Source organism: Yersinia hibernica, from assembly GCF_004124235.1.
Lineage (GTDB): Bacteria > Pseudomonadota > Gammaproteobacteria > Enterobacterales > Enterobacteriaceae > Yersinia > Yersinia hibernica.
On sequence record NZ_CP032487.1, the window covers coordinates 632,823 to 690,493 of the forward strand.

Below are 57,671 nucleotides of genomic sequence, written 5' to 3' on the forward strand. Positions count from 1 at the left end.
AGATCGTCAGTCCACCTTTAATCTGGCTCGAGATCAGTTTAATCGTTTCAATACCTTGCAAGGGCAACGGGCCGTTTCACGCGCCGAGTTGGATGTTCGCCGCGCTGAGATGGAGTCCGCCCGAGCAGCGCTGGAAATTGCGCAAAAAGAGCTCAGTGATGCGACCATCACCGCACCTTTCGACGGTATTATCGCCAATGTTAATGTGCGGAATCATCAGGTAATGGCACCTGGCCAAACGGTGGCGACATTAAGTGCATTGGATACGCTGGATGTGGTCTTCAGTGTGCCAGAGCGTCTGTTTACCACATTGGATATCAGCAACCGCAACTACAAGCCGACGGTATTACTTAACCATTTGCCGGGGCGCGAATTTGTTGCTGAATATAAAGAACACACCACTTCGACGACTTCCGCTTCCCAGACTTTCCAGGTCACATTGACCATGAAACGCCCGGCAGATATGCCATTGCTTTCTGGTATTAGTGGCCGGGTAAGAATTAACTCTGGAAATCTTTCAGGGACTAACCACCCCACCATTGTGGTGCCAGTCGAGGCGGTATTTAACCCCGACACTACCCAGTTGAATGATGCTCGGGTTTGGGTCATCAAGAATGATGATGGTCAGATGCATGTTGAAGAGCGCAAAGTGCAAGTGGGCCAGCTAACAGCGAATGGCATTCAAATCACGTCTGGACTGGCTGACGGTGAGCAAATTGTCTCGGCCGGTACTGGTGAGCTTCGCCCCAATCAAATTGTCCGGGCTTGGGTTCGTGAGCGGGGTCTCTAATGAAGCTGCTTGATAATTTTATCAATAATACTACCCGTATCTGGTTAACAATTTTGTTGCTGGGTATTGGTGGCGTTATTGCCTATCTCAATATAGGTAGGCTGGAAGACCCCGCTTTTACCATCAAAACGGCGGTAGTGGTGACTCGCTATGATGGGGCATCGGCGCAACAGGTTGAGGAAGAAGTCACATTACCTCTTGAGAATGCCATTCAGGAGCTCTCTTATGTTGATGATGTGACCTCTATTTCCAGTGCCGGGTTGTCGCAAATCACTATCAATATTCGTGCGCAATATGGTGCGAATGAGTTGCCGCAAATCTGGGATGAATTACGGCGCAAAATAAATGATAACAGTGTGCGTTTGCCACCGGGGGCCAGTGCGCCGATGGTCAATGACGACTTCGGCGATGTGTACGGCTTCTTCTTCTCACTCACCGGGGACGGCTACAGCAATCAGGATTTACGTAACTTTGCTGAGCAGTTGCGGCGTGAGTTGGTACTGGTGCCCGGCGTCGGGAAAGTGGGGATTGTCGGTATCTTGCCGGAAGAAGTTCAGGTGGAGATTTCTCGCGCCCAGATGACGGCGGCCGGTATTACACCGCAGCAGTTGTCCGATTTGCTGGCGCGCCAGAATGTGGTGTCCGATGCCGGCCAGTTGCAGGTTGGCAGTGAGTCGATTCGTCTGCATCCGACCGGTGAATTCCAGAGTGTCCAAGAGCTTGGAAACTTACTGGTGAGTCAGCCTGGCAGCCCAAAAAGTGTCTATTTGCGCGACATCGCGACTGTGACACAAGGTTTTGGCCATTCACCGACTAATATTTATCGCGCTAATGGTAAGCCGGCACTGGCGCTGGGGATCTCATTTGCCCCGAATGTCAACGTTGTGAATGTGGGTAATGCCATTAAAGCTCGGCTGGCGCAGTTGGAGGGTGAGCGCCCGTCAGGCATGCATATCAATGTATTTTATGACCAGTCCCATGAAGTTGAAGGGGCGGTTAATGGCTTTATTCTGAACTTCCTGTTGGCGCTGTTAATTGTTGTTGTCACCCTGCTGATTTTTATGGGGGTGCGCAGTGGCGTGGTGATTGCCATCTCACTGGCACTGAACGTGCTCGGCACCTTGCTCATTATGTGGCTGTTTAATATTGAGCTACAGCGAGTGTCATTAGGGGCGCTGATTATCGCGCTCAGTATGTTAGTGGATAACGCCATTGTGGTGGTGGAGGGGATTGTGGTTGGCCGTCAGCGCGGCGAAAGCATTTCCACGGCCATCGGCAATGTCGTGAAGCGCTCAATGATGCCGCTGTTAGGGGCGACCATCATTGCCATTCTGGCCTTTGCCCCTATCGGCTTGTCTAATGATGCAACCGGTGAATACTGTAAATCGTTATTCCAGGTGTTGTTGATTTCTCTGATGTTGAGCTGGTTCACCGCCCTGACGTTAACGCCGGTCTTCTCCAAATGGGCATTTGATAATCAGAAACCGGCGAAAGTGGCGGCGGATGAACCCGCCAAGCAACCTTATGATGGTTGGTTATTCCGCTATTATCGCGTAGTGCTGAATAAGTTACTGCGGCATCGTACGGTGACTTTGGTGCTGCTGGCGACAATGTTAGTGGCGTCAGTCGTGGGCTTTGGTCATGTTCGCCAAAGTTTCTTCCCGCCATCAAACACACCTATTTTCTTTGTTGATATTTGGCTGCCGAATGGCACTGATATCAGCTATACCGAAGGGGTGGCGAATAAGGTCGAGCAGTATATCAAGCAGCAAACAGGGGTGGCTGACACCATGGCAACCATAGGTCAGGGCGCAATGCGCTTTATGCTGACTTATAACGCCCAACGTCACTATCCTAACTATGCGCAGGTGATGGTGCGCACTGAGCAGCTTGACCAGATCCCCGGTTTGATTGATGAAATCGAATCCTATATGCACGATGAATACCCGCAAGTTGATGCGCAGATAAAACGCATCATGTTCGGGCCATCAAACAACAGTTCCATTGAAGCCCGCTTTGTTGGTCCGGACCCAGAAGTGTTGCGTAGTTTGGCAGCACAGGCAGAAAAAGCGATTATTGCGGACCCGATGGCGGATGGTGCCAGGCATGATTGGCAGGATCGTAGCAAAATGATCCGGCCACAATTCTCTGATTATCTGGGCCGCGAGTTGGGGGTCGATAAACGTGAGGTTGATGGCACATTGCGCATGAGTTTTGGCGGCCTACCGGTAGGGTTGTACCGCGATGGTACTCGCCTGATGCCGATTGTCCTGCGCACACCGGATTCCGAGCGACTCAATGCTGAGCGGCTAAATGATGTGATGGTGTGGAGTCAGGCGCGGCAGGCCTTTATCCCGATTGATAATGTTGTCACCAGTTTTGAAACCGAGTGGGAAGACCCGCTGATTATGCGTTTGGATCGCAAGCGGACATTAACGGTGCAAACAGACCCAACCCAGCAGGGCGGGGAAACCTCAGCAGAGTTATTGCAGCGCATCAGGCCTGGGGTGGAATCCATCCAGCTGCCACGCGGTTATGAACTTGAATGGGGCGGTGACTATGAAAGTACCACAGAAGCACAACGGGGTATTTTCATCAGCTTGCCCATCGCCTTCCTGATAATGTTTGTGGTGACGGTCTTGATGTTTAGCTCGGTACGTAATGCTCTGGCTATTTGGCTGACAGTACCATTAGCCCTTATTGGCGTGACGGTCGGCTTCTTACTTACCGGTATTCCATTTGGTTTTATGGCGCTGTTGGGGCTGCTCAGTTTGAGTGGGATGTTGATACGTAACGGGATTGTGTTAGTGGAAGAAATTGGCTTACAGCGGCAGGAAAAACCGTTGCGTGATGCCATTATTGATGCTTCAACTGCGCGTCTGCGCCCTATCATGCTAACCGCGTTTACCACGGTATTGGGGCTGGCTCCGCTGCTGAGTGATGCTTTCTTCCAAAGTATGGCCGTGGTTATTATGTTCGGTCTGGGCTTTGCTACCGTGCTGACATTGCTGGTGTTGCCAGTGATATATAGCTGTATGAACCCGGAACCTAAAGATAAGGTGCACGATGAGCCGGTCAGTGAGTAACTTATGGTGTTATTGAATCTAAGATAACTTCAGCAGCCCCATTATTGGGGCTGTTTTTTTATGTGTCACATGGGCTGGATTTATTCTTAAGCCCTAAACGCATTCTGTGCACTGGCTCTCTTCCCACTCCTGAATACTCACTCTTTCGTTCCATTATGAAACGCAACTAACACAGTGAAGTTTCATAATGGAACGTTTTCATTATCGATTCCCAGTCTATTTTTTGCGCTTATAGTAGTTCCAGTTTCATCAAATTGACCTTAAAAAATATTCATTCTTACGTTATCTCTTACGCTACAGGAGCAAGATATGCTGAAAGTCATTCAATCTCCGTCTAAATATATTCAAGGTGCCAATGCATTACAGTCCATTGGTGAATTTGCTAAGTTACTGGCTAATAACTATTTTATTATTGCTGATGATTTTGTGATGAAGCTAACGGCGGATGCTGTTGGCGCGAGTTTACAAGCCAATGAGTTGGAAAATCATTTCAGCCGCTTTAACGGCGAATGTTCACGGCAGGAAATTGAGCGCCTCACGGTTGAGCTGAAAAAACATCATTGCAACGGAGTGATTGGTATTGGGGGAGGGAAAACTCTCGATACAGCAAAAGCAATTGCTCACTATCAACATATTCCCGTCATTGTGGTGCCGACCATTGCTTCTACCGATGCGCCAACCAGTGCATTATCAGTGATTTATACCGAACAGGGCGAATTTGCTGAATATCTTATTTACCCCAAAAACCCAGACATCGTCCTGATGGATACCGCGATTATTGCAAAAGCGCCGGTGCGTTTACTGATTGCCGGTATGGGGGATGCGCTCTCGACTTATTTTGAAGCACAGGCCTGTTTTGATGCCAAAGCCACCAGCATGGCCGGGGGCGCGTCAACATTAGCCGCAGTCACTTTGGCCCGTTTATGCTACGAAACCCTACTGGCGGAGGGTTTCAAAGCCAAGCTGGCAGTAGAAGCGGGGGTGGTCACTGAGGCCGTGGAACGTATTGTCGAAGCCAATACTTACTTAAGTGGTATTGGTTTTGAAAGTAGTGGTTTGGCGGCGGCACATGCTATTCATAATGGTTTCACCGTCTTGGAAGAGTGCCACCATCTGTATCATGGCGAGAAAGTGGCCTTCGGTACTCTGACTCAACTGGTATTACAAAACAGCAGTATGGAAGAGATAGAAACGGTGCTTTCATTCTGCCAACAACTCGGTTTACCCATCACATTAGCCGAAATGGGGGTGTCACAGGATATTGAAAGTAAGATTCGCGCGGTTGCTGAGGCCAGTTGTGCCGAGGGTGAAACCATTCACAATATGCCGTTTGCCGTCACAGCAGATAGCGTTTATGCCGCTATTATTGTGGCTGACCGTTTAGGCCAGGCTTTCCTCAATTAAGTGGGCCGATAGGCAAGCTAACTGACCGAGTTCGCCGGTGTGATTCATCATCGGCAACTCAACTTCCCAGCATTCCCGCTCGCGGAGCATAAAATGAAAAAATTAATTAACAGCGTTGAGAGTGTATTACAGGAACAAATTCAGGGGTTGGTTGCGGCCCATCCTGAGCTGGTATTGCATCAGGAACCTCTTTTTATCACTCGGATAGATGCCCCGGTGAGGGGCAAAGTGGCCTTGATGTCTGGCGGTGGCAGTGGTCATGAACCTATGCACTGCGGTTTTATCGGCGCAGGTATGCTGGATGGTGCTTGCCCTGGTGAGATTTTCACCTCGCCGACCCCCGATCAAATGTATGAATGCGGCCAAGCCATTGATGGCGGGCAGGGCGTACTGATGCTAATCAAGAATTACACTGGCGATATTCTTAATTTTGAAACGGCGGCAGAGCTGTTACATGCCGAGGGAACCGCAGTTGGCACAGTAGTCATTGATGATGATGTGGCCGTCAAAGATAGCCTGTATACCGCCGGCCGGCGAGGGGTGGCCAATACGGTCATTATTGAAAAGTTACTCGGGGCTGCTGCGGTTCGTGGTGATTCATTGGATGAATGCGTGGCGCTCGGCCAAAAAATCAATAATCAGGGGCACTCTATCGGCATTGCTCTCGCCGCTTGTACTGTACCTGCGGCGGGTAAACCGTCCTTTACATTAGCTGAAAATGAGATGGAATTTGGGGTGGGCATCCATGGCGAACCCGGCATTGAACGGCGGCCATTTACCTCGTTGAATGACACCGTGGACGCCATGTTCCAAACCCTGATTGAACATGGTAGCTACCAGCGCACATTGCGCCATTGGGACAGACAAGCAGAGGATTGGCGTGAGACGCGCCAAAGCAAGCAGCCACTGGCGAAAGGTGATCGAGTCATTGCTCTGGTCAATAATTTGGGGGCGACGCCGCTATCAGAGCTTTATGGTGTCTGGCACCGTCTGGCTGCCTGTTGTGCCGATTTTGGTTTGACCATTGAGCGCAAACTGATTGGCTCTTATTGCACCTCATTGGATATGCAGGGCATGTCTATTACGTTGTTGAAGGTGGACGATGAGCTACTGTCTCTATGGGATGCACCAGTGAATACCCCGGCCCTTCGCTGGGGCTGCTGATGCCCGGTGAATTTGACATTGCAGGGCCGTGGTACCAGAAATTTATTAGCAAACAACATTTATTAGCAAACAATAATGTGCCAGGAGAAAGTCATGGGACTTACCAAACAACAGATTGTCAGTTGGTTGCAACTTTGTGCTGAGGTTTTCAGTGAACAACGGGATTTTCTGACACAGCTGGATACTGAAATCGGCGATGGTGACCACGGCCTGAATATGAATCGTGGTTTTAATAAAGTGGTCGAAAAATTACCCTCCTTTGCTGATAAAGATATTGGTTTCATTCTGAAAAATACCGGTATGACCCTGCTTTCAAGTGTTGGCGGCGCGAGTGGCCCTCTGTTCGGCACTTTCTTTATTCGCGCAGCACAAAGTACCAACGCCAAGCAGAGCCTGGATTTGCCCGCAGTCTGCCAGATGTTTAAAGATGGTGTTGAAGGGGTGGTGATGCGCGGCAAAGCTGAGCCGGGTGATAAAACCATGTGTGATGTTTGGTGGGCGGTGGTGGCACAACTTGAACAGGCCAACCAGCAAGGGGTGCCGCTGGTGGATGCATTACAGCAAACTGTTGAACGCGCCCAGCTTGCATTGGCTGGGACTATCACCATGCAGGCGCGCAAAGGCCGTGCCAGTTATCTTGGCGAGCGAAGCATTGGCCATCAAGACCCGGGGGCGACATCCGTGATGTTGATGATGCAGGCGCTGTGGCAGGTTGCTAGCCACTAATGTGGTTCACAAGATTATCAGGAGGAAAGATGGTCAATCTCGTTGTAGTTTCTCATAGCGCGCTGCTGGCTCAGGGTGTGGCCGAACTGGCACAGCAAATGACACAAGGTGGTTGCCAGCTCGCGGTGGCCGCCGGTGTAGACGACCTGGATCATCCTATCGGCACGGATGCTATTAAAGTGATGGAAGCCATTGAATCGGTTTATTCTCCATCAGGTGTATTGGTGCTGATGGATTTAGGCAGCGCATTACTCAGTGCTGAAACCGCACTGGAGTTATTAGACCCCGAGAGGGTGAAAAACGTGCAGCTTTGCGCCGCTCCACTGGTCGAGGGGACTCTGGCTGCGGTGGTTGCGGCCTCATCCGGGGCATCCTTGGACGAGGTGTGTGCTGAAGCAATGGGGGCGATGGCGGCTAAAGCGGCACAGTTAGGTGAAAGTGTCAGCCCGCCCGCCAGGAGTGATGAAATGGCCAAGGCGGCCCCTGATGCACAGAGTGTGAGTTGGGTGGTGCGTAATCCTAATGGATTACATGTCCGCCCTGCGGCTAAATTAGTCGAAGTATTAGCGCCGTTTGCCGCAGATTTACTGCTGGAAAAAAATGGTCAATGTGTTAATCCCCGTAGCCTGAATCAGCTCGCCATTTTGCAAGTACGTAAAGGCGATACCATTCGTTTACTGGCCAGCGGCGAGCAAGCAGGCGAGGCACTGGATGCTTTTATGCAACTGGCCCATCAGCACTTTGGCGAATCTGTCACCACTGCCAGTGATAGTGGATTCACCGGCATAATGGTTCCTCGCCGGACGATTACCGCGCCCATACTTCAATGGTTACCCGCCATTCCGGTCTTTTTACCGCGCACCATTAATGCTGAGAATATTGCTAACGAACAATTGCGTTTACATCAGGCTTTAGCGCACACCCTGGCTGACCTCCAGCAGCTGGCACGGCAGGCGGAACAGCAGATTGGTGCTCAGGCGGCCGATATTTTTACTGCACATGCCATGCTAATTGATGATGAAGAGCTTTACAGATCAATGGATAAACGGATAGAACAGCAACAGATTTGTGCGGAATCGGCATTACAGGATGAGTTAATGGCCATGGTGGCGGACTATCAGGCACTGAATGATGACTATCTGCGTGTTCGTGAGCTGGACATTCGAGATATTCTTAATCGCAGTTTAGGTCATTTGACGGGATTGCCGCCAGTGGCGATTTCAGTCGACAGCGAGATTTTATTATTGGCTGAGGAGTTATTCCCATCGCAAATGATTGGTCTGAATCACCAGCAAGTAAAAGGTATCTGTTTAAGTCACGGGCATATTCTTTCTCACAGTGCAATTCTGGCCACAGAATTGGATATTCCGATGTTAGTGGGGGCGACAGGTTGCCTTGAGGCCAGTCGTAATGGTCAAACAGCGTTATTGGATACCGCAACTGGAGCACTCAAACTCCAGTAAACGGTTTCGTCTCCCATCTCTATCATCATTGAGATAGCGGCCTCAATTCAGGGCCGCTATCTGAGGAATTAAGCAACTCAGTGGCGTCAGAATTTGGTTTTTCCAGTTATAGCGATCTGCTATTAATGCAGCACTTGCTTGCCTAATTTTATCTATTTCAAACTCAGTTAATTGGCAAACATGACGTATAACTTCCGCTAAATTTGCCGCATCACCCGGAATATGCACGAACCCATCAACACCCTCTTCAACTTGTTCACGCAGGCCACCAGAGTCGGCCACAATTAATAAAGCTCCCTGCTTTCTTGCTAACCAGCGTGATTCCATAGGAATAAGTCCATTCGGTTCATTTTCAGCAGACAGAATACATGCACGCGTATTACGCCACTGGATCAGACAAGCCATCAGTTCGCGATCAAACGAATTTATAATTGACGTATTTACATCAAGCTGGCTGGCTAATGCGGATAATTCTGGCAAGACAGGGTCACTCACGATAACGGTATGTATATCATCGCCCAGATAACTCGCCGCTTTAAGCAACAAATCATAGCGCTTATAATATACTCCTCGCCCAAGAGTGACTGCCAGTGGGGAGTCGAGTGATATTCCATAAGCAGATAGCGTGTTGCAGATCTCTTGCTCACTGCGTATCCGATACCACGGGTCACTGATATTTATCCCGGCGGGAACCGGTATAAATGTTTGTGGGTCAGCGCCATATTCTGAAACTAAGTGATCCGCCAGAAAATCGCTGATAGTGCCGAGCTTGATATTAGAATCAATCTTCGCCCATTGAATGGGTAATGATTCTGCCATCAGCCGTTCAGGATTGGGTAATGGCATTTCATGATTAAATGCGGTGCCGTGGGAGACATAGATAATCTTTAGATTCACCTCTTCGACTGCGGCATGTAAGCTGGCAATTAAAGGTGTAAATGAGAATGGCAGTTCATGACAGAATGCTAAAGTAATATCGTAATTCTCACTGATATCAATAATTTTGGCAGCAGCTGCAGCTGAGGATATCTTCCAGTTTTGTAAGTCACCAAGGAAAGCATCGCCGTAAGGCCATAAACATCCGACCCCATTACCCAAGGTCATATTTGGCACCGTTGAGAATGTTCCCCCCATCTGATTAATTCTTTCTATATAATAATTACGACAATCTGCATCAAAGAATGAATTATATTTGTTGTATGCAATTTCAATAAAATGAGGTTCTAACCTTATATCATACACAGCCAGTGAATCAATCACTTCAGGTAGAGCCTGAATTTGCCCTCTGATATAAGAGCCAACCCCACCAACAAAGATTTGAATACCTTCTGTGGATAGATGAATAATACCTATTTTTAGATTGTTTTTTTTATAGATTGGAAATATGTTTCCTTGCATATAAAACCTCGAAATTTAAACGAGAAATATGATTTATAGGTATATAAATTAGTTAACAGGTTATTTTCTTCTTCGATACTCTGTAGTTATTGATAAATAACAGATCCAAGCCACAGCTTAAAAATAGATTAATTGCATCCTTGGGGGTCTCGACTATTGGCATGCCTTTAATATTCAATGAGGTATTCAGTAATATAGGTATTTTAGTCTCATCAAAAAAAGCGGTTATCAATTTATGGAATTTTCTATTGATATCTTCTTTAACCGTCTGGACTCGAGCAGTTCCATCAACATGGACAATTGAGGGAAGATCAGTATGGTATTGCTCTTTTACATAAGCAATAAATAGCATGTAGTCACTATCATGATTTAAATGGAAATAGTCATGTACTTTTTCATGTAAAACAGCGGGGGCAAAAGGTCGGAAATCCTCCCGAAACTTCACATTGGCATTAATGTGATCTTTCATTTGTGAACTGCGGGGGTCGGCCAAGATACTTCTATTTCCTAAGGCACGTGGCCCGAACTCAGACTCCCCTTGGAACCAGGCAATAACATGACCAGAGGCAATGGCTACCGCAGCCATAGTTTCAATATCTTCACAGTAAGCATATTCAATCTTATCCGCTTGTTTTTCAAGCTCGGCTGTCACGCTAATATCATTATAGTTTTTGCCAAAATAAGTTGCACCTGAATGCTTAATTCGCTCTTTTTTGAGGACTTCCAACCAGCCATAATAACAACATCCGATAGAAAGCCCATTATCGCCTGCTGCTGGTTGAATATATAGATTATCAAACTCACATCTATTAATGAGTTTTTCATTTGCTGTAGCATTTAATGCGACCCCGCCGGCATAAGCAAAGTTTTTCATAGGATGAAGTTGATAGTAATAGTTGAACAGATAGAATAAGGCTTCTTCAAGTTGGGTTTGTGCCCAATAAGCCAGATCTGCATAATATTGGAAGTTATCGTTAAAATGTGTTGGGTGAGTATTTAGTAATGGGTCAATATTTTCCCACCAATCATTACGTAATATCACTTTCCCAGCACTGAAAAAGAAAGGTTGCCAATTAATAATATTCGCTCTGCCGTAGGGAGCTAACCCCATTAATTTACCTGCACAGTCGAGTTCACCGAAAATATACAGTGCTATTCCTTCATAAAACTCGCCAATAGAATTTTCTATTTCCCATGTTGACGCAGGATAAATTTTTCTATCTTTCCGGTTCACCCAACGGGAAAAGTCTTTAAAGATGGGCATCATTTTACCACTTTGATAAATATAGTAGCTACAGGTTTCCCAGTATCGGTAGCGATTATTAAGATGAATAGTATCTGCGCCAGAGATATGGGTAATAATGTCATTGCAACTATCTGCACTGCCACCATGCCCATCAATAACGACCACCCCCATATCGTCAAAAGGTGATGTACCAATGGCACTATAAGCATGAGCTAGGTGATGAGAAAGTGTGACAATAGGCACCATTGGCGGCAAAACGCGATTCTTCCGATATTCTAATTGCTCGCTAAAAAGTGGGTTATGAGAGCTTTGCTCCACAATTAATGTGAGATCATTATATTTAATACCTGCAGCATCTAAGCAGTATTGAATTGTATCATTATCATTAAAGCCATCATGCTTTATTCTGGATATTCTTTCTTTCTCGATTGCGAATATAATTTCGCCGTCTTTCATTAAGCAGGTTGAACCATCGTGAGATAGAGCCGTGCCAAGAATGTAAATTGGTTTTTGCATAACTAATATCCTTATTAATTTATAGTATTGTCAGCTAAGTAAATAGGCGAGTCTGCGGGATAGTGCGAGTGTCGTTAATGATGGGTTGGCAGCACCTGGCCGTGGAAATGTACTGGGGCCGACAGCAAATAGATTACTGATGTGATTAAACTCATGATTGTCATTTAATATCGTCCCGAGGGGCAGAGTGCTACTTTCATGATTCTCTGTCCCCAGAGGACTAATCCAGGTTGTTGGTACATTATAATTGACAATTCTGGAAGGGGAGCGAAATTGATGGTGGACATCTCCCATGGTGCGGGCATGAATCATAAATCCTGTCTCAAAATCTAGAGGCTCAAAGGGTATTTTTTTATTTTCACACACTTCGCGCCAAAATATATTTAATTCATCTTTTTCTTTTTGTATTAGTATATTATCGTCATTTCCAAAGTCACATGAAATGGATAATGGTACAATATCATCATCTATTTTTATGTTAATACATCCATGAGTGGAAGGGATTTGTTCACCCATCGTCCATACCTCTAATTCAATACCAAAGTTGGATCTACTGATTGTAAAAAATAAATTAAATCTTTCTCCAGACATGCTGGGGCTGAAAAATATAGTATCGGGATAGCGGTCAATTAGCGCCTCAATTTTAGCCGGATTTTTATTATGCTCAAATGTGACATTAAATCCTTGCACAATATGATCAACAAGACCTGTTATTTTTTTCTTTGTAAAATCGCCTGAATCATAGAGGGCTTGAGCGGCTAAACGTGAGTTTTCAATAGTGCCTAAGGCAAGTACGCATTTATCGGCTAACACGTGATGTATTTTATTTGATGCAATTTCTCTTAATTTTGCACCAATGCATTTCCCATTTTTAATAATAAGCGCGACTGCTTCATATCCGGGGATAATGAGGGGGCTGTTCCTGAGTTTGTTATCCTCTTTCCAATAAGATAGGGGTGAATAAGCTTCCCAACGACCAGATTCTCCATGTATTTTGGTCGCTTGGGGGGTAACATTAAATTCAAAATGAGTGAATTTGAAAGAATAGTCAGCATTATCTTTTTTTTCAGCCCAGGCTAATATTTCCGATTGTACTTGACTATAAAGAGATGGGCCTCCTAACCAGCTCTCTGTAAGGTCACTGACAATCTTTGGCGGCCAATACTTGAGAATTTCGGCCTCTATTGGCAAGATAACACCATGCCAGTAGAGTGAGCGGCCACCGACTCTTCGCCGTAAACAGGTTCCTTTTGAGAAATGAGGCTCACTTAAAGATAGCCATGAGCGGTAAGCATATTTATCAGATTCTTCATTTTTCCAAAGTTCATTGGCTTGCTGATATTCTTCTCCAGCATTAATGTGATTGCAATCATCCGCGGGCCCTGCCTCTATAACAACTATGTTTTCCACTTCTCTATTATTTAAATGTTTAGCTAACTCTAATCCTGACATTCCTCCACCTAATATCAGAATATTGATTTTGTCAGGGATCTCTGCCACCTTTTTTGGGGTCGTCTCTATGATATTCATGATGTATCCTTCTAAAGAAGAAAGTTTATTTGAAAACTAATGGATTTAAATTAGAATTGGATAACTCACCTCGTAATTTATGTATAAATTCATGCCATGGTTTTTCGGGGAATTTTGATTGAACCAGCAGTTTATTACTGGCTAGCTGCATCTTAATATCTACTTCACCCGCAGCCTGTTTACGCATCCATTCAAATAATTGCTGTGCCGCATTCTCAGGCGCATTGGGATTCACTTTTATATGATGATATTCGCAGCCATAAAATTCAGTGAAAGCAGTATATTCAGTGACGGCGCAAGGAATGCCTGCGATAGCTGCGAGGGCGGGGCCCAAACCGACACTTTCAACATTTTCGACATTGGGGGTGAATAAAACAGCCCCGGATAAAGCATGACATATGATAAGCAAGTCAATCTCATCTAAATACCAACGATTATCTTTACTCTTATAAGTTTGAAGCGGAACCTCATCTAAAAATATAATATCATCATCGAGATGCAAAGCATTAACTTGCATTTTTAGACAAAGTGCATACTCAGAGTCTTCATTCATATTGCCAAATATAAATAACTTAGGTGTGCATAACCCTTTATTTTTATAAATATTAAGCAGAGAGCTAAAAACATCAATTGATATTTCGATACCTTTGACTCTAAATACCCTAACAGGAACAATAATTATGGGCGAACCTACGGCTATATTATGTTGATTTAAAAATTCACTATGAATCTCATTAAATCCAAATTTATCTATAGAAGGTAATATATTGGGAATGACATCGACCGCCAGTTCTGTTGGGTAGTATCTGCATTCATTGGCCAGAGCCTCTGAGGCAACTATCCATTTAGTATAGTTATTATTTTGTGGTATCGGAGTCAATGCATTGGGAGTTTGTGGGTATAGCCTTTCTGTATGCTCATAAATACTATAGCTACCAAAAAGATCATGCTCCCAGAAAATTACACCGCCATAGTTTTTTTTCGCCCAATACTCTTTTGCAGCATGATGGATAGCCAGGTTTACCGGAACAGCATCGGAAAGTGTCATGTTTAAGCAGAATAACCAGTCAATTTCGTTATCCTCAAGCCAATTGATAAAGTAACTTTTATAGTGTTCAGAAATTGCATGTATCTTTTTTTTAATATCGGTTGTTTCCGACACTGTTAAATATTCATATTTAGCAATGTTACTCCTTAACTGCGTAAATTCATTGCCGAAATCTTCTTCACACATTGAATACTGATGAATAGAACTCACTTTCATCCATGTCGGATAGTATGAACCTTGGCTCCCGTGAGGGAAGAATTTTATTTTATCTGGCCGCCAGGAAAATCCCAGATCAGTAGGGATTTCATGAATTATAATATTACTTTCTATGGCTATTTTAGCTACATTTCTAAATATAGTTAATAGACCACTGGTTGGGAGACCATCTCCTGATATAATCGCCCACTTCATTTTCTTCATTATTTATCTCCTGATATTAACTGCTTAGTCGAGTTGATTTTATGGATAGAATATTAATTAAGAAAAAGATTAATATGCAACTGATTAATATGGCTATAAAAGCAGTCCTCAGAGAGGTGAAATCTGCTAGTACGCCGATTAAAGGGGGGAAGACCAGTAAACCAATTCTTGACATCCAAGTGGCAAAAGTAACTCCGCTGGTCGCATTTATATTGGGCAATTGACCAATAAATGATATCGTTAATGGGAATACTACTGATATGCCTAAACCAATGAGAGAAAAACCTAATATTGTAAAAAAAGATGAGTTAATGGTTATTATTAATGCTACGCCAGATATCGATAATAATATTCCATATTTTAATGTCTGTATCTTCCCCCAGTTGTTGGTGAAATAATCACCAAATATACGCCCAATAACCATGCATATTTGGCATGCGAGATAAGGCAAGCCAGAAATGACGGAAGAGACGTTATAAATATCTTTCATATATATTGCTCCCCAGATGCTTGCGGTTTCTTCTATATTGCATGTAAATACTAGAATTATTAAAGATATAATGTAGAGTTTGGTTTCTAGTAACATTTTTTTCCGTTCTTTATGCGATTTTATATTTAAGTAATTATAGCTAGTTGCAGATGCTTTTTTAAATAGCACCATATATATGGTGAACATTGTTAAATTTATCATTAATAATATTAGGTTGAATTGCTCCATTGAAAAACCGAAGCCAATTGCCATTACAGCAATAAACCCTCCCCATATTGTCCCGATACTCCCGGCACCATGAACTCTATTAATTAAACTCTGTCCATATGTTCTTTGTATATTCAGGGCCTGAACATTGATGCATGTATCGCCCCAAGAATCAAAAATACCAAACAGAAAAAGTAATAATGTTATTTCATACCATGATGATGAAAATGCAACGGTTGATATTGCAATGACTAATAATAAAAATGTTATATTTGTTGCCCAATACAGCCCTATAAAATTGATAAACTTTTTCGATAGTAAACCAAAAATTATCGATCCAGCTGGAATAGCCGATACCATTATTCCAACCATATAGTTGCTGAGATTAAACTTTTCTTTTAAATCTGGAATCCAGGGAACCAAGCTTGCATAGGTTACGCCATGAATAAAAAAGAGTATCGATAATATGATACTTTGTTTTTCTTGTCTTTTTCTTATCATCATTACATTAGCTTCATAGGAGGTTACATTCACGATATATAATTGAAATCAAATCCTAATATATTTCTATATCCCATTTTTATTGATGGGTCCTTTAATTTTATAGGTGTGACTTGATGCCAAATCGTCGAATTTTTATCGATATGAAATAATCCCTCGCCACACTCTAGTGTATGGGATTTGATGAGCATATCTTTTTCAGCACAATAGAGTTTACTTACACCTCCTTCAATATTATATTTATCAATGACTAATGCGGAAACAATATAATTACTCCCATCCTGATGTAACCCTTCCGGCGAATTAGAAACTGAGTGTGTTGTATTATCGATAATTAAAGATACTTGATGGCAAGTGACTTCAATTTTTTTTATACCTCTCTGCGGTTCGCATTCACATAACATTTCGATGAATTTTTTAATCAGTATCTTCAATGTCGGAGAATGAACTGTGGTTTTATCCATTGGTGGAAATCGGCGTATTAATTGTCTTAAATCTAATTGATGATCAGCATGTTGAGTAAAGCGAGTTAATGAAGGAAGATTAATATGGTTAACTTCCCATTTATTATCAATATATTCAACAATAAATTGACTAATACCCCTTTTTCTAAAAGGTTTATACGCGTAAAAAGTTTTTTTATCTGGCATGGATAATGCGGATATAAGGGCTTGAATATTTTCGGGAACCAAACTTTCATCAAGATAGTGTTGAGCTTCCTGTAGAATTATTTTTCTATGTGCAGAATATTTACTGATGAGGAATCTTAATTGGGATAATTTTATATCATTAGTGTCCCAAGCTAATTTATTAAATGATAATTCATCTTTAATTGATTTTATATTTACATCAAATTCATTTATATTGAACTGAATGATTTTATATTTAATTCCCATAATAAAATTATCCTATCCCACTAGGTTTCATTGATAAGTTATATTAATGTTAACAAGCAATAAAAAAAATATATATATTAATTAAGTTATTCTATAATGGTGAGTCTGATTTTTTATTTCGATATTTTTATATCTCAAAGAACTCTTTTCAGCAAGCTTTTATAAATATGCGTCAATATATATATTGATCAAATTATATGTTATTGTTTTTTATTGCTTGCTTTATGAAGACATATTTAACCCGTAAAGCTTATATGTAACAGGTTTTTTTACTCATCTCGTTAATTGAAATGAAATCTAATTTATACCAATTAAGTTAAGAAAATAAAAAATTGTTTTTATGATTTTAATCATAATGTCAAAAGTGTGATCCAAGTTATTGGAGCGATGTTTCAATTTGTGTATTATGCTTTTATAAAAATCTAACTTTTACTTTATTAATAATAACGCAACGTGAGTTTAATCTGGCGAATATCAGTCACTAAGGATCACGAAATGCCAATTCATTTTCTGGGTAAAACATTATTGTCAGGATTGATGTCGTTTGCTGCATTGGGGGCTGCGCATGCCGCTCAATATAATGCGGTGGTTTCCACCACTCCTCAGGGGAGCGAATTTTCTTCGATTAATATGGCATTGAAATCAGCACCTATGGATGATTCTCCTTTTATTATCTTCCTCAAGAATGGGGTTTATACCGAGAGACTTGAGGTGACCCGCAATAATGTCACGCTAAAAGGGGAGACCCGTGATGGTACGGTAATCGCTGCCAATACTGCTGCTGGAATGCTCAATCCACAAGGCGAGAAATGGGGGACTTCGGGCAGTAGCACCGTACTGGTTAATGCGCCAAACTTTACAGCGGAAGATCTTACCATTCGAAATGATTTTGATTTTCCGGCCAATAAAAAGAAAGCAGATAGTGACCCTACAAAATTAAAAGATCTCCAAGCGGTGGCATTATTGTTAGCCGAAAATAGTGATAAAGCGCGTTTTAAAAAAGTGAAACTTCAGGGCTACCAAGACACACTTTATAGTAAGACGGGTAGCCGGAGTTATTTCACTGATTGTGAAATCAGTGGTCATATTGATTTTATTTTTGGCTCCGGTGTCATGGTTTTTGATCATTGCGATATTGTTGCGCGTGACCGCAGTGATATTGAGCCGCCATATGGTTATATCACCGCTCCGAGCACCTTAACCACATCACCTTATGGTCTGATATTTATTAACAGCCGGCTGACTAAAGAGCCCGGAGTTCCTGCTAAAAGTTTTGCTTTGGGGCGGCCATGGCACCCGACGACCACTTTTGACGATGGCCGTTATGCTGATCCGGCCGCGATTGGTCAGGCCGTATTTATCAATACGACGATGGATGACCATATTTACGGTTGGGATAAAATGTCAGGTAAAGATAAGCAAGGCGAGAAAATCTGGTTCTATCCGCAAGATTCACGTTTTTTTGAGGCGAATAGCAAAGGAGTAGGGGCCGAAATGAATGAGGGACGTCGCCAGTTATCTGCTGAGCAGCTTAAGGCATTCACATTGCCAATGATATTCCCTGACTGGGCAGTTGATTGATATTAAATCGGCAGCGATTCGCCCCCCTTAAATTGGTGGATATCCAGCCGATGGAGTTTCACTTTTCGCCATAATGTGGTGCGGCCGATCCCCAATAAGGCCGCCATTTCATTCAATTGACCTTGGCATACTAACGCGGCGCGGATAATAGCCTGTCTTTCTAATTCTTGCAGTGATAAGACCGGCTGGGGTTGGGGCATATCCGGCTCCAATAGCAATTTTTCGCCGAGCAGATGCTCGGGTAAGTCATTGAGATTTATTCGGTTGTTGCGACAGGCCATGGCGGCCCTTTCCACCACACTTTTCAGTTCCTGATCATTTCCGGGCCAAGGATATTGGCATAGCTGGCGAATGACACTTTCGTCCGGCTGATATTGGCAGTGAAAATGCTGCCCCAGACTGGCTAGCGTGTGCTGAACCAGGAGTGGGATATCTTGCTGACGTTGGCGCAAAGGGGGGATATGGAGCTCAAAAGATTGCAGGGTATAGAACAGTTGACGCCGAAAGCGGCCTTGTTTGACAAGCAAGGGCAGGTCAGCGCCGGTGGCCGTAATTATCCGAACATCGACCGGAATGACTCGATTGGAGTTCACCCGCATCACCATGCCGGTTTTAACAATTTGTAGCAGCGCTGATTGCATTTCTGGCGACAAATATTCGACTTGTTCCAGATATAAAGTGCCGCCGTTGGCTAACTCAAACTTGCTCGGCTGCCCTGATTCACCTTCACTGGCATCACTGCCAAGGAACTCCCGCGCCATCAGATTTTGTGGTAATGCCTGACAATTCAATACGATGTAAGGGCCGGATGCGCGATTACTGGCATTGTGAATGGCTTGCCCTAATTGCTGCTTACCCACCCCTTCTTCGCCATGCAGTAAAATGGGGTGGCGGCCTTTAGCGGCCTGTTTGCCGTAACGAATTAAGCGCCGCATTTCCAGTGATGCGACCGGCATATCATCAAATGTATAACTGGCTCGCCCTAATTGGCTATGAAGCATTTGCCTCAGTAATTCTTGCGGATGCAGCAGTGCAATAAAACCGCAGCGGTCACCATCGGGAATGGGTTTGAGGGTCAGCAAGGCAGGAATAAATTGTTGCTGATTCTCGAAGGTCACCTCCACATGGCTGAGCGGAGTTCGGTGCAAAATAGCCTGGCTCAGCAAGGCCGGGAGGGTGAGTAAATCAGTGACCGGCTTGCCAAGGCTATTCGTTTCATTGAGTTGCAAAATGGCGGCTGCCCGGCGGTTAAGGTACAGCAAACAACCCCGCTGATCCCACGCCATTACGCCGTCTTCAACCCCATCTAGCAGGGCATTGAGTTCATTCAGATGGCGGTTAGTTTCTGCCAAGAGGGTATCGGCGTGGAGGTAATTACCAATTTCTCGGGCAATTGCTAATGTCAGTGGCAGGTCACTGGCGGCGTTATCAAGTAGCAAACAGCCCAAAACAATGACGGCCCGCTGGCGGCCACTGTTGTCATACACCGGGGTGGCACAAAAATGCCACGGATGCAGGGCCTGTTTGAAATGTTGCTGGCCACTGACCTGTATCGGGTGCCCTTCGGCGATGGCCAGTGCCGGGGCATTGGTGCCAATCAATCCCTCGGCCCAATAACTGCCGCAATCAATCCCCAACTCGCGAAGCTGGCCCATGGTCTGCGGATGGCCGCATTGCCACAAAGTGCAGCCACTTTCATCAAGAATTAACAGGACGCAATGGCGCGCCTCCATATATTCATAAGCATCTTCCAATGCCGCCTGGCCGAGCACCAGTAAGTCATTTTTCCGCTGACAAATTGACTGGAAAGTGGCCCCTACCGCGCGGTGTGGTACCCGCCATTGCTGGGCTTGCATCAGTTTTTGGCAGCGCCGCCACGACCCCACTAGCGCTGGCGTGGTGACCGGTTCAGTGCTGTTCATTGAGCGCCTTGGAACCCGGATGCCGCCAATGGATTTGGCCCGGCAGAATGAGCTTATTTTGTGCCAAAGGTGTTTCAGCAATCAGGGCGGTTATCATCTCGAAACTATGGCGAGCCAGCCCTTGGCAATCCTGGGCGATGCTATCTATTTTTAATGGCAAACAATCAAACAGATAGTGGTCATCAAAGCTGCAAAGATGAATATCACTGCCCATTAACTGATGCTGATTAAGATAGCGCAGCACCCCCTCCAGCAGGCCACAGGCCGCGGTAAATACCGCTTTGGGCGGGCGGCCCAATTGGGCGCACAACTGGGCAATCATTTCATAGCCGGAGCTGGGTAAATAATGGCCGTTGAGGATCCATTCCGGGCGGCATTCGATACCTGCTTGTTTCAGCCCTTGCTGGAAGCCGGCTAAACGGTCTCTGGTCGGCGAGATCCGCGGCTGGCCGCCGAGAAAGTAAAACTCTTGCGGATGTTGGCGCGCCACGTTTTCGACCAATGTCGTGGTAGAGGAGAGAGAGTCGGTGATAACCAACGGCAGCTCTGACTCACCCATCAAGCGGTCCATCTGCACCACCGGCAGGCGGCCATTAATTTTTTGATATTCGCCGTCATTGAGTTGGCTGGAGGCCACAATCAGGCCATCAACTTGGCGCTGTACCAAGCTGTTGACGGCCATTATTTCTTGGCTAGGGTTTTCGTCGGTACAGGCGATAAGCAGCTGTAATCCTGCTTCACGACACAACATTTCCAGCTCACGCGAAATAAGCGCAAAGCCGTAGTTAGTCATCTCTGGCACCACCAACCCGATGGTGTGGCTGCGCGGTGAGCGCAGAGCGCGGGCGTGAAAACTTGGCTGGTAGTTATGTTCGCCGGCCAGAGCAATAATGCGATCCCGCGTTTCGTCCGAAACACGATATTCCTTGCTACGTCCATTGAGCACCAGACTGGCGGTCGACTTCGACACCCCAGCCAGTTTGGCAATATCGTTGATGGTAATGCGTTTATTGTTTTTCACAGATTAATGTTTTCACCGAGTGAATCTGTCGCCCTGAAAGATAACTCATTCTAACATGGGCGAAGACAACAGCCAGTGTTGCCCCCAAATAGGTATTGCCGGCAAACTCTTGGGCGGCGGAGCTGAATATGTCCAGCATGCTAAACCGGGCGTTTTGCCACTTGAACGGTTTTTTCTTCTGCCTGAAGGGGGCAGTCTGTCAGGATTAGCAAAACATTTTGCTAACCCGATTCAGCTATTGTGAGCTGCACTGCAAATTGAGGATTAGTGGCCGCGTTGTAGAAAATCTGCTAATTCCTGGGCATTAGGTAAGGCCGTCATGGCCCCTTTAGCACTGGTGGCAAGCGCACCACATGCTTGTGCTTGTGCAATAACCGCACTTAAATCTTGGCATTGATACCAATCGGGTTGCTGCGATAATCCTGCGAGTAGCCCGGCAACAAATGCATCGCCAGCCCCCGTGGTGTCTACTGGGGTGATTTTCCAACTGGCATATTTTTTCATCTCTCGGCGGTTATGCACCCAAACCCCCTCTGCCCCCAATGTGACCAAGAGTAATTGGCAACCATAATCCGCCATAAAGTGTTCCATGGCAGTGGTAATAGCTTGATTCGGGAAGATAAAATCTAGCTCTTCGCGTGACAGTTTTACCACATCCGCTAACTGCAAAGCTTGCTGCAGAAAGCGGCCAAAGCTGTCTTGCCCAACCCGGCCAATAAATGCACTTTCCCCCTCCAATCTAGCAATACCTACCGCAACATTGGCCGGGGCTCCCCCCGGGAACTTAAGGTAACTATTTGAATTTTAAGGGACAAAATCAATTACAGCATCACCTAAAACCCAAACGGTATTCTCCATGGTAAACCCCTATTTTCTGCAATTCCAGTTGTTGCTAAAAGTAGAAGAATCGGTTTAGCAAAGCAACAAAATAATTTGTTATCCAATAAAAATCGCGAATGACGGAGTTAAAAAAGAATTTATCACCCCACCGCAGACAATGATTCAACGTCTGAAAGATATTGATTATCATTATTCTTATTCTGTTATTCGCATAATATTCCGGGTTTGTTTTGGCCGAGGGAGTCACTTTTGACGAAAGATAGGTGGGTATTGAGGTTGAGATAATAGAGCCAGTTATCATTTAAAAACTAATTTTTATGAATAGAGAAATTAGAATGATTAGCTTAAATAGATGTTATCTGCCAATTGATAAACTAGTGATTACATTTTGTCTATGTAATGACATGGTTTAATAACAGAATAAAAGAGAAATATAATACCGCAGTATTCAACTCAACCATTTACAGAATAATTAATCATCGGGCACTTTATTTAATCATTTTATCAGAGGGATGATTCAACCTTTGATAAATTTTCTTCAGCAAATGCGACCTTATTGCGCCCATCTTTTTTAGCTCGATAAAGTGCATCATCCGCAGCTTTAAGTGAGGAGGCCAGATCATAGGATTGCAAGGGGGATATCCCGGCGCTGAGTGTGACGGTTGTGGACACTTTATGATTGAAAAAATGTGGAATATCAAGGCTTAAAACTCGCTGTCTTACCCGTTCAGCTAACTGGGTGGCATACTCTTCGCTCACATGTGTCAACAACACTAAAAACTCTTCACCACCATAGCGCACCACGATATCACGCGAACGGACAGCATCGCGAATTGCTGCCGCCACTCGCACTAATGCCTGGTCTCCCATGGTATGGCCGTAGTTATCGTTATAGGCCTTAAAATGGTCGATATCCAGTAGTAACACATAATGATTACCGGGGGATTGAGCGAGTAATGTCTCCAGTTTATTCTCTAACCCACGGCGGTTATATAAACTGGTGAGTGGGTCTATCATACTTAAATCACTGAATTTTTCTCTTTCATTATAAAGACGTGCAACAAGCTTACGAGTGAAGTTATCACTGCGGCGTAACATCAAATGATGCAAAGAGAAGCCAATCAGGGGCAGCATAATCGTGAAGATGATGCGGAAAATATTTTGGAAGTCATCCAAAAAAATAACAGTCAATGCCGAAGGGGCGGTATGCAAACAAAAAGCGAGAAAGTTATCCGATAGGGCAATGGTGCCAATAAAGAAAATCGTAAACAGACTGAGTAATAAGTAGTTATTTTCATTTGTTCCCAGATACTCAAATTTGAGAATGATTTGCCAGGCCCAAAGTGCGCCCATGATAATTGAAAATAAATTCAATTTATCGGCATAATTCTTCGAAATGAAAATCAAATATGCAGCTGCGCTTAGACTGATAACCGTGATCATAATGATAGGTAATGTCATGGCGGGTGTTTCAGGGGAGGGTAATATCATACTAAAAATAGCTGACGACGCATTAAGAAATAGAAAAAGCAGTAAAGAGAGCCGATGCTTACTTTTCAGAAGCTGATCGTAGGAATGGCTATTCATGTTCAATTCACTCTGCATAATGGCGTGCTGTCAGTAGAAAAATAAACAATACCCTCATGAAGCCCCTTTATTTGAGCATCATGATAAATAGTTATTTTAAGTGATTATTTTTGTTTGAAGCGTTCTAACATTGCTTTGGGAGTTTTCTTAGTCAAAATTACCATTTTTGTTTCAGCCTGTCATCATGATGTCGATCAACTAATCAATTTACTCCCCTAAATCTGATATATCGATGGTATCAATGGCTCAAGATCGCCTAAACCACAGGTTTTGTCATGACAAGTTGATGATGCAGACTCTGCTAGAGTGATATATGATATTGGTTATCATTATCACTTGAGTGAGCCTCATTATGATTACAGCCAGATTATCAGCTTACCGTTCATGGGGGATAAGTGCTTTATTGAGTCGTGGGATGTCCAGTGGCTGGGGGATGTTACTGCCGGTTGCTTTGCTCGTGGTATTGGATTGGGCTGATATCACAGTGGATCAGTTACGAGTGCTGATTATGGTCGCAATGCTGGCCACGGTGAGTATGCTCTATCATGTAAGGTTGCGCCACTTCCTGCTACTGCCATCTTGTCTGGCACTTTTAGCCGGTATAGCCGCGATATTGATGCACAATGGTATCCATTGACACAACAAAACTATTGAAGAAAGGATGGATTTGCAGCTGATATGAGAAATCATCGTGGTGCGAAGGGAGGGACTTGAACCCTCACGTCCGTAAGAACACTAACACCTGAAGCTAGCGCGTCTACCAATTCCGCCACCATCGCCCAAATGATTTCTTACTGTCTATTTTGCAGAGAATAAAACTTAGGATTTATATCACCAGCTTGGTGCGAAGGGAGGGACTTGAACCCTCACGTCCGTAAGAACACTAACACCTGAAGCTAGCGCGTCTACCAATTCCGCCACCATCGCATGTGCTGTGCAATATAAATCTTTACTGCTGAAGTTGTTGATTGAAAAAGAAATGTTTGGTGCGAAGGGAGGGACTTGAACCCTCACGTCCGTAAGAACACTAACACCTGAAGCTAGCGCGTCTACCAATTCCGCCACCATCGCGTACCGGAACATGACTTTTTGATACAACCACGGGGGCGAATTCTAGAGATTTTCGCGTTCAGGTCAATACTTATTTCCCCTAAGCGGGATGTTTGCTGTAAAAAGCACCATATGTTGATTAAATGATTTAATTACCGACGCTTTTGTTATTTCAGGCTTAATTTTTAATGTGGCTGGATTTCGGCGGATAATGGGCGAATAGCTCAATTAGCCAATCAATTAACACCCTAACTCTGGGGGCCAAAAAGCGCCCCGGCGGGAACATGATAAACAGCGGCATTACAGGTGGCGGCATCTGAGATAACACTTCAATCAGTTCACCTTGTGCTAATTGCCCCTGAATTCCTGCCGTTGGCGCTTGAATTAGTCCTAAACCGGCAACCCCAGCCGCGATATAAGCATCTGCACCGCTGACACTCAATATGCTGGGCACCACGCGATTTTCAATTTTCCCCTGACAAACAAACTCGAGCGGATAGTTGCGGTGAGTTAACTGGGAGAAATAGCCCACGGCCTGATGGCCCGCTAAGTCATCCAGTGACATTGGAACACCATATTTGGCCAAATAAGCGGGGGATGCACAGGTTATTTGTGGCTGCTGGCCAATATTTCGCACGGCCAATTGCTCATCATGGGGCAGCCAAGCGCGCAACACACAATCCACACCTTCGCGTAGCAAATCAATGGTGCTGTCATTGGCCCCGAGAATCAGTGTGATATGCGGATAGCGCTGATAAAAATCACTCAGTGCCGGGATAACCACATTGCGCGCCAGTGAATGGGGCATATCAATGCGCACTTTCCCCTCCGGTTGTAGCCGCTGGTGACTGAACAGCGAATCCACCTCTTCAAATGCCGACAATAATTGCAAGCAGCGCTGGTAATAGAGGGTGCCCTCGGCGGTGATATTCACCTGACGGGTGGTGCGCACCAGCAAACGGACTCCTAACCGCTGTTCAAGCCGTTTTAGTGTGTGGCTGACCGTCGCGCGCGGTAATTGCAGTTTTTCTGCGGCGCGGCTGAAACTGCCCAATTCAACAATACGCACGAATATCCGCATAGCTTGAATCTGGTCCATAATTGCGCCCGCCTATTGTTGGTGTTTTTTGAACAGTGATGAGCTATCTGCATTATTTATCTTTCCGCACGAAACAACCACACTTTCTTTCGACATCACTAATGGGGAGTATCGCAATGCAACAACGTCAATTAGGGCTAAATGGCCCACGAGTTTCTGCTTTGGGTCTTGGCTGCATGGGAATGAGTGATTTCTACTCCACCCATCAGGATGCCAATGAGTCCATTGCTACCCTGCATCGGGCACTGGAACTGGGTGTCACTCTGCTGGATACCGCTGATATGTATGGCCCATTGACCAATGAGGAGTTAGTGGGGCGGGCGATTAAGGGCAAACGCGAAAGGGTCTTTTTAGCCACCAAGTTTGGTATTGTTCGTGATCCGACTGACCCCACGGTTCGCGGTGTGAGCAGCCGCCCTGACTATATTCGCCAGTCCGTTGACGGCAGCTTGAAGCGCTTAGGTGTTGATGTCATTGATCTTTACTACCAGCACCGAGGTGATCCGACGGTGCCGGTTGAAGATGTCATTGGGACGTTGGCGGATTTGGTCACTGCCGGAAAAATCCGCTATATCGGCCTGAGTGAAGTCTCAGCATCCACATTGGAAAAGGCCCATCAGGTTCATCCGATTACTGCGGTTCAGAGTGAATACTCACTATGGACGCGGGATGTGGAAACATCCATCTTGGCGACTTGTGAACGATTAGGTGTTGGGTTTGTGGCCTATAGCCCCTTGGGGCGGGGTTTTCTGACGGGAGCAATACGTAGCCCAAATGATTTGGCCGCTGATGATTTCCGTCGTAATAATCCTCGCTTCCAAGGCGATAATTTTACTTTGAACCTGACTCTGGCCGACACCGTGATAAAAATGGCGCAAGATAAAGGGGTTAGGCCGTCACAATTAGCGTTGGCGTGGGTGTTGGCGCAGAAAAGTTTCATTGTGCCCATTCCTGGCACTAAGCGCCGAACTTATCTGGAAGAGAACTTGGCGGCATTGGATGTGGTGCTCAGTGCGCAAGAGTTGGCAGCGCTTGATGCAGTATTCCCCTTCCATGCCGCAGCAGGTGAGCGCTACGGCGCGGAAGGGATGGTCTATCTGAATGCTTAATTAACGTTTTTTCTTAGGATCTCGTGGCGGACGCCCGACAGTTGCCTGATACACCTTAAAACGGCCATTCTGTGCCAGCACTTCATGGCTGCCAAATGCAGCATCCAGCAGTGCAGGGTAAGGTAAGAAGGAGTTCGCCACGATACGCAATTTACCGCCCACATGCAGGTGCGCAGTTGCGCCGCGGATCAGCATCTCTGCCGCAGTCAGGCTGGTTTGGATCCCATCATGGAAAGGCGGGTTTGAAATAATCATCTCAAAGCGGCCTTTAATGTCAGAGTAGACATTGCTGGCAATCACTTGTGCATCAATATTATTTGCCGCCAATGTTGCTCGGCTGGCTGCAATTGCTGCGGCGCTCACATCACTCAACGTCCATTTGATTTTTGGCGATTGTTGCGCCAATACCACAGCCAGCACACCAGCGCCACACCCGACATCTAACACACTGCCTTTAAACGGCTCGCTGAAAGTAGAAAGCAGCAAATGGCTACCTGAATCCAGTGAGTCACGGCTGAATACGCCCGGTAAGGTTTTTACTGCCACATTGCCAATCTGATAACTTTCCCACCAGGCATCGACATCAAACACTGGCTGTTTATCTAACCGGCCATGGTAGAGGCCGCAGCGGCGGGCGCTATCAATTTTGCTCAATTGTACAAATTCAGACAGAATGTCTTCCGCGCTGCGCACACCACTGCGATTCTCGCCAACCACGAAAACATCGCAGCCGACGGGCAGTAATGACAGCAAATTCGCCAGTTGGAACTGGGCTTCCTGCTTGCTTTTGGGCCAGTAATAAACCAGCGTATCGTAGCCAGCTACTGTCTCAGGCGTTGCCACCAGACCGAATTGCACATTCTCTTCCAGCGTATTGCTCAGTAATTGCCAGTGGTGATATTGATTGGTGTGAACCCGAACCCCGGCGGCATCAAATTGCGCTGGCAGCGCATCTTGTAAATCACCGGCAAACAACACGTGGCGGGCTAGAAATTCATCACTATGGCGCAGTATCACTTCACTGGCTGGGGTTAATGCAGACATCAGTCTTTGGCTCCTTTAAGAATATGATCGGGGATTATAGAGGTTTGTTGGCGCATGTTCGATGGGTTTGCTAGCATAGTGTCGATATTCGGGTTGCTTTGACAGGAAAGGGCATGGCATCAAGACGAGACTTACTGTTACAACAGCTTGGCATTACGCAGTGGATGTTGCGCCGCCCGGCCGCCTTGCAGGGTGAAATTGCAATACGCTTGCCTGATGATACCCGGCTGTTGATTGTAGCAGACCCGCTTCCTGAATCAGATGACCCACTGTTGTGCGATGTGCTGCGCAGCCTGGGGCTGACTTGCCGTCAGGCTTATGTGCTGACGCCAGATCAGGTGGCGATGTTACCCGAAGAAACACAGTGCAACAGTTGGCGATTGGGCATCAGTGAACCACTTGCGGTGGCGGGTGCACAATTACACAGCCCGGCACTGGCCGGACTTTATCAAGACGCGAGCGCTAAGCGCGCACTTTGGCAGCAGATTTGTCACCATGAAGCAGATTTCTATCCTGACGCCAGCCGATCTGGCCACAGCGTATCAAATTGAGCAAGCCAGCCATGCTTTTCCGTGGACGGAAAAAACCTTAGCCAGCAATCAAGGCGAGCGTTACCTCAATTTCAAGTTGAGTGTTGATGAGCAAATGGCCGGTTTTGCCATTACCCAACTGGTATTGGATGAAGCGACATTATTTAATATTGCTATTGATCCGCAGTTTCAGCGCCAAGGTTGTGGTCGTTTGCTGCTTGAGCATGTGATTACGCAGCTGGAAACACGTAATATTTTCACACTTTGGCTTGAAGTTCGGGCCTCAAATGTAGGCGCGATAGCCTTGTATGAAAGCCTCGGGTTTAACGAAGTTTCCGTGCGTCGCAACTATTATCCCAGTGTCAATGGGCGCGAAGATGCCATTATGATGGCGCTACCGATGGGGTAGCACCGTTTTACCGAGAATAAATTGTCTATCCCGGTTAAATCAGGGAAAATACCGCGCTATAACACTGATTCCCGCTTCCCTGAATCATGCATGCACCCGAAGTCATGCCAGAGCAGGGCGGCCTAAAAGTAGAAAATTCAAACTATGTCTCCAAGTGAATATGCACTGGAAGTCGCGAAAAGACGTACTTTCGCGATTATTTCCCACCCCGATGCCGGTAAAACCACCATTACCGAAAAAGTGTTGCTGTTTGGACACGCCATTCAGACTGCAGGCACGGTAAAAGGCCGTGGCTCAAGCCATCATGCCAAATCTGACTGGATGGAAATGGAAAAACAACGCGGTATCTCCATCACCACTTCCGTGATGCAGTTTCCGTATGGCGGTTGTCTGGTTAACTTACTGGACACCCCAGGGCACGAAGATTTCTCCGAAGATACTTATCGTACGCTAACCGCCGTTGACTGCTGTCTGATGGTGATTGATGCGGCGAAAGGGGTCGAAGACCGGACACGTAAGCTGATGGAAGTGACCCGTCTGCGCGATACGCCAATTTTGACCTTTATGAACAAATTGGACCGCGATATTCGTGATCCGATGGAAGTGCTGGATGAAGTGGAGCGCGAGCTGAAAATTGCTTGCTCACCAATCACTTGGCCGATTGGCTGCGGTAAGTTATTTAAAGGCGTTTATCACCTTTATAAGGACGAAACTTATCTGTACCAGACAGGTAAGGGCCACACCATTCAGGAAGTCCGCATTATCAAAGGGTTGCATAACCCGGATCTGGATATTGCCGTGGGTGAAGACTTGGCTAAGCAGTTCCGCCAAGAGCTGGAGTTGGTTCAGGGCGCATCGCATGAATTTGATCATGAAGCTTTCCTGTCGGGCGATTTAACGCCGGTATTTTTCGGTACGGCGCTGGGTAACTTTGGTGTCGACCATATGTTGGATGGTTTGGTTGAGTGGGCTCCTGCACCAATGCCGCGCAAAACCGACACGCGCGAAGTGGTGGCCGCCGAAGAGAAATTTACCGGTTTTGTCTTTAAGATTCAGGCTAATATGGATCCAAAACACCGTGACCGCGTCGCTTTCTTGCGCGTGGTTTCTGGGCGTTTTGAAAAAGGCATGAAACTGCGCCAGGTGCGCATCAAGAAAGATGTGGTGATTTCAGATGCACTGACCTTTATGGCCGGTGACCGCTCCCACCTCGAAGAGGCCTATGCAGGGGATATTATTGGCCTGCATAACCACGGCACTATTCAGATTGGTGATACCTTCACTCAAGGTGAAGAGATGAAGTTCACTGGCATTCCGAACTTTGCACCAGAATTGTTCCGTCGTATTCGTCTGCGTGACCCATTGAAACAGAAACAGTTACTCAAAGGATTGGTTCAGTTGTCAGAAGAGGGCGCGGTGCAGGTGTTCCGTCCACTGACTAACAATGATCTGATTGTCGGGGCGGTTGGTGTTCTACAGTTTGAAGTGGTGTCTTCACGGCTGAAAAGCGAATACAACGTGGAAGCAGTGTATGAGTCGGTTAACGTATCAACCGCGCGCTGGGTTGAATGTGACGATGTGAAGAAATTCGAAGAGTTTAAACGTAAGAATGAGGTTAACCTGGCGTTGGATGGTGGTGATAATTTGAGCTATATCGCCCCGACTATGGTTAATCTTAATATTACGCAAGAACGTTATCCTGAAGTTCGTTTCCGTAAAACTCGCGAGCATTAATCGCGCTGCAAGCCGTATTCTGTCGGGGTACTCAGTGCCCCGATTCATTAATTTCCCTCACTATTTTCTCTGTAAGATAAATCTTACTTGGCCGCTATATTCTGATTTTAGTCTTATTCCGACTGTTATTTTGCTGAAATGCTCTATCTTTATAGGTACCAGCAAGATTGACCCACATCAAAATTGAGTTGGTTAACCTGCAATAATCGTAAAGTATTCATCAAATGCTCACCTATATAAGGTGGCTTAAGAATCTAAGAATTAAGCACGATGCTGGTTTTGGATTCATAACAATGAAGGAAGAAATCGATGACAAACACAAAATTTGCCCGTTCAATGATGGCTGTTATTTTAGGTACCGCACTGATGAGCGGTAGTGTCTTCGCTGAAGAGACAATGATTAATAAGACCACCAATGCTGTTGATAGCGCTGGAGCTAAGCTCGATAGCTCTATGAAGAAAGTTGACAACTACATGGGTGATAGCGCTGCAACCGCCAAAGTAAAAAGCGCATTGCTGGAAGAAAAAACACTTAAAAGCACTGATATCTCAGTTGAAACTAGCCATGGTGTGGTGACCCTGAGTGGTTTTGTGAGTTCTCAGGCTGAAGCTGAAACCGCAGTTGATATTGCCAAAAATATCGAAGGCGTTAAATCTGTGAGCGATAAGCTACATGTGAAAGATCAGAAATCACAATCAGTCAGCGAATATGCTGGCGATGCCGCAACAACCAGTTCAATTAAAGCCAAATTACTGGCAGATGATATTGTACCGTCACGTAAAATTAAAGTAGAAACCACTGATGGCGTGGTGCAATTATCCGGTAATGTTGAGAATAAAGCGCAAGCCGAACGCGCTGAAAGTATTGCCAAAGCTGTTGATGGCGTAAAAAGCGTTAAAAACGACCTCAGCATCAAGCCTTAATTATTATTGGGTTGATGGGCATTTCGTGGGCAACTATATAACCCGCGAAATACCCATTAATAATTCAGCCAAATAAATAATTCATCCAATAAGCCCAAATATCACAATTTCTGTCAAATACGCTACTGTCAAATAGGCAGCAGTGGTTAAAGAGTGATTTTTGAACCTGAGTTTACGAAGTCATTTTTTCAAACGGGAAGGAGAAGCTTATGTTTCGCTGGGGCATTATATTTCTGATTATTGCGTTAATCGCGGCGGCATTAGGTTTTGGTGGGCTAGCCGGTACGGCAGCCTGGGCCGCAAAAGTGGTTTTCGTCGTCGGTATTATTCTATTCCTCATCAGTTTGTTTACAGGACGTAAACGCCTTTAACCCGGCGTGAGGGTTACAGCAGCGGTCAGAAGGGGTATCCTCAACACCTGTTGTAACGTAATGAGGATAGATGGTGGGATACAGAATACCTATCACGCTCGGTAATATTGAGCCACTCGCCTATAAACCATACCAACCCGGTAAAATGGCGTTGGTCTGCGAGGGCGGCGGGCAGCGGGGAATTTTTACAGCCGGTGTGCTGGATGAATTCCAGCGCGCCCGCTTTAACCCTTTTGATTTGATGATTGGCACCTCCGCTGGCGCGCAAAATCTCTCTGCGTTTATCTGTGGCCAGCCGGGCTATGCTCGCCGCGTCATTACCCGTTACACCACCACCGCTGATTTCTTCAATCCATTGCGATTTGTTCGTGGCGGGCACTTAATTGATCTCGATTGGCTGGTGGATATCACCTCCCAGCAGCTGCCATTGGCCATGGATCAAGCCGAGCAGCATCTACGTGATGGCCGTGAGTTTCTCATGTGCGCTTGCCGCAGTGATGATTTCGAACCTACCTATATCTCCCCGACCCGAGAAAGCTGGTTACCGGCGATTAAGGCCTCTAGTGCGATTCCAGGATTGTATCGTCAACATGTTGATTTAGATGGGGTTAGCTATCAAGATGGCGGCATTAGTGATGCCATTCCCGTCGAGGAAGCTTATCGCCGTGGGGCCGATACCATTGTGGTTATCCGCACAGTACCCTCGCAGGCTTATTATACGCCGCAATGGATGAAGCGGATGGAGCATTGGCTGAGTGAGAGTAGCTTGCAGCAACTGGTGCGGATTATGCAGCAGCATGAACAGAGTTATCACCGTATTCAGCAATTTATTGAAAATCCGCCGGGTGATTTGCGTATTTTCGAGATTTTCCCGCCTAAACCTCTGGCCAGTAATGCACTGGGTAGCCGGATTGCGGCTCTGAATCGTGATTATCATTTAGGGCGTCGTTGTGGCCGCTATTTCCTGGCGACGGTGGGGCACTGGTTGCTGCCGCGAGATAAATTGGAACAGTCTGAAATCCAAGGGGAAAAACCGTCGATTTCTCTTTCTCGCCGCATGCTGCAACCGCAAAATATTAACCAACCAGATGAGATGGTTAACTTGATTAATAATGAGGATTCTTCATTTGACCTCACTCAATCGCCAGATATTATTTTGCCGCCAGATATGGCGAAAACCAAAGGCGATACCGCGTAATGGCATGGAGCCGTGGGCAGATGCCCTATTTTATCGATACACATTGTCACTTTGATTTTCCACCTTTCAGCGGTGCGGAAATGGCGAGCTTAACTAGCGCCGCACAAGCGAATGTCAGGCAAATTATCGTGCCTGCCGTGAGCGCTGATTATTTTTCGCGCATTCTCGATTTGGCGGCTAACTATCCACCACTATTTGCCGCGCTGGGCCTGCATCCGCTTTATATTGCGCGGCATCAGGAGGCTGATTTAGCCACATTGGCATCGGCCCTGCGAGATAAAACCGACAAACTGGTGGCCGTGGGGGAAATTGGCCTGGATCTCTATATGGATGAGCCGCAGTTACCACGCCAATTAACGTTATTGAATGCTCAGTTGCAACTTGCCAAGCAGCATGATCTTCCGGTCATTTTGCATTCGCGCCGATCACATGACCCGCTCGCGGCTGTCTTGCGTAAAGCCGCTTTGCCACGCGCTGGTGTGGTACACGGCTTTGCGGGCAGTTTAGTGCAGGCGCAAGCATTCATTCGCTTGGGTTATTACATTGGTGTGGGGGGGACTATCACCTATGAACGGGCGCAGAAAACGCGCCATGTGATGGCGACATTACCCCTATCCGCCCTATTACTGGAGACTGACGCGCCGGATATGCCCCTTGCGGGCTTTCAAGGTCAACCCAACCGGCCAGAGCGAGCAGCAAATGTCTTTGCTGTGTTATGTGAGTTACGCCCTGAAACCCCGCAAGAGATTGCAGCTCAGCTATTAGAAAACAGCCAACAGTTATTCTCATTACCCTCAGTTAATTAATGCCCCGATAGTATTTTGATTTCATTATACAAATCATCCTAATAGTTAGCGTGCTTTCACTTTTCGCTGTTTTAATGTGATTCTCATCACGTTAATTATCTTACAGTTGCTTCCAGTTGTGTTTATTTGTGACAGAGATAGTTTGATAGTCAGGTCATGCCGGTATAATCCACTTCCACATTATTACAAAACAAATCATTAACAGGATTATCTGCATGCTCATGAGTTTAGTCGGAATGGCAGTACTGATATTAATAGCCGTGCTACTTTCCAGTAATTTTAGGGCGATCAATATCCGCACTGTAGTTGGGGCATTTATTCTTCAGGTGGGTATTGGTGCGTTGGTATTATATGTACCTGTAGGGCGTCGTATTCTTGGCGGGATGTCTGAGGGTGTCGCGAATGTTATTGCTTACGGCAATGACGGGATTTCATTTATGTTTGGCGGCTTGGTTTCCGACAAAATGTTTGAAGTCTTTGGTGGCGGTGGTTTTGTATTTGCCCTGCGAGTTCTGCCCGTCATTGTATTCTTCTCCTCATTAATTGCCGTTTTATATTATCTCGGCATTATGCAACTGGTAATTAAAGTCTTAGGTGGTGGGCTACAGAAACTGTTGGGCACCTCGCGCACTGAATCTCTTTCCGCGACGGCCAATATTTTTGTTGGGCAAACCGAAGCGCCATTGGTGGTGCGCCCTTATATTGCCACTATGACGCAATCTGAATTGTTTGCCATAATGTGTGGTGGCTTAGCCTCCGTCGCGGGTTCAGTATTGGCCGGTTATGCCCAAATGGGCGTGCCGCTAGAATACCTGATTGCGGCCTCCTTTATGGCGGCTCCCGGGGGGTTGCTGTTCGCTAAGTTGATGGTGCCAGAAACTGAAAAAACGCACGATAAGGTGGATGCGGCCACGTTGATTGCCGAAGATGATCGCCCAGCTAACGTCATTGATGCTGCGGCATCTGGCGCGGCTTCCGGTCTGCAATTAGCGCTCAATGTTGGTGCGATGCTATTGGCCTTTATTGCATTGATTGCATTACTCAATGGCATCCTGGGTGGCATTGGCGGCTGGTTCGATTATCCACAACTCTCTATGGAATTAATTCTGGGCTGGGTATTCTCGCCAATTGCTTATCTGATAGGGATTCCCTGGAGTGAGGCCATGGTGGCTGGCTCCTTTATCGGCCAGAAGATAATTGTGAATGAGTTCGTGGCATTTATGAATTTCGGGCAATACCTACAAGCTGAAGAGTTAGTCAAAGCGGCTGGTTTACAAGTACTTTCTGAACATTCCAAAGCCATTATCTCTTTCGCCCTGTGCGGTTTTGCTAACTTGTCCTCTGTCGCCATTTTGTTGGGTGGGCTAGGTAGCATGGCACCTAACCGCCGCCATGATATTGCGCGTTTGGGTCTGAAAGCTGTTGCAGCAGGTACTCTGTCAAATCTGATGAGTGCCACTATCGCTGGCTTCTTCCTGGCTTTGTGATTCGGCGAGTTTGACTTGCCATTCTGGATTGGGCAGTGCTCATTAGCGCCACATACTCGCTGTATGCTGCGGCTCTGGTGCGCTGCCCACATTCAAGCCGTCTGCCCCACCGATGTCTAATTGCTGTCTGGTTCAGCCCATAATTCTGCGGATTCCTCGCCATAAGCTATCCTTGATGCAAGTGGACATATTAGTGTCAGCTAGCCATAAATCAGGTTATTTTGTGACATTAATCACATATAATTTATATCCGTTACAAGTTACTATTGATTACTGTGAATTTGAACACATCTCATCAGCTGATAACGTGTTCAAATAGAGCGATAAGTTAGTGCGGTGAGATGGATCTCAATTGCCACCCATAAAGGGGCTATCTTCAAGGAACCAAGTCCGCTCGCCAACGTATTGAGCTAGCACCCTGCTGCTCATAAATAAATGCTCAGTTTTGGCAAGGTGTCAGGGCTGAAAAGTGTTGGAGAGTTTTATGACCGATTTAACCGCCTGCGCGAATCTAAACGATTATGCTAAACGCGCACTGAGTTTAATGGATTTAACCACCCTGAATGACGACGATACCGATGAGAGGGTTATTGCTCTGTGTCATCAGGCGAAAAGTCCTGCCGGTAATACCGCGGCAATCTGTATTTATCCTCGCTTTATTCCTATTGCGCGTAAAACATTACGCGAGCAAGGAACACCTGAAATCCGCATTGCAACCGTCACTAATTTCCCACATGGCAATGATGATATTGCCATTGCACTGGCTGAAACTCGGGCGGCGATTGCCTATGGTGCGGATGAAGTGGATGTGGTTTTCCCCTACCGCGCTTTAATGGCCGGTAACGATAAAGTCGGCTTTGAATTAGTCAAACAGTGCAAAGCAGCTTGCGCTGACGCCAATGTATTGCTGAAAGTCATCATTGAAACCGGTGAGTTACAGCAAGAGCATTTGATTCGTCAGGCCAGTGAGATTGCTATCAAGGCTGGAGCTGATTTCATCAAAACTTCCACTGGCAAGGTACCGGTTAATGCCACGCTGGAAAGTGCCAGCATTATGATGCGCACTATCCGTGACTTAGGGGTGGCGAAAACCGTTGGTTTTAAACCTGCGGGGGGCGTACGTACCGCAGAGGACGCCGCACAATTCCTGCAACTGGCCGACCAATTGATGGGCGAAGGTTGGGCTGATGCTCGCCACTTCCGTTTTGGCGCGTCTAGCCTGTTGGGCAGCTTGCTGGCGACCTTAGGTCATCAGAGCAACAGCCACAGCACCGGCTATTAACCATTATCTCAGTGATTGAACTGAGCAGATACACAGCGGGCTACTTTGTCCGCTGTGCAGCTATTATTTCATAAGCAGGGGGATACCTTGTTTCTCGCACAAGAAATTATCCGTAAAAAACGCGACGGCCAACCACTGAGTGAAGAAGAAATTCGTTTCTTTATCAATGGTATTCGCGATAACGTGGTTTCCGAAGGGCAGATTGCAGCACTGGCGATGACCATTTATTTCCACGACATGAGCATGCCAGAGCGGGTTGCGCTCACGATGGCGATGCGCGATTCTGGCACGGTTCTGAACTGGAAGAGCTTAAATCTCAATGGCCCCTTGGTGGACAAACATTCCACTGGCGGTGTGGGGGATGTCACTTCCTTGATGCTCGGCCCTATGGTGGCGGCCTGCGGCGGCTACGTGCCGATGATTTCGGGCCGTGGTTTGGGTCATACTGGCGGCACCCTCGACAAGCTTGAAGCTATTCCTGATTTTGATATTTTTCCTGACGATAGCGCATTTCGCAAAATTATTCAGGATGTTGGCGTTGCCATCATCGGCCAAACCAGCTCATTGGCACCGGCGGATAAGCGCTTTTATGCCACCCGCGATATTACCGCCACGGTGGATTCCATCCCACTGATTACCGCCTCTATTCTGGCTAAAAAGCTGGCTGAGGGGCTGGATGCGCTGGTGATGGATGTCAAAGTGGGCTCGGGTGCTTTTATGCCGACTTATCAACTATCTGAAGATTTGGCGCAGGCGATTGTCGGTGTGGCCAATGGTGCGGGTTGCAAAACTACCGCATTGTTGACGGACATGAATCAGGTGTTGGCTTCCAGTGCCGGTAATGCGGTTGAAGTGCGCGAAGCGGTGCGTTTCCTGACGGGCGAGTATCGTAACCCGCGTCTGCTGGAAGTGACCATGGCGCTGTGTGTCGAAATGCTGTTGTCTGGTGGGTTGGCACAAGATGACGCCGATGCTCGCGCCAAGCTGCAAGCGGTATTGGACAATGGCAAAGCGGCGGAAGTCTTTGGCCGCATGGTGGCCGCGCAAAAAGGTCCGAGCGATTTTGTCGAGCGCTACGACAGCTACTTGCCCGCCGCGATGTTGAGCAAGCCGGTATTTGCTGAACGCCCCGGAATCATCACCGCCATGGATACCCGCGCCTTAGGTATGGCGGTGGTTTCCCTGGGCGGTGGCCGTCGACGGGCAACGGATCCGATTGATTACAGTGTAGGCCTGACCGATATGGCCCGTCTGGGTGCCCATGTTGACAGCCAACATCCCTTAACAGTGATTCATGCCAATAATGAAGATGATTGGCAACTGGCGGCAGATGCGGTTCGCGCAGCAATGACTTTGGGTGATAAAGCGCCGGAAGAAACCCCGGTGGTTTATCGCCGTATTACTGAATAAACGCCATACTTTAAAGGTGCCACACTGCGTGTGAACCTCTGCAGGAGAAAATGATGAAACGTACATTTATTATGGTATTAGACTCATTTGGTATTGGTGCCAGCGCTGATGCTAAGAAATTTGGCGACGAAGGGGCTGACACATTAGGCCATATCGCCGAGGCCTGTGCCCGTGGTGAAGCCGATGTTGGCCGTAGTGGCCCATTGAAACTGCCTAACCTCAGCCGCTTAGGGCTGGGTAAAGCTGCTGAAGAATCTAGCGGTAAATTCCCGGTAGGGTTGGATAAGAATGCCGATATCATTGGTGCTTATGGCTATGCCAGTGAGTTATCTTCTGGTAAAGATACGCCATCAGGTCACTGGGAAATTGCCGGTGTACCGGTGTTGTTCGACTGGGGCTATTTCAGTGATGTGGAAAACAGTTTCCCGCAAGAATTACTGGATAAACTGGTCAAACGCGCTAATTTACCGGGCTATTTGGGCAACTGCCACTCTTCTGGCACCGTCATCCTTGACCAACTGGGTGAAGAGCACATGAAAACCGGGAAACCGATTTTCTATACTTCTGCGGACTCAGTATTCCAAATTGCTTGCCATGAAGAGACTTTTGGCCTAGACCGCCTGTATGAGCTGTGTGAAATCGCCCGCGAAGAGTTGACGGAGGGCGGTTACAATATTGGCCGAGTGATTGCGCGCCCATTCATTGGTGATAAGCCGGGTAACTTCCAGCGCACCGGTAACCGCCATGACCTGGCTGTTGAGCCGCCAGCGCCAACCATGCTGAAAAAGCTGGTGGATGAGAAGGGCGGTGAAGTGGTTTCTATTGGTAAAATTGCCGATATCTACGCCCATGTCGGGATCACCCAGAAAGTGAAAGCCACTGGTCTGGACGCCCTGTTTGATGCCACCATTGCAGAGATGAAAAAAGCCGGTGACAACACCATCGTGTTCACTAACTTTGTTGATTTTGACTCTTCATATGGCCACCGTCGTGATGTCGCCGGTTATGCTGCTGCGCTGGAGTTGTTCGACCGCCGCTTGCCAGAATTGATGGCGCTGGTGCAGGAGGATGACATTCTGATCCTAACTGCTGACCATGGCTGTGACCCAACCTGGCCGGGCACTGACCATACTCGTGAGCATATTCCGGTCTTGGTTTATGGCCCGAAAGTGAAACCGGGTTCACTGGGGCATCGTGAGACGTTTGCGGATATCGGCCAGACGGTTGCCAAATATTTCGACCTCTCCCCAATGGATTACGGGAAGAATATGCTGTAAGGCTAAGCCGAGTGTGTCATTTTGGGGTTGGGCAGTGCTAAAAATCCTCACATACCTTGTGTATGCTCCGGTTTTTGCGCGCTGGCCGCCCCCAAACTGCCCGCACTCATCTATGCTTTCTGATTGATAGAATTCTACTGAATTGGGAGTGTATGAAAACACTAACAGTTCAGTGATATAAATTTTAATTATATGATTTTTAAGGAAAGTGATTATGGCAACGCCACATATTAATGCTGAAATGGGTGATTTTGCTGACGTTGTACTGATGCCAGGGGATCCGCTGCGTGCGAAGTTTATCGCAGAAACCTTCCTGAAAGATGTGCGCGAAGTGAACAATGTGCGGGGCATGCTGGGTTTCACTGGCACATATAAAGGACGTAAGATCTCGGTAATGGGCCACGGTATGGGGATCCCATCTTGCTCGATTTACGCCAAAGAGCTGATCACTGATTTTGGCGTGAAGAAAATTATCCGTGTGGGTTCCTGCGGCGCGGTTCGTGCTGATGTTAAATTGCGTGATGTGGTGATCGGGATGGGGGCCTGTACGGATTCCAAAGTTAACCGCCTGCGTTTTAAAGACCACGACTATGCAGCCATTGCTGATTTCGGCATGACTCGCAATGCAGTGGATGCCGCAAAAGCTAAGGGAATTGACGTGCGCGTGGGTAACATCTTCTCTGCTGATTTGTTCTACACGCCAGACCCACAAATGTTTGATGTTATGGAGAAATACGGCATTCTGGGGGTCGAAATGGAAGCTGCTGGTATCTATGGTGTTGCGGCTGAGTTTGGTGCCAAAGCCCTGACTATTTGTACCGTATCTGACCATATCCGCACCGGTGAACAAACCACCGCCGCTGAGCGCCAAACCACCTTCAATGACATGATTGAGATTGCATTGGAATCAGTGTTACTGGGCGATAAAGAGTAACGCCGCACTCGGTTTATCTCTATCCCTATTCAGCGGCAGAATTTCTGCCGCTGCATCTATTAGGGGACATCCTCGCGTTTCTTGTCTAATTCAGCGGGCTCATCATCACTCTCATCCTCTTTCACTGGCGTATTGGCCGTGAGCAAATAAGGTGATTGTTGCCAGCGGCTACGGCGCCCTTGCAGTAAAGTCCGCGCCAGAATAATGCCCACCGCCAAAGCCACCAGTATCATCAGCCGCAGCAAATTGGTGGTATTATCCACTTGCTTGGATTCTGTTGCGAGCACGTGGGTGTCGAGTGTCATGCGCAGAAACCCAGTTGGCCCGCTTTTACCGGGGATCAGTTCAACAATTTGGTGATTGAAATAACTGCCGGGGCGTTTGCCATCCAAAGCCAGCCGGTCACGCACTTTGACGTTCTCTCCGGCACTGGCAACCAACGTTCCGTCAATCTGATATACACTGGCATCCAAGATGCGGCTGGATTGAGTCAATTGCTGGAGAATGGCATCGACCTTCTGGCTGTCAATATCATCATCACCGGTATCCATAATAGATGACAGGCTGAAAGTGACTTGTCTTGCCAGTGTTTTCGCCAGTTCTTCAACCTGCTCCGAACGGGCCAGTTGATGACTGAGGCTGAAATAGGATGCACCTTGCATAAGCAAGACTAACAATGCCAGGCAAATCAGCACAATAGCGGTACGGTGCAATCGAAATTTTAATTTGGCCTTCGCCATGCAGGTTCCTTGCAAGAATCGGTGACTTTATGTTGCCAGAAGCCAGGGCGATAGGATAGCTTGATGCGTCCTTTTGTCTTGCCTTTACCCCGTTTTCTACAGGAGTCATTCATGTCTAATAGTCTGACCTATTGCGATCTTCCCGCAGAGATCTACCAATGGCCGGGTCTACCACTTTCACTCAGCGGTGATGAAGTTATGCCACTGGATTATCGTGCTGGTCATACAGGTTGGCTGTTATACGGCAGAAAACTGGATAAAAAGCGCATTACCCACTTCCAACGCCAATTGGGGGCGGCAATGGTGATTGTCTCCGCGTGGTGTGTGGAAGATTATCAGGTGATTCGCCTGGCGGGCAGCTTGACCCCCAGAATTAAAACCCTGGCCGATGACAATGGGCTGGATGTTGCGCCATTGGGCGCGATTCCCCATTTGCGCACCCCGGGTTTATTGGTGATGGACATGGATTCCACCGCCATCCAAATCGAATGTATTGATGAGATTGCCAAACTGGCCGGTGTCGGTGAGGAAGTGGCGGCCGTCACTGAGCGCGCTATGCAAGGTGAGTTGGATTTCTCGGCCAGTCTGCGCCAGCGCGTGGCGACCCTCAAAGGGGCTGATGCCAATATCCTCAAACAGGTGCGGGACGAATTGCCACTGATGCCGGGGCTGACCAGCTTAGTGCGCAAACTTCAAGCACTGGATTGGCATGTCGCCATTGCCTCCGGCGGTTTTACCTATTATGCCGAATACCTGCGTGACAAATTACGGCTGGTGGAAGTGGCGGCCAATGAGCTTGAAATCAAAGACGGCAAACTCACCGGCAAAGTGCTGGGGCCAATTGTTGATGCGCAATACAAAGCAGACATACTGCTCAAATTGGCGGAAAAACTGAATATCCCGATAGCGCAAACTGTGGCCATTGGTGATGGTGCCAATGACCTGAAAATGATGCAAGCCGCCGGTCTGGGCCTGGCCTTCCATGCCAAGCCGAAAGTTTATGCCAAAGCCAAAGTGGCTATCCGTCACGGCGATTTGCTGAGTGTGCTGTGTATCCTGACCGGCAGTCTTAAGCACGAAGAACGCTAAAATAAGCTATTTTATTTGCCATTTTGAATTTGGGCAGTGCTCTAAATCCTCACGTACTTCATGTACGCTCCGGTTTTTGCGCGCTGTCCGCATTCAAACTGTCTGCAACAATGACGCCTATTTGAGTTGATGATCAGGCTACCTCGGCAGACTTTGAACGATAAAATGGGCATGTCTGTATTGGTTTTTTACATTGACTGTTAGACCGTTATATTGAGGTGAAACGTGGCTAAAGCACCAAAACGGGCATTCGTTTGTAATGAATGTGGCGCTGATTACCCGCGTTGGCAGGGGCAGTGCAGCGCCTGTAACGCATGGAATACCATTACTGAAATGCGGCTGGCAGCAGCAACATCCTCGGCCCGTAATGAGCGTTTTGGCGGCTATGCCGGTGATGCTGGCGTGAGTCGGGTACAGAAATTATCCGACATCAGTCTGGCAGAATTACCGCGTTTCTCCACCGGTTTTCTGGAATTTGACCGGGTGCTGGGCGGCGGAGTGGTGCCGGGCAGCGCCATACTGATTGGTGGGAATCCCGGGGCGGGGAAAAGTACCCTATTGCTGCAAACGCTCTGCAAACTTTCCGAAAACATGAAAACCCTGTATGTCACCGGCGAAGAGTCATTGCAGCAGGTGGCGATGCGCGCGCATCGTCTGGGGTTACCCACTGCTGGCCTGAACATGCTGTCTGAGACCAGTATTGAGCAAATTTGCCTGATTGCCGAACAAGAACAGCCCCGGCTAATGGTGATTGACTCAATCCAGGTGATGCACATGGCGGATATCCAATCGTCGCCGGGCAGTGTGGCGCAAGTGCGAGAAACCGCGGCTTATCTTACCCGCTTTGCCAAAACCCGTGGTGTCGCCATCGTGATGGTGGGCCATGTGACCAAAGATGGCTCGCTGGCGGGGCCGAAAGTCTTGGAGCACTGTATTGACTGCTCGGTGATGCTCGACGGCGATGGTGACTCGCGGTTTCGCACCTTACGTAGCCACAAAAACCGCTTTGGTGCCGTCAATGAATTGGGCGTATTCGCCATGACCGAGCAAGGTCTGCGCGAAGTCAGTAATCCGTCGGCGATTTTCCTCAGCCGTGGTGATGAAGTGACATCCGGCAGTTCGGTGATGGTGGTGTGGGAGGGAACTCGCCCGTTATTGGTTGAAATTCAGGCGCTTGTAGACCACTCGATGATGTCGAACCCGCGCCGGGTGGCCGTCGGTCTAGAGCAAAATCGGCTGGCAATTTTGTTGGCGGTATTGCACCGTCATGGTGGCTTGCAGATGGCGGACCAAGACGTATTTGTCAATGTGGTGGGCGGGGTGAAAGTCAGCGAAACCAGTGCTGACCTGGCCTTGCTGATGTCGCTGGTCTCCAGCTTACGTGACCGCCCGCTCCCCCAAGATTTAGTGGTATTTGGTGAGGTCGGGTTGGCCGGCGAGATTCGCCCAGTACCCAGTGGTCAGGAGCGTATTGCGGAGGCGGCCAAGCATGGTTTTAAACGCGCCATCGTCCCTTATGCCAATATGCCGAAGAAACCGCTGCCCAATATGCAGGTTTTTGGGGTGAAAAAGCTGGCCGATGCGCTGGCGGTGTTGGAAGATTTGTAGCGCTGCATTTAGTCGTGTTAATCGCGCGGTATACTGTGTTATTTTTGTTTAGTGCGCTAAACAAGGAGGCGGTATGCTGCAGTTTGATTATCTCAAAACAGCAATTAAGCAAAAAGGCTGTACCTTACAGCAGGTGGCCGATGCCAGCGGCATGACCAAAGGGTATTTAAGCCAGTTACTCAATGACAAAATCAAAAGCCCCAGTGCACAAAAGCTTGAGGCCTTGCACCGTTACCTTGAGCTAGAGTTTCCGCGTCGTGAGAAAAAGGTCGGTGTGGTGTTTGGTAAATTTTACCCACTGCATACCGGCCATATCTATCTTATTCAGCGCGCCTGTAGCCAGGTCGATGAGCTGCATATTATTCTTTGTTTTGATGAACCCCGTGATCGCGAGCTGTTCGAGAACAGTTCTATGTCACAGCAGCCAACTGTCAGTGACCGCTTACGTTGGTTGTTACAAACCTTTAAGTATCAGAAAAATATCCATATTCACTCATTTGATGAGCATGGCATTGAGCCTTATCCTCATGGCTGGGATGTGTGGAGCCATGGCGTGAAAAAATTCATGGCGGAAAAGGGGATTGTGCCGAGTTTTATCTATTCCAGTGAAAGTCAGGATGCACCGCATTATCGTGAACAATTTGGTATCGAAACCATTTTGATTGACCCCGAGCGCTCCTTTATGAATATCAGTGGCCGCCAAATCCGCCGTGACCCTTTCCGCTACTGGGATTATATCCCGACGGAAGTGAAGCCGTTTTTTGTGCGCACGGTGGCAATATTGGGTGGCGAATCCAGTGGAAAATCAACTTTAGTCAATAAGTTAGCCAATATTTTCAATACCACCAGTGCATGGGAATATGGCCGGGACTATGTTTTCTCTCATTTGGGTGGCGATGAAATGGCGCTGCAATATTCCGATTACGACAAAATTGCGCTAGGGCAAGCTCAATATGTTGATTTTGCAGTGAAATATGCCAATAAAGTGGCGTTTATTGATACTGACTTTGTCACCACGCAGGCATTTTGTAAGAAATATGAAGGGCGGGAGCATCCATTTGTTCAGGCGCTGATTGATGAATATCGCTTTGATCTGGTGATTTTGCTGGAGAACAACACGCCGTGGGTGGCTGATGGCTTGCGCAGCCTGGGCAGTGACCGTGAGCGCAAATCTTTCCAAACCTTACTCGAGCAGATGTTGCGCAGCAATAATATTGAATACGTTCATGTGGAGTCGGCGGACTACGACGAGCGCTTCTTGCGCTGTGTCGAACTGGTGCAACAGTTATTAGCCGCCGACCTACAAAGACTCGCCCGCCCATCAGTATTGGCTGAAGCACGGGGAGGGCGGGAAGTTAGTAAGCAATAACTATCTTGCCCTGCATATGCCCACCGGCGACTTGCGCGTGGGCTGCTTGCAGATTTTCAACTGTCAGGCCATGCAGCGTTTCACTCAGTGTCCCGTGCAGTTTTCCCTCGTCGACCAACTGACTGACCTGCTTTAGAATTTCGCCTTGCTGGGCGATATCCGGTGTAGAGAACATGCTGCGAGTGAACATAAATTCCCAATGCAGGGCCGCACTTTTTAGTTTCAATTGATTTTGATCCAGCGGCTTTTCATTTTCCACGATGGTACAGATTTGCCCCAGCGGGGCGATCAATTCACTGATGGCGGGCCAGTGACCGTCTGTATCATTCAAGCAAAGAATATAATCGACTTTATCGATACCTTCTTTTGCTAGCTGCGCTTTCAGGTCACGATAATCCACTGTTAGGTCGGCACCGCGTTCAAGACACCAGGTGGCGGACTCTGGGCGGGATGCGGTCGCAATCACTTTGACTGGGCTGCGCAATGCGGCCAGAGGGATGGCTAATGAGCCGACACCACCGGCCCCACCGATGATAAGCAGGTTTTGGCCCGCGCTAGCCTGTTGAATTTTCAGGTGTTCGAACAATGCTTCCCACGCAGTGAGCGCGGTTAATGGCAGGGCGGCGGCCTGTGCCCAGTTAAGGGCGCGCGGTTTTTGGGCGGCGATACGCGCATCGACCAACTGCTGGGTGGCGTTGCTGCCGGGGCGAGTGATATCACCGGCATACCAAACCTCATCACCGGCACGAAAACCGGTGACTTGCTCGCCGACACTGACCACCACACCCGCGGCATCCCAACCGAGAATACGCGGCTGTTGCAAACCATTTTTTTTCAGGCCGTTATGCACCTTGGTATCAACCGGATTGATGGAGGCGGCTTTAACCTCAACCAGTAAATCAAATGGGCCTGGCGCAAGGGAATCTAAGCTGATTTCAATAAAATCAGTTGGTTGTTGTGGGTTTACCGCAATGGCTTTCATTGACATGGTGATGTTCCTGCTGCTGTTGAGTTTATCTATTGAGTCTAGACCTATCCGAGCGGAGTGATAAGATGGACAATCACTAACGCAGTGTTCGTCTAAGGCAAACAATCATGTTTAAGCAACTTCAGGATATGGCGCTGTTCGCACGCGTTGCTGAATGCGGCAGTTTCACCCGTGCCGCTGCAATAGTGGGTTTGCCTAAATCTAGCGTCAGCCAGCGGATCAGCCAGTTAGAGCAAAACCTGGGGATTCGTTTGATCAATCGAACTACCCGGCAACTGAACCTGACTTTTGCCGGTGAGCGCTATCTGGTGCACTGTCAGGAGATGCTGCAAGCCGCCGAGCGCGCGGACTTAGCACTGCAACGCCTGAAAGATAACCCCAGTGGGCGCTTGCGTATTTCAACACCGGCGGGGCTGGGCGCAACCTTACTGGCGCGTTTGGCGACAGATTTTCAGCGGCAATACCCGGATGTGGTATTGGAGGTTTTAGTGTCGGATACCATGGTGGATTTGGTCGAGGAGGGCTTTGATGTGGCGCTGCGTACCGGCAAACCACAGGATTCGTCACTGATTGGCCGGCGGCTGGGGTATGCTCCTCGCTATCTATTGGCTTCCCCGGCTTATTTGGCTCAATACCCGCCCTTATTGCATCCGCGCCAACTGGATACTCATCGCTGCATCGCCCACCGGGCTTGGCAGGCACTGATTTTACGCCGTGCGGATGAGTTCTATCGCTGGCAGCTTCCCGCGCTGCATGTGACCGATAACTTGCTGTATGCCCGTGAGTGCGCGCTGAGTGGTGGCGGAGTGACACTGCTGCCCGCATTTTTGAGTCGTGAGGTGGTGGCAAGCCGCCAATTGATTGAAGTATTGCCGCAATGGCAAGCCGAGGGCAATGAACTGTATTTGGTCTACCCGAGCCGCAAGCTGAACTCCCCGGCACTGAGCTGCTTTATTGATGTGGTGATTGGGCACCCGGTATTTGAGGATTATGTGCAGGGGCTGGAAATATCCTAAATGATGCGCCGTTTACATATTAAAAAGGCCTGCAATGGCAGGCCGTTAGCTAAGATAAAATGCAAAACTACTTGGTCATTTTCTTATACTTGATACGGTGTGGTTCCAGTGCTTCGGCACCCAGAGTGCGTTTTTTCCACTCTTCGTATTCAGTAAAGTTACCCTCGAAGAATGCCACTTTGCCCTCATCTTGATAATCAATGATATGGGTGGCGATTCGGTCAAGGAACCAACGGTCATGGGAAATAACCATGGCACAACCCGGGAATTCCAGTAAGGCGTTTTCCAGTGCGCGCAGGGTTTCGATGTCTAAGTCGTTGGTCGGTTCATCGAGCAGCAACATGTTACCGCCCACTTGCAGCAATTTAGCCAGATGAATACGGCCGCGTTCACCACCGGACAACTCACCCACCCGTTTGCCTTGATCAATACCTTTAAAGTTAAAGCGGCCAACATAGGCACGGCTTGGAATTTCAAAGTTGCCGATCTTCATGATGTCTTGGCCGCCGGAGACTTCTTCCCACACGGTTTTGCTGTCATCCATGTTGTCACGGAACTGATCAACTGAGGCCAATAACACAGTATCACCCAGTGAAATGGTACCGGAATCTGGCTGCTCTTGGCCTGATAACATGCGGAACAGGGTTGATTTACCCGCGCCGTTCGGCCCGATAATCCCGACAATTGCCCCTTTAGGCAGTGAGAAGGTCAAGTCATCAATCAGAACACGGTCACCGTAAGACTTGCTCAGATGCTCAACTTCCAGCACTTTGTCACCTAAACGTGGGCCAGGTGGAATAAACAACTCACTGGTTTCATTGCGTTTTTGGTATTCAACACTGTTAAGCTCTTCAAAGCGAGCCAGACGCGCTTTACCTTTCGCCTGACGGCCTTTGGGATTCTGACGCACCCATTCCAGCTCTTTCTCAATAGATTTACGACGTGCAGCTTCAGAAGAGGCTTCCAGTGCCAGTCGGGCATCTTTTTGCTCCAGCCATGAGGAGTAGTTGCCCTCCCATGGAATACCCTCACCACGGTCCAGTTCCAGAATCCAGCCCGCCACGTTATCGAGGAAGTAACGGTCATGGGTGATGGCGACCACGGTGCCTTCGTAATCATGCAGGAAGCGCTCCAGCCAAGCCACGGATTCGGCATCCAAGTGGTTGGTTGGTTCATCCAGCAGCAGCATGTCTGGTTTTTCTAACAGCAGGCGGCAAATGGCCACACGGCGGCGTTCACCACCGGACAAATTGGCAATTTTTGCATCCCAAGGTGGCAGGCGCAAAGCATCCGCGGCGCGTTCTAACTGGTTATCCAGATTATGGCCGTCATGGGATTGAATAATCGCTTCCAGCTCACCTTGCTCTTTGGCCAACTTATCGAAATCGGCATCAGGATCGGCATACAGCGCATAAACCTCATCCAAACGAGTCAGCGCGCGTTTCACTTCACCGACGGCTTCTTCAACTGATTCGCGCACCGTTTGTTCAAGGTTCAGCTTGGGTTCCTGTGGCAGATAGCCAATTTTGATACCGGGTTGCGGGCGAGCTTCGCCCTCAATGTCGGTATCAATGCCCGCCATAATGCGCAGCAGAGTCGATTTACCGGAGCCGTTCAGACCCAGCACACCAATTTTGGCCCCAGGGAAGAAACTCAGGGAGATGTTTTTCAGAATATGCCGCTTCGGCGGAACAACTTTGCCGACACGATGCATAGAATAGACGTATTGAGCCACGTTGCGCTAACCCTCGCTATAACTGGTTTTTATGATGTCCCACTTTTTGTGTGGGGCATGTATGGGGCATTAGAGCCTAACTTTGCGTTTAGCAACGCAAGCTGGTCAGCATTATGATCCGGCATCCAATCACCGTAGACGCTAAACAGCATTTGTGCCGAGGTGTGTCCCATTTGCATTGCAATAAATGCAGGGTTCGCCCCAGCGGATAATGACCAACACGCGAAAGTATGGCGCGATTGGTATGCATTTCGATGTCGCAGTTTAGCCCGTTTCACTGCCCGATCCCAGCTATCAGCTAGAGCAGTTGGTGTAAAACGTTCACCAGCTCTATTTCCTTTTGCATTTATCTTCGGATCGAACACGAAAGTGCATAGATCTGTACGGCTTTTGCCATGCTCTCGCATCAACACTTTTACTTTGCTGGTGGGTTTTAACCGCGTTAATGCCTGTTGCTTTCTTAATGCTTCCTTCGCTGGTTCCATCAGAAAAATAGTGCGATCGGTACCGGCCTCAGTTTTTGGCAAAGTGTATTGTTTCACACTAGTCCAGTTCCGCCGAACCGTTAATGTGCCAGCTTCCAGATCGATATCTTCCCAAGCCAATGCACAAAGCTCCCCATGACGAAGGCCGGTATAGACAGCAATTGTCCAGATATTGGCGGTCTGCTCATTTAGGCAGGCAGAAATAAAGCGAGTGAATTCATCTCTCGATAAAGGGTCTGGCCGGACTCTGGCGCGCTTAAGTTTACTGACTGATGTGGTGGGATCTTCTTTTAAATAGCCACTTTCCACCGCGAATTTTACAGCGCCTTTCATACAGATCACATAATCGTTAACTGTGGCCACAGTCCTACCAACAGGTATCACTTTCTTATTTCTTGCTGGCCGGTGGTGTCCGGTTAACAGTTCATTTCTCATCGCGAAAATATCTTCACTGGTAAGAGAGCTGATCATTCGACTTTGGCCCAATATGCGACCACATGTCTCCAGTTTCACTTTGTACCGCCGCAAGGTGTTAAGTGACAATTCTGGCTGCTTCAACTCAAGCCAACGATCAAATAGAGCTTTCACGCTTAATTCTCGGGTGCTATTGGTGGCGAACCGATGGGCGTTTGGTGATTCAGGAAACTGACGCGCGTAATCAAATGAACCCGTTTTAATTGAGTAAACAATTGACTGGCGCATCTCGCTGGCCATCTTTCTATTTTTGGGAGTATCCGGTATACCGAGGGATTCACGGAATCGTTCATTCTGATACATAAACCAAATCCGTAAAAAACCACCGTGGTTCTCCACCCCGGTGGGATAGATAATTTTCTTCTGCATGATTCGCCCTTATGGGGAATTATACCGCTGGCTGTTTTGTAGCCTGATTAGCAAACCATAGGTTTATGGCAGTGACGTTATAGAGCGCCTCACTGGTTTTGCTTGGTGTACCTGTTGGCGAAACCAATAACCACTCCTTTCCCTGCCTCCACCCGCGCTGGCGGTATGAGCGTATTTTCTCAAAGCTAAAGCCAGTGATTGAGCTTAAAATAGCTTTTGTCACCCACTCGTTAGCTTGGAGCTGTATCATGCTTGGCAAATCAACAACTGTAAGATCTACCATTATTAACCCCTCCACACTGTTTATTTAAAGGCCCACCGCAAACGGGCCGTGACTAAAATTATTTGGTAACTCAAGTAGTCATCCCTGAACGCCCTTCATAAAATCACCCACTACATAGACAACCAGGCATATAAAGAACAGAGTGAGAATTATCACTACTAATATCTCGGTTGGTAATCTGATTCGTTTCATCATTTCACCTGTTTAGCAGTAACGCCGTGACGATTTAACACACCAATAATTAATTCCCGCTTACAGCCGATCGCTGGTACATCGCGCAATTCATTTACCAGCATTGAGAAAACATGCCGTAGTAATGGCTTCTGCTCCCCCTTAATTGCCGCCAGTTCTGCGCGTAAATCCAATAACTCAGCCGCCATTTGTGTAACGATAGGGCTTTGAGCGCCGCCGATATCGCACGCACCCGGATTAGCGATTTTCTGTAGTTGCTGCTCAGTTAGCTTGTTCATACAACGCCCTCAGCTAAATAGTGTCGATATGGGGGGGCCTGTCGATTCCTGCGACATATTTCTGACATTGCATTTAAGTAATTAAGACTACGAACCATGCCTAGCGCTGTACGACGAGAGCGCAACCGGTTTGATTTACCTGTAGACCGACGATGCTTACGGATAACCTTTCGATTATGCGCGTTCATAACCACAACCCAGCGGTTGAGGGGCTTATTTTTATAGGGGGAATTGCACTTCTCCCATTTGCTGACTCGCTCGGCCATGTAAGCTTCAGTCAGGTCTTTTAAATAAGATACCTTTCCCACTACTCACCCCCTTCAACCGGAACTGGAAGCCAATGAATAACGTGATTGGAGTCATAGCATTTACCATCAACAACAATCACGCCCCCGCTTTTACGTCGATATGACCCCACTCCAACCCCTAAATAATTCCCGGACTCATCCCATGCTTTAACTTGGGTGCCAATGTTTGGGCGCACTCGTGGAAAGAACCACGCATATTCGCCGGTATCAGTTTTAAATCGCACTACTCACCCCCTTCAACCGGATTGCTTTCAGGTGCAGCGGCTAACATGGCTCGGTAAATTTCATCGAACTGAACGCAGAAAATAGAATCATCGTCTATGTCGTAAACCACATCATCACATTCCATTGCCGCTGCAATCATTTCCGCTGTAGGCTTAATCGGAACCAGTCCGGCACAAGTAGCCGCGCCTCTGCTGCCTCTGCGCGTTGTTTCAATTCGGTGTTTTCATCTTCCACAGCCAAGCGCTTCCTGAACTGAGCCTTTCGGCTAGCTTTGACGTTATTAATTGCCAAATCCTTCATGTAGAGCTGATGCTCTGCATTTGCTAAACGTTGCTGGAATTCCTGATTAAGCAGGTCGTCACGCTCTTTCTCTGCTGCTTTCAATTCATCGAAATACTTATCTGCTGCGGCACTGGCATCAAAAGCCCACTGCCTCCACGTCACAGGCCATAAAGGGCCGCAACCATTAGGACACGGCTCAGTCTTGTTATCGCCGGGGCCGGTTGTTCCGGATTTCATGTAGAGATTGGTTTTAGTCAGTTGGAATTTACACTTTGCACAATGCAGAGCACCCGGAACTAAGGCGGCAACTTTTAACTCACTGACTTGCGCCTCTGCTGCCTCGGCGCGTCGCGAAATATTCAGGTTTGCCGTGATTAAGAGGTCTTTTTGTGCGAATAGCTCCTGTTTTACCTGCTCGTTTTGCTGATAACCCGCCAGGAATTCATCACGTTCTTTCTCTGCCGCTTCGATAGCGCGGAAAACTTCGTCAAAGAAATCAGCAGTTTTATCTAGGATGAAAGTTTGATGTCCATCGACAGTTAAAAGGCCAATGATATTTGCTGCCTCACTACGCAGGACTTCTATATGCTTATTCACCATGCCTCCTCAAGCTCATCCCAGCAGATATATGCTTCTTCTGGGCTGTCTATTTCAGCGTGGCCTTGCAACCCACATTTAGGACAGTTAGCTTTATCATTGAAGTTAATCATTCCAACTGGAGCCGCAGTTTCCACAATCACTGGCGAATGGTCACAACGTGCGCACCACAGCCATTTTATTTCGCGTTTTTCTTTGCCCATATCACTCACCTCCCCGCAGACTGGCGGCGAACCTTTCAGCGGTTACTGCTTGAGCATTAAGTCGGTCAAATACATAGTGATCACCACGACTCAATGACTCTTTAGCTTGTACCTTTAAGAATTCAGCAAATTCGATTGAACCCTGCGCCTTTATCTCGTTAATCGCCTGAGTGGTGGCTGGGGTTTCCGATTTGATTATTTCTACTGCTTTAGCGTGAGTTATATGACCAGCCATATTTTCATCAAACCAGCCTTGTAATCCATTCACCTCCATTCCATCTGGAATTTCCAACTGAGCCTCGTCAGTAGTACCCTCAAGCCATTCCCTTGCTTGACCTAAATTACCTTGAGTAATGCAGAAAAGAGCCGCTTGTGTACCCATCACGGTGCGATGCAGTAACCATGCATTTGATAACTCACTGGCGGCCTTATCGGTAAGCACTGCATTCTCGCCAACCAACTGTTGCACTCTGGCAATAGTGTCACCAGCCACAGCCCCGGTAATACCAAGAGCCTCAGCAATCAAGGTGCAGGTGTTAAGTGCTGCGTCACGTTCAGACTTGAGTTCTGCGATGGTATTTCTTGCATCGGCATAGCCATCTAATACCACGGGTAGTAATTCAGACTCAGTGAGTAGAGCATTAAATTTAGGATGTGTGGCAACGTGATCAGCGTCTGGATCTTGGAAGTTATATATAAGGGTGTTATATGCCCCCATGAAGCGCCCAAAACCGCCGTGGCCTTGTACAAGTGAATCCCAGGCAACGGCAATAAACGTGCGTTCTTCATCACTTATCTCTCGATCATCAAGACGCTCTAAAAATTGCTCAGATGATTCCCTGTTCCAGCGATCCTCCGCTGCTTCAGCGGCGTGAAATAGTTTCCAAAGAGATTCCACTTCATCTTCACTTGGCCTTGCCATTTTTACCGTTATTGTTTTAGACATGATTTTCCCCTTATCGCCTAGTAGCCGTACGTAGACGATCATAGATTTCACCGGCTAGAACACGCTCTTCACCTAAATCACACGCTGCAAAGTATTCATGCGCTGCCGTAACTGCAATTTGATGCTTATTGAACAACTCCGTTTTTAATGCTTCAAGATGGCAACGCTCTCTGTGGGCTGCTAATGCTTCCGGATCGCATTCGATGGGGCGCAACCAAAGACAAACTGGCCCCTCTTCTGTGTCATGTATTGAAGCCATAAACCAACCATCGCCATCTGGTGGAGTGGGTTGCCACATGCTGACATTACAGCCAACAGAGTCGAACGCAGCTTTAAGCTCTTCTGCATTTTCTTCGCTATCCATCCAACCTATCGCGCCAGTAACACGGTTAAGTGCTTTCCACGCATCGTATTCACCTTCAACACCAAACTCATTACCATTTGCAGGCTCAAAGAAATCGGGATGAGTCCAGAAACCCAAAGCGTCACGTTCAACAGGTGCGGCGGTAATTGTCTTGATCATCATTGTTTCCTCGCATAGAGAACGCCATCAACCGGCAGGCATTCATATTCAGGTGGTAGGCCTTGTTGCTGTAGGTCTGCCATGCAGTTCTTATCATCCGGATAGACGTAGCCTTGAGGCTCGTACTGGCACGGCTGGAAGGTGTAGCAGACGAGTAAAAACAGGCCGTACATCATGATTGGATGGCCCCGGTTAGCTCTTTGAAGCGAGTCAAGAAAGCGATCCGAGCATCCCGTGATGACATTGGCACTATTGCCATTTCTGCCGGTGGAATACCTGCCAGCATGGGCCACTCTTTACCATCATCGATGTCCAACTCTTGGCGCTCGGTGGTTAGCATCACCAGATCGCAGTAGTGGACGACCTCGGACATTTTGGCAGGCAACCCAAAGGTTTCACGAATGACGGTATCGACCTGCTGCTCAATAGCCTGGTAATCAGGCAGTAGGCGTTTAAGAGGTGAGGGGATATCTTTGCAATATGCCTCGGTTGCATCATGCAGCAGAGCTTCAAGGGCAAATTCTTCTGGCACAATCGTGCTTATTAACAAGCAATGTTGGGCCACGCTATAGAAATTAGGCAGGTGACCAGCAAAACGGCATTCATGTGATAACGCCTGCGCGATATCTTCAATACAAATACTGCTGGTGACTGGTTTTAGATAATCAAAGTCCAGCCCTGAATAAGTCGTGATATAAGACATAAATATACTCCACACGGTTTTTAGGTAATACCCCGCCAAATACCCCATTGCTGGGATATTTGAAGTGACACTAATAAGTTAAGGTTTAATTAATTACGCTTTAAATTTACCGATGAAAGTTTCAATTTCTACGTCTTTAAATTTACCGGTGAGAAGTTCCAAAAACTCAACGGCAATCTTTTCTTCTTCTGCTTCTAATTGAACAATGCGCAATACCAATACTGGGAAATTACCACCCGTGAGAATGCTATAGCGTAATTTAAAACGACGCTCTCCTAATCCCTCATAAGGAATAAATTTGAATTCAAATGCAGCAGGCATAACATCTTTGCTTTTTGCTTCAACACTTTCCATTATGGAACGCTTAGCGCTGAAATCTTGGTCTTCATGATCGGCTGAACTTGTCTGTTCAATAGTAATGCGGCGAACTGCACCCACGGATTTCTTTATATCCAGCACAACACCATCAGCATCAAATGCCAGTAAGAACTCACGATAATCTTCCAGCCATTCAGCAAGTTCTTTTTGAGTCTGTTTGCGGCCATCAATGTTAAGCAGTTCGCGGAATGGGGCCGTTTTCTTGAGTGACAGACTGGCTGTGTTATCCGCATGTCCGGGATTAGATAACGTGCCAATATTAAAGATGGTTTGTGCGCGCATTTCATCAGCATCAATAAAACAGCGAACACCTTCACCAGCATAGCCAGAAGAATATTTTACATACTCATCAATGCTGCTGGTTTCCATAGAACCACGGAAGCGGTAGCGCTCAAGATTGAATTGCTCAAGGCTTTTAACTGAGACGCTAGCGGGTAAAGCAATGGTATCGCAATCTGTATCAGCTAATTTCCGTTCAACTAATGTCGCTAATACCATATCGCGAATTTCAGTGATAGCTGATGAATCTAATTGTTGAGACATATAAAGTCCTTAATAAAAATAACTTGGTGAAGACGAATAAATTAATTAACGGTTTTTAATTTCCCATCAGACTCACCATTAATTGTGAATAACTGCCCCTGATCTTCTTGCATAATTGCCAGCTTGCCGCCTTTGCCAACATACATAGGCGTTTCGGTGGTATCTTCTTCGGAGGACTTACCGCGCGGAGTAGGGGTGGTGAATTTCAGCTTATGGCTGATCATGACGCGCTTTTCTTCCATTGAATTACTCATGCGAGATAGATCAAATTCAATGGTTACCTTGCCTTTGCCGCCATTATTTAGAACGCCTAACGCGGCAGCATTTAAAGCAGCTGATATTTTATTTTCGAAAATACCTGCATCCAGCTCACCAAGAAATTCCGGCACCACTGTTTTTCTTTCTTCGCTCATCGGGGTGATCCTCTGTTATGCAGCTTACACTGCAGGTTAGTTACTCCACACACAGAGAAGAACACCGATCCGGGGGCTTTATACTGTACAGGTTTAAAGGGAAAACCCGCCCGGTGTGCTTCTCTCTGAGTGAAAAGGGCGGCTGCCGAGCTTAACTTTGCTCATATCGGTGATGGCTATAATCATCACTTACCCCTATTAAAGTGCCTGCTCAGTGTTCTTACCTCTAACTGTCAAGACTGGCTTAGCCTTTGAACGCAAGCGACATTCCTTTTCCAAGACCTTTCTTAAGGCGTTCATATTCCGCCTGGTTGATTTCCGGTCACAGCCAGATGCCATGCCCATTAAGGCTCGCAATGCCGCACCATCACCTCGAGATAAGAATTCAACTTTTATATCTCCACAATGATTTGCAAATTCGATTCCAATTTCGCGAATTGTCATATTGCGACCGGTGGCTTTTAAGCGGTTCTCTGCGAAGTTAACCGCCTCCAACAGCTTTGATAGCTGGCTATCGTTTAGCTCTTTTTCGTGATCCACTTTCACCTCAATGCACCGCTGTAGAAAAGTGCAGGCTGGTTGCAATAAACTGAATAACTGAGCGAAGTACAGTTTCACTTTCAATTGTTGCTGGCAGCTCTTCCTTGATTTGGTTTGGCAGGTAAACATTGCCATTCCAGGTTAGGTTCTGAGCATTTAGGCGGTAGCTACACAGCCATTCGCAATCGTTCTTAGACTCCCAAAAACAAATCGCTGTATAACAACCGCTTTCACCTTCTAATTTTTCAACGGTTATTTCCAGACCGCGACGCTTAGCCATATTGAAAGTAGTTTTGCTGATATCCATTCCCATTACTCCACACTATTAACCCTACTAAGCGAATCATCCGGTGTTTCGTATGCCACCGGCAGCTACTACGTGGGCGTCCTGCCTGTTCGCTGTTGATGGATTTAATGTACCTAAAGTTACCTTTGTGTGTCAACACAAAGAGTACCCAAAGTTACATTTTATTTTAATTATAGAATGACAGGTACAAAAAAAGCCGACATATGCCGGCTTTAGATGTTTGGTTTAATTAGAGGTCTTGAGTAACCTGGATGACTCTTCCTATGATTCGGCAGTTACCGTTTATTTCGATAGGCTTAAATGCTGGATTTAAAGGCATCAAGTAACGATTAGGGCCATCCCAAACAAGTTTTTTCACTGTAGCTTCAGCCGTACCATCTATGATCGCCACAACAATTTTTCCGTAAAGTTCATCAAGGGAGCCATAGTGAGGTTCTACAATAACCTTAGAACCCTCTGGGATTGTCGGCAGGCCATTCGGGTTTGTCATTGACTCTCCGCGAACTATCAATGCGAATGCTTCATCTGAAACTTTCATTGTTGTGTGACACCACCCAATGACATCAGATAGGCGTGC

General features: G+C 47.0%; 54 protein-coding genes, 3 tRNA genes and 1 pseudogene (2 of these 58 cut by a window edge). 25 read left to right on the forward strand and 33 right to left on the reverse strand.

Going from position 1 to position 57,671, the window contains the following annotated elements:
- The 6 genes from D5F51_RS03025 to dhaM form a co-directional block, all read left to right on the forward strand.
- Nucleotides 1-790, forward strand: the 3' portion of a protein-coding gene (locus D5F51_RS03025) for an efflux RND transporter periplasmic adaptor subunit (RefSeq protein ID WP_129195563.1). 293 nt of this gene lie to the left of the window's left edge; 790 of the gene's 1,083 nt are visible here — the last part of the coding sequence; its start codon lies off the left edge, out of view; its stop codon occupies nucleotides 788-790.
- Complete coding sequence (locus tag D5F51_RS03030) at nucleotides 790-3,876, forward strand: efflux RND transporter permease subunit (RefSeq protein ID WP_129195564.1); 3,087 nt, start codon at nucleotides 790-792, stop codon at nucleotides 3,874-3,876. Before D5F51_RS03025 ends, D5F51_RS03030 begins: the two co-directional genes overlap by 1 nt.
- Nucleotides 3,877-4,185: 309 nt before the next feature.
- Nucleotides 4,186-5,280, forward strand: coding sequence for a glycerol dehydrogenase (locus D5F51_RS03035; RefSeq protein WP_025379615.1), 1,095 nt, complete (start codon nucleotides 4,186-4,188; stop codon nucleotides 5,278-5,280).
- Nucleotides 5,281-5,373: 93 nt separating this feature from the next.
- Nucleotides 5,374-6,444, forward strand: a complete 1,071-nt coding sequence (gene dhaK / locus D5F51_RS03040; protein ID WP_129195565.1) for a dihydroxyacetone kinase subunit DhaK — start codon at nucleotides 5,374-5,376, stop codon at nucleotides 6,442-6,444.
- Nucleotides 6,445-6,537: 93 nt separating this feature from the next.
- The gene (gene dhaL, locus D5F51_RS03045; protein ID WP_129195566.1) at nucleotides 6,538-7,170 is read left to right on the forward strand and encodes a dihydroxyacetone kinase subunit DhaL; all 633 of its coding nucleotides are present in this window, start codon (nucleotides 6,538-6,540) and stop codon (nucleotides 7,168-7,170) included.
- 29 nt (nucleotides 7,171-7,199) lie between these two features.
- A complete protein-coding gene (gene dhaM, locus D5F51_RS03050) occupies nucleotides 7,200-8,633 on the forward strand; it encodes a dihydroxyacetone kinase phosphoryl donor subunit DhaM (protein WP_025379612.1) in 1,434 nt (477 codons plus the stop codon).
- A gap of 42 nt (nucleotides 8,634-8,675) precedes the next feature.
- Here the strand turns inward: dhaM and D5F51_RS03055 are convergent, their stop codons facing one another.
- The 6 genes from D5F51_RS03055 to D5F51_RS03080 are packed head-to-tail and all read right to left on the reverse strand — an operon-like array spanning nucleotide 8,676 to nucleotide 16,885.
- Nucleotides 8,676-10,031 (reverse strand): glycosyltransferase family 4 protein, encoded by a 1,356-nt coding sequence (locus D5F51_RS03055; protein WP_162301673.1) that lies wholly within the window; start codon nucleotides 10,029-10,031, stop codon nucleotides 8,676-8,678.
- A 52-nt stretch (nucleotides 10,032-10,083) separates the two neighbouring features.
- Nucleotides 10,084-11,793, reverse strand: coding sequence for a carbamoyltransferase family protein (locus D5F51_RS03060; RefSeq protein ID WP_129195567.1), 1,710 nt, complete (start codon nucleotides 11,791-11,793; stop codon nucleotides 10,084-10,086).
- Nucleotides 11,794-11,823: 30 nt separating this feature from the next.
- Nucleotides 11,824-13,323, reverse strand: a complete 1,500-nt coding sequence (locus D5F51_RS03065) for a GMC family oxidoreductase (RefSeq protein WP_129195568.1) — start codon at nucleotides 13,321-13,323, stop codon at nucleotides 11,824-11,826.
- A 25-nt stretch (nucleotides 13,324-13,348) separates the two neighbouring features.
- Nucleotides 13,349-14,791 (reverse strand): glycosyltransferase family 4 protein, encoded by a 1,443-nt coding sequence (locus D5F51_RS03070; RefSeq protein WP_129195569.1) that lies wholly within the window; start codon nucleotides 14,789-14,791, stop codon nucleotides 13,349-13,351.
- Between the two features lie 16 nt (nucleotides 14,792-14,807).
- A complete protein-coding gene (locus tag D5F51_RS03075) occupies nucleotides 14,808-15,989 on the reverse strand; it encodes an MFS transporter (protein WP_129199150.1) in 1,182 nt (393 codons plus the stop codon).
- Nucleotides 15,990-16,018: 29 nt separating this feature from the next.
- Nucleotides 16,019-16,885, reverse strand: a complete 867-nt coding sequence (locus D5F51_RS03080; protein ID WP_129195570.1) for a 2OG-Fe dioxygenase family protein — start codon at nucleotides 16,883-16,885, stop codon at nucleotides 16,019-16,021.
- A gap of 495 nt (nucleotides 16,886-17,380) precedes the next feature.
- Here D5F51_RS03080 and D5F51_RS03085 point away from each other — a divergent pair, with 495 nt between their 5' ends.
- Nucleotides 17,381-18,466, forward strand: a complete 1,086-nt coding sequence (locus tag D5F51_RS03085) for a pectinesterase family protein (protein ID WP_129195571.1) — start codon at nucleotides 17,381-17,383, stop codon at nucleotides 18,464-18,466.
- Between the two features lie 2 nt (nucleotides 18,467-18,468).
- Here D5F51_RS03085 and dhaR read toward each other — a convergent pair whose 3' ends face one another.
- The 5 genes and pseudogenes from dhaR to D5F51_RS03105 all read right to left on the reverse strand — a co-directional run bounded on the left by dhaR (nucleotide 18,469) and on the right by D5F51_RS03105 (nucleotide 23,854).
- On the reverse strand, nucleotides 18,469-20,388 hold the full coding sequence (gene dhaR / locus D5F51_RS03090; protein WP_025379607.1) for a dihydroxyacetone kinase operon transcriptional regulator DhaR: 1,920 nt from the start codon (nucleotides 20,386-20,388) through the stop codon (nucleotides 18,469-18,471).
- Nucleotides 20,375-21,409, reverse strand: coding sequence for a LacI family DNA-binding transcriptional regulator (locus tag D5F51_RS03095; protein ID WP_129195572.1), 1,035 nt, complete (start codon nucleotides 21,407-21,409; stop codon nucleotides 20,375-20,377). The genes dhaR and D5F51_RS03095 overlap by 14 nt, the downstream gene beginning before the upstream one ends.
- Nucleotides 21,396-21,548 (reverse strand): hypothetical protein, encoded by a 153-nt coding sequence (locus tag D5F51_RS22455; protein ID WP_162301675.1) that lies wholly within the window; start codon nucleotides 21,546-21,548, stop codon nucleotides 21,396-21,398. Before D5F51_RS22455 ends, D5F51_RS03095 begins: the two co-directional genes overlap by 14 nt.
- A gap of 125 nt (nucleotides 21,549-21,673) precedes the next feature.
- A pseudogene (locus tag D5F51_RS03100) lies at nucleotides 21,674-22,267 on the reverse strand (PfkB family carbohydrate kinase).
- A gap of 486 nt (nucleotides 22,268-22,753) precedes the next feature.
- Nucleotides 22,754-23,854, reverse strand: coding sequence for a GGDEF domain-containing protein (locus D5F51_RS03105; protein ID WP_129195573.1), 1,101 nt, complete (start codon nucleotides 23,852-23,854; stop codon nucleotides 22,754-22,756).
- A 334-nt stretch (nucleotides 23,855-24,188) separates the two neighbouring features.
- Here D5F51_RS03105 and D5F51_RS03110 point away from each other — a divergent pair, with 334 nt between their 5' ends.
- Nucleotides 24,189-24,473 (forward strand): DUF1435 family protein, encoded by a 285-nt coding sequence (locus D5F51_RS03110; RefSeq protein WP_025379603.1) that lies wholly within the window; start codon nucleotides 24,189-24,191, stop codon nucleotides 24,471-24,473.
- A gap of 55 nt (nucleotides 24,474-24,528) precedes the next feature.
- Here the strand turns inward: D5F51_RS03110 and D5F51_RS03115 are convergent.
- The 4 genes from D5F51_RS03115 to D5F51_RS03130 form a co-directional block, all read right to left on the reverse strand.
- A tRNA-Leu gene (locus D5F51_RS03115) sits at nucleotides 24,529-24,615 on the reverse strand.
- Between the two features lie 61 nt (nucleotides 24,616-24,676).
- Nucleotides 24,677-24,763 (reverse strand) — tRNA-Leu (locus D5F51_RS03120).
- A gap of 57 nt (nucleotides 24,764-24,820) precedes the next feature.
- Nucleotides 24,821-24,907, reverse strand: a tRNA-Leu gene (locus tag D5F51_RS03125).
- Between the two features lie 157 nt (nucleotides 24,908-25,064).
- Complete coding sequence (locus D5F51_RS03130; protein WP_129195574.1) at nucleotides 25,065-25,985, reverse strand: LysR family transcriptional regulator; 921 nt, start codon at nucleotides 25,983-25,985, stop codon at nucleotides 25,065-25,067.
- Nucleotides 25,986-26,101: 116 nt separating this feature from the next.
- On the opposite strand from D5F51_RS03130, the gene D5F51_RS03135 reads away from it, so the two are divergent.
- Entirely contained in the window at nucleotides 26,102-27,094 is a 993-nt protein-coding gene (locus tag D5F51_RS03135; RefSeq protein ID WP_025379601.1) for an aldo/keto reductase, read from the forward strand.
- Here D5F51_RS03135 and rsmC read toward each other — a convergent pair whose 3' ends face one another.
- Entirely contained in the window at nucleotides 27,095-28,138 is a 1,044-nt protein-coding gene (gene rsmC / locus D5F51_RS03140) for a 16S rRNA (guanine(1207)-N(2))-methyltransferase RsmC (protein WP_129195575.1), read from the reverse strand.
- Nucleotides 28,139-28,251: 113 nt separating this feature from the next.
- Between rsmC and D5F51_RS03145 the strand changes: the two genes are divergently transcribed.
- The 12 genes from D5F51_RS03145 to deoD all read left to right on the forward strand — a co-directional run bounded on the left by D5F51_RS03145 (nucleotide 28,252) and on the right by deoD (nucleotide 40,500).
- Complete coding sequence (locus D5F51_RS03145) at nucleotides 28,252-28,689, forward strand: DNA polymerase III subunit psi (RefSeq protein ID WP_129195576.1); 438 nt, start codon at nucleotides 28,252-28,254, stop codon at nucleotides 28,687-28,689.
- The gene (gene rimI, locus D5F51_RS03150) at nucleotides 28,634-29,077 is read left to right on the forward strand and encodes a ribosomal protein S18-alanine N-acetyltransferase (RefSeq protein WP_129195577.1); all 444 of its coding nucleotides are present in this window, start codon (nucleotides 28,634-28,636) and stop codon (nucleotides 29,075-29,077) included. Before D5F51_RS03145 ends, rimI begins: the two co-directional genes overlap by 56 nt.
- Before the next feature lie 144 nt (nucleotides 29,078-29,221).
- On the forward strand, nucleotides 29,222-30,811 hold the full coding sequence (prfC, locus tag D5F51_RS03155) for a peptide chain release factor 3 (RefSeq protein ID WP_025379597.1): 1,590 nt from the start codon (nucleotides 29,222-29,224) through the stop codon (nucleotides 30,809-30,811).
- Between the two features lie 309 nt (nucleotides 30,812-31,120).
- Complete coding sequence (gene osmY / locus D5F51_RS03160) at nucleotides 31,121-31,735, forward strand: molecular chaperone OsmY (RefSeq protein ID WP_025379596.1); 615 nt, start codon at nucleotides 31,121-31,123, stop codon at nucleotides 31,733-31,735.
- A gap of 209 nt (nucleotides 31,736-31,944) precedes the next feature.
- Complete coding sequence (locus D5F51_RS03165; RefSeq protein WP_011191683.1) at nucleotides 31,945-32,106, forward strand: DUF1328 domain-containing protein; 162 nt, start codon at nucleotides 31,945-31,947, stop codon at nucleotides 32,104-32,106.
- 70 nt (nucleotides 32,107-32,176) lie between these two features.
- The gene (locus tag D5F51_RS03170) at nucleotides 32,177-33,304 is read left to right on the forward strand and encodes a patatin-like phospholipase family protein (protein WP_129195578.1); all 1,128 of its coding nucleotides are present in this window, start codon (nucleotides 32,177-32,179) and stop codon (nucleotides 33,302-33,304) included.
- Nucleotides 33,305-33,324: 20 nt separating this feature from the next.
- Nucleotides 33,325-34,110, forward strand: coding sequence for a TatD family hydrolase (locus D5F51_RS03175; RefSeq protein ID WP_087769459.1), 786 nt, complete (start codon nucleotides 33,325-33,327; stop codon nucleotides 34,108-34,110).
- Between the two features lie 215 nt (nucleotides 34,111-34,325).
- Entirely contained in the window at nucleotides 34,326-35,597 is a 1,272-nt protein-coding gene (locus D5F51_RS03180; RefSeq protein ID WP_129195579.1) for a NupC/NupG family nucleoside CNT transporter, read from the forward strand.
- Nucleotides 35,598-36,081: 484 nt separating this feature from the next.
- Complete coding sequence (deoC, locus tag D5F51_RS03190) at nucleotides 36,082-36,879, forward strand: deoxyribose-phosphate aldolase (RefSeq protein ID WP_129195580.1); 798 nt, start codon at nucleotides 36,082-36,084, stop codon at nucleotides 36,877-36,879.
- A gap of 87 nt (nucleotides 36,880-36,966) precedes the next feature.
- Nucleotides 36,967-38,289 (forward strand): thymidine phosphorylase, encoded by a 1,323-nt coding sequence (gene deoA / locus D5F51_RS03195; protein ID WP_129199152.1) that lies wholly within the window; start codon nucleotides 36,967-36,969, stop codon nucleotides 38,287-38,289.
- A 53-nt stretch (nucleotides 38,290-38,342) separates the two neighbouring features.
- Entirely contained in the window at nucleotides 38,343-39,566 is a 1,224-nt protein-coding gene (deoB, locus tag D5F51_RS03200) for a phosphopentomutase (RefSeq protein ID WP_025379590.1), read from the forward strand.
- Nucleotides 39,567-39,780: 214 nt separating this feature from the next.
- A complete protein-coding gene (gene deoD / locus D5F51_RS03205; protein ID WP_129195581.1) occupies nucleotides 39,781-40,500 on the forward strand; it encodes a purine-nucleoside phosphorylase in 720 nt (239 codons plus the stop codon).
- 59 nt (nucleotides 40,501-40,559) lie between these two features.
- On the opposite strand, the gene D5F51_RS03210 is transcribed toward deoD, so the two are convergent.
- Complete coding sequence (locus tag D5F51_RS03210) at nucleotides 40,560-41,240, reverse strand: YtjB family periplasmic protein (RefSeq protein ID WP_129195582.1); 681 nt, start codon at nucleotides 41,238-41,240, stop codon at nucleotides 40,560-40,562.
- A gap of 111 nt (nucleotides 41,241-41,351) precedes the next feature.
- On the opposite strand from D5F51_RS03210, the gene serB reads away from it, so the two are divergent.
- From serB to nadR, 3 genes are all read left to right on the forward strand, one after another.
- The gene (gene serB / locus D5F51_RS03215; protein WP_025379587.1) at nucleotides 41,352-42,329 is read left to right on the forward strand and encodes a phosphoserine phosphatase; all 978 of its coding nucleotides are present in this window, start codon (nucleotides 41,352-41,354) and stop codon (nucleotides 42,327-42,329) included.
- Between the two features lie 225 nt (nucleotides 42,330-42,554).
- Nucleotides 42,555-43,937, forward strand: coding sequence for a DNA repair protein RadA (radA, locus tag D5F51_RS03220; protein WP_025379586.1), 1,383 nt, complete (start codon nucleotides 42,555-42,557; stop codon nucleotides 43,935-43,937).
- Between the two features lie 73 nt (nucleotides 43,938-44,010).
- Nucleotides 44,011-45,306, forward strand: coding sequence for a multifunctional transcriptional regulator/nicotinamide-nucleotide adenylyltransferase/ribosylnicotinamide kinase NadR (gene nadR, locus D5F51_RS03225; protein ID WP_025379583.1), 1,296 nt, complete (start codon nucleotides 44,011-44,013; stop codon nucleotides 45,304-45,306).
- Here the strand turns inward: nadR and D5F51_RS03230 are convergent.
- The gene (locus D5F51_RS03230) at nucleotides 45,293-46,294 is read right to left on the reverse strand and encodes a zinc-binding alcohol dehydrogenase family protein (RefSeq protein ID WP_129195583.1); all 1,002 of its coding nucleotides are present in this window, start codon (nucleotides 46,292-46,294) and stop codon (nucleotides 45,293-45,295) included. The genes nadR and D5F51_RS03230 overlap by 14 nt on opposite strands.
- Nucleotides 46,295-46,401: 107 nt before the next feature.
- On the opposite strand from D5F51_RS03230, the gene D5F51_RS03235 reads away from it, so the two are divergent.
- Nucleotides 46,402-47,310 carry a LysR family transcriptional regulator gene (locus tag D5F51_RS03235; RefSeq protein ID WP_025379582.1) on the forward strand — a complete coding sequence of 303 codons (909 nt, stop codon included), beginning with the start codon at nucleotides 46,402-46,404 and terminating at the stop codon, nucleotides 47,308-47,310.
- 67 nt (nucleotides 47,311-47,377) lie between these two features.
- Here D5F51_RS03235 and ettA read toward each other — a convergent pair whose 3' ends face one another.
- The 15 genes from ettA to D5F51_RS03315 form a co-directional block, all read right to left on the reverse strand.
- Nucleotides 47,378-49,045 carry an energy-dependent translational throttle protein EttA gene (gene ettA / locus D5F51_RS03240; RefSeq protein WP_087769450.1) on the reverse strand — a complete coding sequence of 556 codons (1,668 nt, stop codon included), beginning with the start codon at nucleotides 49,043-49,045 and terminating at the stop codon, nucleotides 47,378-47,380.
- Nucleotides 49,046-49,074: 29 nt separating this feature from the next.
- Nucleotides 49,075-50,373 (reverse strand): Arm DNA-binding domain-containing protein, encoded by a 1,299-nt coding sequence (locus tag D5F51_RS03245; RefSeq protein ID WP_129195584.1) that lies wholly within the window; start codon nucleotides 50,371-50,373, stop codon nucleotides 49,075-49,077.
- Nucleotides 50,374-50,392: 19 nt separating this feature from the next.
- A complete protein-coding gene (gene xisR / locus D5F51_RS03250; RefSeq protein ID WP_129195585.1) occupies nucleotides 50,393-50,656 on the reverse strand; it encodes an excisionase family protein in 264 nt (87 codons plus the stop codon).
- Between the two features lie 191 nt (nucleotides 50,657-50,847).
- Nucleotides 50,848-51,126 (reverse strand): hypothetical protein, encoded by a 279-nt coding sequence (locus tag D5F51_RS22680; RefSeq protein ID WP_245994868.1) that lies wholly within the window; start codon nucleotides 51,124-51,126, stop codon nucleotides 50,848-50,850.
- Nucleotides 51,127-51,433: 307 nt separating this feature from the next.
- On the reverse strand, nucleotides 51,434-51,658 hold the full coding sequence (locus D5F51_RS03265) for a hypothetical protein (protein WP_129195587.1): 225 nt from the start codon (nucleotides 51,656-51,658) through the stop codon (nucleotides 51,434-51,436).
- A 136-nt stretch (nucleotides 51,659-51,794) separates the two neighbouring features.
- The gene (locus D5F51_RS03270) at nucleotides 51,795-52,541 is read right to left on the reverse strand and encodes a hypothetical protein (RefSeq protein ID WP_129195588.1); all 747 of its coding nucleotides are present in this window, start codon (nucleotides 52,539-52,541) and stop codon (nucleotides 51,795-51,797) included.
- On the reverse strand, nucleotides 52,535-52,741 hold the full coding sequence (locus D5F51_RS03275) for a hypothetical protein (protein ID WP_129195589.1): 207 nt from the start codon (nucleotides 52,739-52,741) through the stop codon (nucleotides 52,535-52,537). Before D5F51_RS03275 ends, D5F51_RS03270 begins: the two co-directional genes overlap by 7 nt.
- A 1-nt stretch (nucleotide 52,742) precedes the next feature.
- Nucleotides 52,743-53,687: a hypothetical protein gene (locus tag D5F51_RS03280; RefSeq protein ID WP_129195590.1), complete on the reverse strand. Its 945-nt coding sequence runs from the start codon at nucleotides 53,685-53,687 to the stop codon at nucleotides 52,743-52,745.
- A 10-nt stretch (nucleotides 53,688-53,697) separates the two neighbouring features.
- Nucleotides 53,698-54,213, reverse strand: coding sequence for a hypothetical protein (locus tag D5F51_RS03285; RefSeq protein ID WP_245994871.1), 516 nt, complete (start codon nucleotides 54,211-54,213; stop codon nucleotides 53,698-53,700).
- Between the two features lie 169 nt (nucleotides 54,214-54,382).
- Nucleotides 54,383-54,913: an HD domain-containing protein gene (locus tag D5F51_RS03290; protein ID WP_129195591.1), complete on the reverse strand. Its 531-nt coding sequence runs from the start codon at nucleotides 54,911-54,913 to the stop codon at nucleotides 54,383-54,385.
- A gap of 93 nt (nucleotides 54,914-55,006) precedes the next feature.
- Nucleotides 55,007-55,834, reverse strand: coding sequence for a YfdQ family protein (locus D5F51_RS03295; protein ID WP_129195592.1), 828 nt, complete (start codon nucleotides 55,832-55,834; stop codon nucleotides 55,007-55,009).
- A 41-nt stretch (nucleotides 55,835-55,875) separates the two neighbouring features.
- Nucleotides 55,876-56,247 carry a hypothetical protein gene (locus tag D5F51_RS03300; RefSeq protein ID WP_129195593.1) on the reverse strand — a complete coding sequence of 124 codons (372 nt, stop codon included), beginning with the start codon at nucleotides 56,245-56,247 and terminating at the stop codon, nucleotides 55,876-55,878.
- 198 nt (nucleotides 56,248-56,445) lie between these two features.
- Complete coding sequence (locus D5F51_RS03305; RefSeq protein WP_129195594.1) at nucleotides 56,446-56,793, reverse strand: hypothetical protein; 348 nt, start codon at nucleotides 56,791-56,793, stop codon at nucleotides 56,446-56,448.
- A 1-nt stretch (nucleotide 56,794) separates the two neighbouring features.
- The gene (locus D5F51_RS03310; protein ID WP_129195595.1) at nucleotides 56,795-57,094 is read right to left on the reverse strand and encodes a hypothetical protein; all 300 of its coding nucleotides are present in this window, start codon (nucleotides 57,092-57,094) and stop codon (nucleotides 56,795-56,797) included.
- A gap of 229 nt (nucleotides 57,095-57,323) precedes the next feature.
- Nucleotides 57,324-57,671, reverse strand: the 3' portion of a protein-coding gene (locus tag D5F51_RS03315) for a LexA family protein (protein WP_206197192.1). 312 nt of this gene lie beyond the right edge of the window; only the last 348 of its 660 coding nucleotides appear in the window; its start codon lies beyond the right edge, outside the window; it ends in the stop codon at nucleotides 57,324-57,326.

Coding starts and splice junctions, on each gene's coding strand:
- D5F51_RS03030 (WP_129195564.1), top strand. CDS start 790: ATGAAGCTGCTTGATAATTTTATCAATAATACTACCCGTATCTGGTTA.
- D5F51_RS03035 (WP_025379615.1), top strand. CDS start 4,186: ATGCTGAAAGTCATTCAATCTCCGTCTAAATATATTCAAGGTGCCAAT.
- dhaK (WP_129195565.1), top strand. CDS start 5,374: ATGAAAAAATTAATTAACAGCGTTGAGAGTGTATTACAGGAACAAATT.
- dhaL (WP_129195566.1), top strand. CDS start 6,538: ATGGGACTTACCAAACAACAGATTGTCAGTTGGTTGCAACTTTGTGCT.
- dhaM (WP_025379612.1), top strand. CDS start 7,200: ATGGTCAATCTCGTTGTAGTTTCTCATAGCGCGCTGCTGGCTCAGGGT.
- D5F51_RS03055 (WP_162301673.1), bottom strand. CDS start 10,031: ATGCAAGGAAACATATTTCCAATCTATAAAAAAAACAATCTAAAAATA.
- D5F51_RS03060 (WP_129195567.1), bottom strand. CDS start 11,793: ATGCAAAAACCAATTTACATTCTTGGCACGGCTCTATCTCACGATGGT.
- D5F51_RS03065 (WP_129195568.1), bottom strand. CDS start 13,323: ATGAATATCATAGAGACGACCCCAAAAAAGGTGGCAGAGATCCCTGAC.
- D5F51_RS03070 (WP_129195569.1), bottom strand. CDS start 14,791: ATGAAGAAAATGAAGTGGGCGATTATATCAGGAGATGGTCTCCCAACC.
- D5F51_RS03075 (WP_129199150.1), bottom strand. CDS start 15,989: ATGATAAGAAAAAGACAAGAAAAACAAAGTATCATATTATCGATACTC.
- D5F51_RS03080 (WP_129195570.1), bottom strand. CDS start 16,885: ATGGGAATTAAATATAAAATCATTCAGTTCAATATAAATGAATTTGAT.
- D5F51_RS03085 (WP_129195571.1), top strand. CDS start 17,381: ATGCCAATTCATTTTCTGGGTAAAACATTATTGTCAGGATTGATGTCG.
- dhaR (WP_025379607.1), bottom strand. CDS start 20,388: ATGAACAGCACTGAACCGGTCACCACGCCAGCGCTAGTGGGGTCGTGG.
- D5F51_RS22455 (WP_162301675.1), bottom strand. CDS start 21,548: ATGCTGGACATATTCAGCTCCGCCGCCCAAGAGTTTGCCGGCAATACC.
- D5F51_RS03105 (WP_129195573.1), bottom strand. CDS start 23,854: ATGCAGAGTGAATTGAACATGAATAGCCATTCCTACGATCAGCTTCTG.
- D5F51_RS03110 (WP_025379603.1), top strand. CDS start 24,189: ATGATTACAGCCAGATTATCAGCTTACCGTTCATGGGGGATAAGTGCT.
- D5F51_RS03130 (WP_129195574.1), bottom strand. CDS start 25,985: ATGGACCAGATTCAAGCTATGCGGATATTCGTGCGTATTGTTGAATTG.
- D5F51_RS03135 (WP_025379601.1), top strand. CDS start 26,102: ATGCAACAACGTCAATTAGGGCTAAATGGCCCACGAGTTTCTGCTTTG.
- rsmC (WP_129195575.1), bottom strand. CDS start 28,138: ATGTCTGCATTAACCCCAGCCAGTGAAGTGATACTGCGCCATAGTGAT.
- D5F51_RS03145 (WP_129195576.1), top strand. CDS start 28,252: ATGGCATCAAGACGAGACTTACTGTTACAACAGCTTGGCATTACGCAG.
- rimI (WP_129195577.1), top strand. CDS start 28,634: ATGAAGCAGATTTCTATCCTGACGCCAGCCGATCTGGCCACAGCGTAT.
- prfC (WP_025379597.1), top strand. CDS start 29,222: ATGTCTCCAAGTGAATATGCACTGGAAGTCGCGAAAAGACGTACTTTC.
- osmY (WP_025379596.1), top strand. CDS start 31,121: ATGACAAACACAAAATTTGCCCGTTCAATGATGGCTGTTATTTTAGGT.
- D5F51_RS03165 (WP_011191683.1), top strand. CDS start 31,945: ATGTTTCGCTGGGGCATTATATTTCTGATTATTGCGTTAATCGCGGCG.
- D5F51_RS03170 (WP_129195578.1), top strand. CDS start 32,177: ATGGTGGGATACAGAATACCTATCACGCTCGGTAATATTGAGCCACTC.
- D5F51_RS03175 (WP_087769459.1), top strand. CDS start 33,325: ATGCCCTATTTTATCGATACACATTGTCACTTTGATTTTCCACCTTTC.
- D5F51_RS03180 (WP_129195579.1), top strand. CDS start 34,326: ATGCTCATGAGTTTAGTCGGAATGGCAGTACTGATATTAATAGCCGTG.
- deoC (WP_129195580.1), top strand. CDS start 36,082: ATGACCGATTTAACCGCCTGCGCGAATCTAAACGATTATGCTAAACGC.
- deoB (WP_025379590.1), top strand. CDS start 38,343: ATGAAACGTACATTTATTATGGTATTAGACTCATTTGGTATTGGTGCC.
- deoD (WP_129195581.1), top strand. CDS start 39,781: ATGGCAACGCCACATATTAATGCTGAAATGGGTGATTTTGCTGACGTT.
- D5F51_RS03210 (WP_129195582.1), bottom strand. CDS start 41,240: ATGGCGAAGGCCAAATTAAAATTTCGATTGCACCGTACCGCTATTGTG.
- serB (WP_025379587.1), top strand. CDS start 41,352: ATGTCTAATAGTCTGACCTATTGCGATCTTCCCGCAGAGATCTACCAA.
- nadR (WP_025379583.1), top strand. CDS start 44,011: ATGCTGCAGTTTGATTATCTCAAAACAGCAATTAAGCAAAAAGGCTGT.
- D5F51_RS03230 (WP_129195583.1), bottom strand. CDS start 46,294: ATGTCAATGAAAGCCATTGCGGTAAACCCACAACAACCAACTGATTTT.
- D5F51_RS03235 (WP_025379582.1), top strand. CDS start 46,402: ATGTTTAAGCAACTTCAGGATATGGCGCTGTTCGCACGCGTTGCTGAA.
- D5F51_RS03245 (WP_129195584.1), bottom strand. CDS start 50,373: ATGCAGAAGAAAATTATCTATCCCACCGGGGTGGAGAACCACGGTGGT.
- xisR (WP_129195585.1), bottom strand. CDS start 50,656: ATGGTAGATCTTACAGTTGTTGATTTGCCAAGCATGATACAGCTCCAA.
- D5F51_RS22680 (WP_245994868.1), bottom strand. CDS start 51,126: ATGAACAAGCTAACTGAGCAGCAACTACAGAAAATCGCTAATCCGGGT.
- D5F51_RS03270 (WP_129195588.1), bottom strand. CDS start 52,541: ATGGTGAATAAGCATATAGAAGTCCTGCGTAGTGAGGCAGCAAATATC.
- D5F51_RS03275 (WP_129195589.1), bottom strand. CDS start 52,741: ATGGGCAAAGAAAAACGCGAAATAAAATGGCTGTGGTGCGCACGTTGT.
- D5F51_RS03280 (WP_129195590.1), bottom strand. CDS start 53,687: ATGTCTAAAACAATAACGGTAAAAATGGCAAGGCCAAGTGAAGATGAA.
- D5F51_RS03285 (WP_245994871.1), bottom strand. CDS start 54,213: ATGATGATCAAGACAATTACCGCCGCACCTGTTGAACGTGACGCTTTG.
- D5F51_RS03290 (WP_129195591.1), bottom strand. CDS start 54,913: ATGTCTTATATCACGACTTATTCAGGGCTGGACTTTGATTATCTAAAA.
- D5F51_RS03295 (WP_129195592.1), bottom strand. CDS start 55,834: ATGTCTCAACAATTAGATTCATCAGCTATCACTGAAATTCGCGATATG.
- D5F51_RS03300 (WP_129195593.1), bottom strand. CDS start 56,247: ATGAGCGAAGAAAGAAAAACAGTGGTGCCGGAATTTCTTGGTGAGCTG.
- D5F51_RS03310 (WP_129195595.1), bottom strand. CDS start 57,094: ATGGATATCAGCAAAACTACTTTCAATATGGCTAAGCGTCGCGGTCTG.